This window comes from Bacillus sp. KH172YL63 (assembly GCF_011398925.1).
Classification (GTDB): Bacteria; Bacillota; Bacilli; order Bacillales; family Bacillaceae_B; genus Rossellomorea.
Genome location: NZ_AP022842.1, coordinates 1,800,296 through 1,857,966 on the forward strand (window position 1 = coordinate 1,800,296; position 57,671 = coordinate 1,857,966).

The following is a 57,671-nucleotide window of genomic DNA, read 5'->3' on the forward strand; positions in this document are numbered from 1 at the left end:
AGGGGGATCAGCCGTTGAAACATAAACATTACGATTTGACGATCATCGGTGCTGGGGTGAGCAGCGTTTTTTTCGCCTACACACTGATGAAGGAAAACGAACATCTTTCCATTCATATGATCGACCTCGGCAAGGAACTCAGTGAACGGAAATGCGGCCTAGATGATGGAGGGGCATGCACTTGTGAAGGGACGTGCAATAAGTACATAGGATTTGCAGGACTTGGGAAGTCAGAAGGGAAATTTAATTATACAAATGACTTCGGGGGAGAGCTGGGGAGAAAGATCATAAACGATGAAGCACTTGAATGGATGAAGGAAGTAGACAGGATCCTTTGTGCGTTTGGGGGTGAAGTCATCCAATCGTACAGCACGAAAAATGAGGAACTGTCAAAGCGGTCAGAATCCGCCGGAATGAAAGTCCTCTCAACAGAGGTCCGTCACCTGGGGACAAAATTGGCAAGTGACATTTTTCAGAGGATGTATGATCTGCTGAAAAAGCGTGTAGACTTCAGCTTCGAAACCCATGTTGACGGAATCATTAAACGTGATACCGGATTCGACATCCAAACCGATAAAGGTCTTTTTACGACAGGGAAGCTTGTGATCGGCACCGGGATGAGTGGAAGTGAGTGGCTGAAAAAGCAAGGGGATGCCCTTGGACTGACGCCTGGCGAGGCACGACTGGATATGGGGATACGTGTTGAAATGAAAGGGGATCAGCTGCAGTCGATCTTGCGACATACATTTGAAACGAAGTTGAAGATTGAAGGGGATGGATTCAGCGCGACCACCTATTGCATGAATCCAAACGGCAGGATTATCCGGAAACATCAGCATGGACTCGTGATGCCTGACGGCCAGAATGCCCGTGAGGAAGAGGTCCCAAGTGCAAATTTGAACTTCAGTTTATTTGTGCCAAGGTATTTTCCGTCCCACGATGAGGCGATGGCATATGCCCGCCATACGATCGGTGGTATCAATCAAGGCAGGGACCGGGTAGTCATGCAGAGATTAGAAGATTTCAGATTATATCGTATGACAGAGAGCGTGGATGGAAATATCGTAGGTCCGTCCCTCGAAGCTGAGTGCGGTAACCTGCGGGAAGAGGTGCCGGAGCTGTATGGAAATGCACTTGAAGAATTTCTGCATGCTCTAGAGAAGCTCATTGGTGAAACAATACACGATGACACGCTTCTGTATGGATTGGATGCAAAGTTTTTTGAGCCTAAATTAAAGACGAACAAATATTTTGAGACAGACATTTCGGGTCTTTATTTAATCGGGGACTGCTCAGGGGAAACCCATTCCCTGTCACAGGCAGCGGCAAGCGGCGTCTATGTGGGTCACTACCTGGGGAGTGGATTTTCCAAATAAATGAATATTTTGACAATATTTGAAACCTTTCTGTTTGCTCATGCGTATATGTTGTGAGTGACAAGCAGAAAGGATTTTTTTATGGGATTAAGAGCCGAGCGGTACGATTACGAGCATGAAAAGAAAAAGGAACCGGCAAAGCAGCTGAAAATGTATACGTTCCTGCGCATTCTTGGGTTATGTATTTTCACCGGCTGGGGAATCATGATCTTCACTGTCCCGTTAGATTTAAACGATGATTTAGAATGGGTCATCGTAAAAGGAGTTCATCTGGACAGAGAGAAGATCATTAAATTCTTCCTGTGCTGGGGAACGGTCGGCGTGCTGTATTATGCTCTGCTATATGCCCATTTTGTAATGGCATGGAGTAGAAAAGCTGTTTTGACGACCTTAATGTCTCTTGGAGTTTTGGATGTCGTGTTATTCTTCCTGTCTTTGTAGAGAGTAGGGTTTCTTAAAAAATATGGGCGGTGACGGGCGGAATGTATTACTATTTCAATGTTCTATTAACCATTGTGATTCTATTGATTGGAACCGGGGTAGCCTTTTTTATCGATGGGTTCAGCAAACAGATGGAGAGATGGATCCCAAAGAAGTTCTTATCTCTTACAATCATACTCATTCTCTTCATGTTGATGAGCGCTGCAACAAAGATGATCAGCATGCAGATCGGGTGGAGTCTGTTTGATACGGCGTTCATTTCAAGCCTTTGCTTCTTTGGGCTTGGCTGGATGACGCATATTTCCGCACGTGCCCATATCAATCAGGCTGGCACAGTGGCCAAGTTCATTACGAACAATCAATTTAAGTACGAATATGAAGCAGCGAGCTCTTCCAATCGAAGTCCTTATCTGATTGCGAGCTTACTTTTCCTCGGCATCAGCTGGGGGCTATCATTCTGGATGGTGTATATGTAGTTGCCGGCGGATTACATCATACATGTTGGCTGCTATCCAATGAATTCTACGGTTCATATGAATTTGATCCATAGCTCACTGTTGGCTCGTTTATATACAGAAATACTTGTGAAATCAGAAAAAATGAAAGAGGGTATACCATCATGCAAGAACTATTTTCTTATAATTGGCAAGTCCGGGAAGAATGGTTTGAGTGGTGCAGGGAAGTGGATGCATCAGAATTGACGAAAGAACGTAACGGCGGGATGGGGAGCATATTGAAGAACCTTTTCCATGTGGCGGACTGTGAACAAATCTGGATCAGTCAGCTGCAGGGAAAACCGGTGATCCAAAAGGATATTCGTTCAATTGAAACATTGAACGAAGTCATCCGATACTCAAATATGACAAGAAAGCAAACAGAATCGTTTTTGTCTCTTTGGACGCCGGCTTATGAAAAGAAAGAATATATCATGAAGTCGAAAACCGGAAAATCCTATACCTTTTCGTATAAAAAAGTGATGCATCATATTATTACACATGAGATCCATCATATCGGACAATTATCCGTGTGGGCAAGGGAAGCCGGGGAGAAGCCGGTGTCGTGCGATTTGATCTTTAAGTAAGGCGAGAAGGGGATAACAAGAATGGGGTTATGGACATGGACAGCCATCTTTATTGTACTTTGTGGAAGTATCGCGGCTGCAATAAAAGGTGAAAGGAAGAAATGAATTTTTTACATAGGATGGCCGATTAACCGTGAATGAATAATTTAGAAAGGATTCTCTTTAGTACGATTGCATGAAGTGTTATACTTGATAAATTGTACAATAGAAATGGAGTGAGATCGTCAATGAAATATATGAAGTCTCAAATGAAGCGATTAATCAAGGATAATAAAGAACTGCAGAATCGCCTGAAAGAATTAATGGATGACATGAATTTAGAACGTACTTTTGCCCTTAAAGCCCTATATCATTCAGAAGTGGCAGAAGGCGGAAAATATCAGGCTGCCTATCAGGCACTGGACTTACCAAAAGAGTAAGTCTTTTTTTCTGGAATTAAAATGCAACTCTCTTAAGTATGGTAAAATCATACATATAGAGGGGGAGTGGAAATGAAGTTTGTGTTTGATTTAGATGGGACGATTTGTTTTAAAGGGAAACCTGTTTCGGAGAATATCGTGGCGTGTTTATTGGATATTAAGAATCAAGGGCATGACGTCATCTTTGCGTCAGCCAGGCCGATCCGGGACATGCTTCCTGTATTGGATGTGAAATTGCATTCATTTCCCATGATCGGGGGGAACGGGTCGCTTCTTTATAAGAACGGGGAAGTGCTCCATTCCACTGCATTTGATTCACTGGATTTGAAACAAATACTTCATCTCATAGACAAATATGATGTGACGTATTTAATTGATGGTGAGTGGGATTATGCCTACACCGGCACTCCCAATCATCCGATCCTGAGCTTTCTGGATCCTGCCAATCTGGCGCAGGCACTTCCGGTTGAATCGTTGGGGCCGATTGTGAAGGTGTTGCTGTTAACCGGCTCAAATGTTGAAGGATTGACCAAGGAACTGAAAAAGATGGATATCGTCGTCCATACCCATACAGACGAAGAGGTTGTGGACCTCAGTCCTCAAAATGTACATAAATGGAGTGCTTTATCTAGCCTCGGAGTAAAAGAAGGAGACTTTATCGCGTTCGGAAACGATGCAAATGATCTTTCCATGTTTCAACATGCGAAGCATGCAGTCATGGTCGGATATCATGAAGGGCTTTCTGCCTTTGCCGATGAAGAAATTCCGTTAATGGATGATTATGAAGAGGACATCATTCAAAAGCTGAGGGAGCTTTCATCCCAATACCGTGAAGTGAAAAAGGGTTAAGCTTGATCCCAACAGCAGTTGAAAGCACCTTTACCTATAGATTCAGCAATAATAACTCTGAATGGATTCAATCTTTATTTCTAAAGATCGAATCTACATTCGGAGTTTTTTATTCATTCATTTTTAAACATATTTATGTGGCTCAATTCTTCGTTTTTTCAACCTTAATGAACAGCGCCTATACCTCAATGATGACCGGCAGCAAGACAGGCTTCATTTTCAGATGTTTAAACACATACTGGCCGACATCTTTACTGATCGCCTGCTTCATTTCTTTCCAGTCAGAGATACCTGCTTCAGATAGATCATCCAACACGCTCTTCACCAGTTTGTTCAGCACTTTCAACAAGTCTTCAGAATGTCGGACGTAAATGAATCCCCGCGTGATGATATCTGGTCCGGTTATGATTTTATGATTTGATTTATCAAGTGTGATGATGATGATCAGCATCCCATCTTGGGAAAGCTGCTTTCGATCCCGCAAAACGGCAGATCCGGTCTCCCCGACGCTCGAACCGTCGACATAACTGTCTCCTGCCGGAACGGAACGGGTTTGACGGGCGATGGCACCCTGGATGTCAACGACGTCCCCATTCTTGACAATGAACGTGTGTCCAACCTCTACCCCGACAGACTCTGCAAGCAGCTGGTGGTGATGCAACATCCGATATTCTCCATGAATCGGAATGAAGTATGTCGGCTTCATGAGGGTGAGCATGAGTTTCAAATCTTCCTGATATCCATGCCCTGATACGTGCATGCCTGTGGTGCTTCCAGTTCCATAAATCACGTGTGCCCCGAGTTGAAAAAGGTTATCGATGATCCGGGAAACGTCTTTTTCATTACCTGGGATCGGTGATGCAGCCATGATGACCGTATCGCCTGGGTAAATCGAAAGCCCACGGAACGTCCCGCTTGCTAACCGGCCAAGGGCAGCCATCGGTTCTCCCTGGCTGCCTGTGCACAACACCGTCACCTTATCCGGAGGGAGGGCATCGATTTCTTTAGCTTCAATGAGCATCCCCTCAGGTACCGTTAAATATCCCCTTTCAAGTGCAACGGACACCACATTGATCATACTTCTCCCCACCAATGCAAGCTTCCGGTTTGAGTGGATGGAGGCATTCACCACCTGTTGGACCCGGTTGACATTGGAAGCGAACGTGGAAACGAATATCTTACCGGTCGCTTTCATGAATGCTTCTTTCATCGCTTCACCGACCATCTGTTCAGAAGGGGTTAACCCTTTCCGTTCAGCATTGGTGCTTTCAGAAAGAAGGACGAGTACACCTTCCTCTCCGATTCTTGCCATTTTATGAATGTCTGCGTACTGGTGATTGGCAGGGGTCAAGTCAAATTTAAAGTCACTTGTATGTACGACATTTCCTTCGGGGGTATGAAAAACAATCCCCATGCAGTCCGGGATGCTGTGACTCACTTTAAAGAACGTTACCTCGATTTCTCCAAGCCGAAGACTGCTGTCAGCATGTACCGTCACGAGCTCTGTATCCCTTAACAGGCGGTGTTCTTCCAGTTTTAATTGAATTAAACCGAGTGTAAAATTCGTGGCGTAAATGGGCATGTTGATTTCTTTGAGCAGGTACGGAATGCCCCCGATGTGATCTTCATGGCCATGGGTCACGATCAGTCCCCTGATTTTATCTCTGTTTTTCTTTAAGTACGAGATATCCGGAAGAATCAAATCAATCCCTAACAGACTTTCATCCGGGAATTTCCCTCCGCAGTCGATGACAACAATGTCATCGCCATATTGAATGACATACATGTTTTTCCCGATTTCATTCAGTCCGCCCAGCGCAAAGATAGAAAGTAGCATTTCAGTTGTTTCCATGAAAACACCCTCCATGTGAAATTTCCTTTATTGTTCCCAATTTCATATATTTCCATCAATGAACCGTATAAGTTTTATTATTGTTCATTTTACAATAGTGTGTGTCATACACTATAATGAATACAGGAGATGATGAAATGAGCGATGTAAATGAAATCGTCGATAAATTATTACAGGAATTGCGCAGGGGGACGATCACCATCGGGGTCCTCAGCCAGCTCTTCCATCCTCAGTACGGATACTCCCTTGTGTCAAAGCTTGGAGATAAGGGGATAGATGTTGAACCTGGGACGCTTTATCCACTTCTTCGCAGACTGGAGAAGCAGGGACTTCTACAAAGTGAATGGGATACCAATGAAACCCGCCCCCGTAAATATTATGTGCTGAGTGACATTGGGAAGGAAGTATACATGACTCTGGAAAAAGAGTGGGAAAAGATTGTGAAAAGCATGGAAGTGCTTATGGATAGAAAGGGAGGAATCTGACATGGAGATGATTGAAAAATATATTTATGCTGTGACGAGCAGGCTCCCCCAGTCGCAGAGGGAAGAGATCGGCAAGGAGCTGCGGGGGTTGATACACGATATGCTTGAGGAGAGAGGGGATGAAGAAGTAAAAGAAGTCCTCCTTGAGCTCGGCAGTCCGAGAGAAATGGCGGATCAATATAGGGGAACAGGCAGATATCTCATCAGTCCCACCTTGTTTCAGCACTATACGAGCGTATTGAAGATTGTACTCGGATCCATATTGATTGCCCTTTGTACCGTTTTTATCGTAGAAACAATACTCGAACCGGTCCGGATTATTCACCATTTATTCGGGTTGATGGGCTCGATCTTCGGAGTGTGTCTGCAAACATTCGCATGGATCACCATCGTATTTGCTTTCCTTGAATACAAGCAGGTCATTCCGGAAGATATGAAGCGAGGTCAAAATAAAGCTTGGAAACCGGAAGACCTTCCCCCAATCCCCACGAAGCAAAAAAAGATAAAACGGGGAGAAGTATTGACCGGGCTAATATTTTCGATCGTTATTCTGATAGCCTTCGTGTCTTCCACTGAATTTCTTGGGGTTCCTGTATTTAAAGAGGATGAATTGAAGGGAATTGCCTATTTTTTGAACAGAGACACTTATGAGAACTTTCTTCCTGCCATATATTTGATTGTAGGGTTAAGTATCGCCAAAGAGAGCATGAAGCTGATCATTGGAAGGTGGACAGGGAAGTTAGCTGTTTTGATCCTTATCATGAACGTGATAACCCTTATGACAGGTTTATTTCTTTTAAGGGATGGAGCAATCTGGAATCCTTCTTTTGTTGAAGAGCTTTACAGCCTCAATGAATGGAACGTTATGGAAGCAAGCAGGGGAGAGATTCATGCTATATGGGTGCAGGCAAAAGAATGGGTTCGCATCGGTTTCGTCCTTACGCTTCTGATTGAAACGGTCAGCGCGTTGTACAAAGGATTTAAAAAGGAATAGATATGAGAAGACTGGGATAAACTCCACGAAAATAATGGAAAATCCGAATGAATCGATATTCTTTGACAAGAATCGAATTCATTCGGATTTTCGCGTTTCATAAGAAATTCAAGATTTGTTCATGTTTGTGAGATTCGAGTGCAAGGTGGAAACATACTGGAAAAGCGAACGGCAGGAGACTCGCCGAAGGCAAAAGTCATTTTATAAGGATTTTTTCGTATATGTTAATGCTATTATTGACGTTAATGTGAGACTGAGGAATGAAAAAATTTCCATGGCAATGAATCAAGGGGAATTTACTTGAATTACGTTGATCACTACTATTCAGAGGATGATTAGTCTAGTGAATTTCTGGTTTTTATCTTCAATGGTTGATTGGAGCGGAAGATGCTCAACTCCTGCGGGAACTGATGGACAGTGCGAAAAGCGGAGGCGGCTCGTTCAGCCCCGACAAGCATAAGATGAATGGGCTGTGAAGGTGGTCTTTGCCTTCATGGACCATTTAGCTTATGACCTCGAGGGGCTAGCCGCCGTAGCTAGACAGGTGAGACCCTGGGACGAAATCCGAGGAGGCTCACCGCCATCCCCGCGGAAAGCGAGCATCTGTAGCGGAAATCAACCGCATCTCGCTTGTCTAAAGCCACAATGTTTACGAAAAAGACTTTAAAAAGATCAATGTGATAAATCAAATAAATAGAAGGATTTTACAAAACATCTATAGAAGGTAGAGAAGGGAGAAATTTGTTGAAGGAAAGGATTTTTTATGACTGTCACATTGCTGGTGGATTCTCAAAATACGCTAGGTGAAAGCCCCTGCTGGGATTCAGTGAATAAACAGCTTTATTGGGTTGATATAATGGAGAAGAAAATTTTGACCTGGAAACAGGAGAGTAAAACGGTGAACGAGTATGCATTAGATCAATATGCAGGCTGTCTGTCGCTGACCGAAAGCGGGAAGCTGATAATGGGTCTTCAGCATGGCATTCATTATTTTGATTGGCCTGAAGGTCAGCTTGAAAAAATCGTCGACCCGGAAAGCCATCTGGAAGATAACCGGTTCAACGACGGAAAATGCGATCCTGCCGGGAGGTTTTGGGCCGGGACAACCGATACTGTTGGCGCAGGTGGGAAGGGTGCACTGTATGTCTTGGATCAAACTTTACAAATCACCAGGAAAATTGAAAACGTCGGGACGTCCAATGGATTAGCCTGGTCACCGGACGCCCGTTTCATGTATTTCATTGATACGCCAACGAGGCAGGTAGTACGTTATGATTACAACGTACATACGGGGGATATAGAAAATCCTGAGATTGCTGTAACATTCCCGGAACATGCTGGGCTTCCAGATGGCATGACAATTGATCAAGAAGGGATGCTCTGGATCGCCCACTGGGGAGGTAAAGGCGTCTCCAGATGGGACCCTGACACAGGAAAACAAATGGAGTTTATTGCGGTACCGGCTGTGAATGTCACTTCCTGTACATTCGGCGGTGAAAGTGGATCAACACTCTTCATCACATCTGCACGAACTGGGATGACAGCGGAGCAGCTGAAGACCTACCCCCACGCAGGAGGGGTGTTCACGTTAGAAACAAATACAAAAGGTACAGACCAAAATGTTTTTAACGATAGACACTGGAGGGCCTAAGTTCCATGATCGATGAAGGATTGAAAAAACAACTGGCAGATTCATATAATCGTAAATCTACGCAACGGAATGATAGCCCTAAGCAGGACTGGAAAGTGAGAGAGCGGAAGTTGTTTTACTCCATGGTGAAAAAAGAAGGAAATTCCTCATTATTAGAATTAGGTGCAGGCACAGGGTGGGATAGTCTGTATTTTAATGAAAAAGGGATCGCAACGTTCAGTACAGATCTGTCGCCTCAATCTGTTGATCTTTGCAGAGAAAAAGGGTTGAAGGCAGAAGTGATGAGCTTTGACCAATTGGCGATACCAGATGAAGGGTTTGAAGCAGTTTGGGCATTGAATTGCCTTCTTCATGTTCCAAAGGATGAACTTCCAATCATATTGAATGAAATCAAAAGAGTACTTGCACCGAATGGTCTCTTTTATATGGGAGTTTACGGGGGAAGAGATTTTGAAGGAACCTGGAGAGAAGACCACTATGTTCCAAAGCGGTTCTTTTCTTTCTATGAAGAATTCAAACTCAAAGAAGTTCTTTCCCAAGCGTTTAAAATAGAATACTTCAATACAGTTCCAAAGGAAACCGTCGGAGGGGACTTCGACTTTCAATCGATCATCCTGAGAAAAGAAGAAAGGTAAGATCTACATAAGGAGAGATAAACATGACATCTACATGGAAAGCAGTCGACGAATATTATACTGAAAAACTACAAGTCTCAGATCCGGTCATGGATGCCGTACTGGAGGAGAATGGGAAGGCGGGACTGCCTGCAATCGATGTTTCGGCAAATCAGGGGAAATTCCTTTCGCTGCTAGCTCAAATGCAAGGAGCCAAACGAATCCTTGAGATCGGGACGCTGGGTGGCTACAGTACGATCTGGCTTGCAAGGGCACTGCCTTCAGACGGCAAAGTGGTCACGCTTGAGTACAGTGAGAAGCATGCGGAGGTTGCTGCAGGTAATATCCGCAATGCAGGACTCGAAGAAAAGGTGGAAATCCGTGTCGGGGCTGCCCTTGATACACTCCCTGAGCTGGAAGGGGAATTTGATTTCATCTTCATTGATGCAGATAAACAGAATAATGCCAATTACCTTGAGTGGGCACTCCGTTTATCACGACCGGGGACCGTTATCATTACCGATAATGTTGTCAGGGGCGGCAAGGTGATTGATGAGAAGTCTGACGATGAAAGCGTCCAGGGAGTCCGTAGATTTGCCGACATGCTGGCCGACGAACCACGCATCGATTCAACGGCCGTCCAGACTGTTGGTTCAAAAGGATATGATGGATTCGTCTTAGGTATTGTAAAGAAATAAAATTTTCGTTGTATTTTTCATGAATATTATGTAAAATAAATGAAAATTCAAAATCAAACATGTAATGACAGGAATGAGTAGTGACTTATCTCACTGGTGCAGAGAGCTGATGGCAGGTGAAAATCAGTCCAAAGATAAGCGCGAATTACCTCCTCGAACATTCTTTGTGAAGCTGAGTAGCAAAGAACGGCCGGACCGTTATCCGATTTGAGTGGAAGAGTAATCTTCAATAAGGGTGGTACCGCGTAAACCACGTCCCTTTTATAGGGGCGTGGTTTTTTTGCGGTAATCAATAGGCTGTTGAGAGTGGAACGGGTCAATTTTACGTTTAATTCGTGAAATAGAAGTAAGGTTACGGTGATGCAGCGATGTCAAACAGGGAGCCGGAATGATTTATCGGCGGAATTCCCATTATAACGGCGAAATCCTGGATTTAACGGCTAAATTTCCAATATAACGGCGATATCCAAAATATAACGGCGAAATCTCATTTTTATCGGCGAAGTCCCTATAATTGTACCTAACATCCGATTTCAAAGCCCAGACACCTTCCAAATCTCACACGCACAAAACAATCAACAAGCACGCCGCAAACAACAACAACCAAGGAGGCAATATCATGGCGCACACATGGGAAACACTTTCAGCTCAGCAGCAGAATGAAATAGAAAGGCAGCTTGTTCAGTACAGAAACGGCGTGCAGGAGATCATCCCTGAAGCAGAGTTGAGGCAAAAGTTAGTGAAGTCGATCGCTGCCGGCCAGCCGTTGAAGATCAAGCTGGGACTTGATCCGACCGCCCCGGATGTTCATCTCGGTCACACGGTCGTACTGAATAAGCTGAGGAAGTTCCAGGATAACGGGCATATCGTCCAGCTCATTATCGGTGATTTCACCGGGAAGATCGGGGACCCGACCGGTAAGTCGGTTGCGAGAGTCCAATTGACGGATGAAGAAGTAAAGAAAAATGCACAAACATATTTTGAACAATTCGGGAAAGTGCTGGATAAAGAAAAGGTTGAACTGCATTACAACGCTAAATGGCTGTCATCCTTGAATCTTGAGGATGTGATACATTTGGCATCGACAATCACAGTCGCCCGTTTGATCGAACGGAATGATTTCTCCAAGAGATTATCTGAAGGGAAGCCGGTTTCCCTCCATGAATTCTTCTACCCGTTGATGCAGGGCTACGATTCTGTTGCACTCGAGAGTGATGTGGAGCTTGGCGGAACGGATCAGCAGTTCAATGTCTTGATGGGAAGGCATCTTCAGGAGCACTACAATCAGGAGAAGCAGGTGGTGATTCTCCTTCCGTTACTAGAAGGACTCGATGGGACAGAAAAAATGTCCAAGTCCAAGCATAACTACATCGGCATCGATGAAGACCCCCATCAGATGTTTGGGAAGACGATGTCGATTCCCGATGAATTAATCATGAAATACTTCCGTCTCATCACCGATCTGCCTTTGGAAGAGAAGGAGCGGATCCAGGAAGAATTGGAATCGGGAAGCCTTCATCCAAGGGACGGAAAAATCCTTCTCGGGAAAACAATCGTCAGGATGTACCACGGAGAAGAAGCGGCTGAGCAGGCTGAGAAACGGTTCAAGGAAGTTTTTCAAAAAGGGGCACTGCCAGAAGACATTCCTGAATACGAGTGGACAGGTGAAGGAACGATGCCGATTGTAGAACTACTGGTGGCGTTGGAAATGCAGCAATCGAAAAGTGAAGCAAGAAGGATGATCCAAAATGGCGGAATCAGAATCAATGGGGAAAAAGTGAATGATACCCAATTGGAAGTGGTGATTGCAGATGGAATGATTATCCAGGTTGGTAAGAGGAAATTCAAAAAGCTCCGATTGAATCCATGATGGTCGGTAAAATCAGTACCAATAAAGGGGACGGGATAAGGATGACATATACAATAGTAAAACGTCCTGAATACAGGGCTGCAGGATTACGTTGGGAAGGTGCTTATGTGGAAGTGCCACAACTGAAGGAAATGATTCATACACTGAGAAACAGGGCGCATGAACTGGGCAAGTCGGGAGAAAGTAACATGCAGCTCGGATTGTCGTTTCATGTGCGGCCGGATGGCTTCCTTCACTACTCTGCATATGAAGTGGGGCGGGATCAGAAGGTGCCGGACGATATGATCGAAATCATCATTCCGGAAATGACCTATGTTACGGCAAAACATCATCGAGGGGAAGATATCGGGCTCACGTATCACAAAATTGATTTATGGTTAAAAGAAAGTGACTATAAACCTTTTACCGACGCCAGTGTAGAATATTTCGATGTCCTGCCGATCAAGCATGAAACTTACCCGCCTGATAGGGACGAAAGTGATCCACACTTTGATATCTTCATCCCGGTAGAGAAGAAGTGATGGAAACATAAAAAGAGATAGACAGGAAATCTGTCTATCTCTTTCTCTTATTATTTGAAGATCCCAAACGGCTTCCCTACAGGAAGAGCCTCTTTGCCAAAATGTGTGTTCAACACGCTTGCCGCAGATCCGTAAAAGCTGAATAATGAAATGAATAATTCAGAGATTGCTGCAAGTTTGTGCATAGCTTCTGGTGCAATCCCTAAAGTGGAAAGGGAAAGCCCGATAAATAAGAAGTCGATCAATACAAAGATGATGAATAGTACCTTATGGGTTTCCATTGCCCCTACAGTCATGAAGATACTGAAGATCAGGTAACCGATGAAGGCTATTCCCAGTTGATGTGGATCGACGGCTGCAGCTGCAGCTTCCCCGAATACGCCGAAAGAAATCAACCAAGATGTACCGACTCCAAGCCAGAATAATCCAAACGCGCCGAACGCAGTGGATCCGAACGTATTATTATGCTTGGCATCGCCAAAGCAAGCAATCAGTTGAGCGATTCCGCCTAGGAAGATGGCCCAAGGCAGGACGAACGATACGCCGTCAGTCCATCCAAGTTTCGCAGATGAAGCAACGAGTGTGACCATAGCTAGTCCGAAAAGTCCAAGCGCGGATGGATCGGCTGTAGCTATTTGAACCCGTTGAGTGGTTTGAGTTTGATTCATGATGATACCTCCTATTAAACATACTTGACTAATTTACATAAAAAAGTCGTAGTATGCAATAGAAAATATGATGTAAGCGAAACTTTCATAAATTTCTTGCTGTCATAAGGGGTATATCGTATATGTATTGAACTTTCTTACAAATTTCATGTCACGATCACACAATTCACACCAAAAAACGCATGAAAAGAGAGAATCCTACATACACATCTACAGGGGCAGATGAATGCCCGCAGAAAGGGGTGATTGTATGGAGGACTACTTCCTTTTCATGCTCCTATTCCAGGCAGGTCAATTCATCATTGCGCTGCTGGGGCATATTGAAAAATAGAAGGCAGCTGTGAATCTTTCCGGTCTATGACTGTCCTCATAAGCCGGATTTTTTCTTTCCATTTAGTTTATGCCGTTTTGTCGCAATTATACGTTTCTATTAAAATAGTATTTGCATAAGACGGTTTCTAATTTCTCTCTTTGTTGTTATCATTAGAAGATTGAAGAATCAAACGAAATACATATCATCTTTCATGGAAGGAACATGGCTCTTGAAGGTTATTCATCATACATTCATTAAGGAACGATGCGGCACCGTTTCTTTTAAGCGGGGAGAGGCGTATGTCCGATCAGATAAAGTGAAGATCATTCAATATACCAACCGGTTCTGCGAAGCGGTCGTCTCCGGGGAAGAAGAATTCCATGTTACGGTTCGTCAGAATGAGAAAGGACTCATAGAGAGTACATGCACATGTCCGAAGCTCGCTTCCTTTGATAAAGACTGTCAGCATGTCGCCGCAGTCATGCTGGCTATGTGGAATCTCCAAACAAAGGTTAACAACGGGAAACCGACGGTCACCGATGACTTTCTCACGCTTTTTGAAACCGAACAAGGCCCGGCGATATCGAGGCAGCGTCATTTTGAAACGCGGCAAACCGTAACCAGTAAATGGATTGTGAAACATACGCCAAACGGGAAGAGCGGTATGCTCTGCATAGAATTAATACTGAATGATATCCCCGTACAGGATCTTCCCTCGTTTCTTTCGGCACTCAAACAAGGGAAGGAGTGCCCGGTTTCCGCTCGTTATACTTTTGATCGACGCTCACACTGCTTTGAGCAGGATAGTGATGCGATCATTCAGTATCTCATGAGGGTGTTGAATGACGGGAAAGCACACAATAGAGGTAAGGCGCTTGTGATCCCGCCATCTTCATGGGAGCAGCTTGCTACCCTTCTGAGCAGGGCCGAAAAGGTCATCGTCGAACATGGAGGGAGAATGTACGACGGCATTCAACAAAGCAGCTCTCCATTGCCTTTACTCTTTCAATTCGGCCAAGGGGAAGAAGGCTATCGATTGTCCATATCCGGTTTTGACGGGGTGGACATCCTTGAGGAGTATCAAACCGCTCTCCATGAAGGGATATTTACAGCGCTCGCACCAAGCGACTGCAGGCGTCTGATAGAACTGGAAAGATTGCTTGCGACTTCCGGCAAGGATTTCATCCCGATACCGGACAATCAAGTCGGTCTGTTTTTAGAGAAAGTCGCAATCGGATTAAAGAAGTTAGGAAGAGTGGATATTTCCAAAGATCTCTCCACAATACTTGAGACGTCCTCGCTGAAGGCGAAATTATATCTTGATAAAGTGAAAAACCGTTTACTGGCTGGACTTGAATTCCATTACGGTCAGATTGTCATCCATCCGTTGGAAAATCGTGAAGCCCCATCAGGCTCGATGATCATCAGGGATGTGGAAAAGGAAGACACGATCTTGGAACTCATGGAGAAATTCTCCTTTGGGAAAACAGAAGGCGGGTATTTCTTGCATCATGAGGACCTGGAGTATGAGTTTTTGACCTACGGGGTGGAGCAAGTCGGCAAGTTTGTCCAAATCTATGCCACAACTGCAGTGAGGAACAGGGTCGTCAAAGGCACCCATCCACCCAAAATCAGGGTGAAGGTGAAAAAAGAACGGATGAACTGGCTGGAATTCAAGTTTGAACTAGACGGGATTTCTGATGGTCAAATCCAGGGAGTCCTTCAGGCGCTTGAAGAAAAACGGAAATATTACCGGCTGAGAAATGGTTCCCTTCTTTCTTTGGAAACAAAAGAATTTCAAGATATCCAGCGTTTTCTTCATGTGGCAGAAGCAGAGAAGAACGATCTGATCAAAGGTCTCGCGCTGCCGTTTTATCAGAGTCTGGATTTACTTGACAGCGGTGATTCATTCAGGCTTGATGAATCTTTCAATGAACTCTATTCGCACCTGATGAATCCTGACAGCAGGGATATTCCGGTCCCCGCTTCATTGGAGTCTGTGCTCCGGGACTATCAGAAAACAGGTTTCAGGTGGATGAAGACCCTCTCGGATTACCGGATGGGAGGGATTCTTGCAGATGATATGGGGCTTGGGAAGACGCTGCAAAGTATCGCCTTCATCTTATCTGAAATACAGGATATAAGAGAAGGTCAACATCCTGTGCTGATCATCTGCCCTTCATCCCTCACTTATAACTGGAGAAATGAACTTTCCACTTTCGCCCCTGACATACAGGCGATCATCATGGATGGAAGCAAAGCGGAACGGATGAAGAAGCGAAAGGAAGCGGAGAATGTCGACGTAATCATCACTTCTTATCCTCTTCTTCGCAGTGATGGTAAATGGTATGAGGGAAGGAAATTCCACACCGTCTTTTATGATGAGGCCCAGGCATTCAAGAATCCGGTGACACAAACGGCACGGGCAGTGAAGAAGATCGACGCTGTCAACAGATTCGCTTTGACCGGCACCCCTTTGGAAAATTCACTGGAAGAAATATGGTCCATCTTTCATGTGGTATTTCCTGAATTATTCAGGGGGTTGAAGAATTTCAGTTCCCTGACAAGAAAGGATATCGGAAAAAGGATTAAACCTTTTCTGCTGCGGAGAATGAAAGAAGACGTATTGACGGAGCTGCCCGGCAAACAGGAAAGCATCGAATTCTCAGACTTGCTCCCTGAACAAAAAGAACTTTATGCAGCATATTTGGCAAAATTGAGACACGACACCCTAAAGCATCTTAATAAGAATACGTTCAGAAAAAACAAAATTAAAATACTGGCCGGATTGACCCGATTGAGGCAGATTTGCTGCCATCCTGCCCTGTTTGTAGATGGCTATCAGCAAACATCGGCAAAATTCATCCAGCTGATGGAATTGGTCGAAGAAGCCAAGCGATCGGGGAGGAGGGTGCTGATTTTTTCCCAATTCACCAAAATGCTTGAAATGATCGGTCGCGAGCTTTCTGGGAAAGGTCATCCGTATTTTTATCTCAATGGCTCTACACCTTCAGAAGAGAGGGTGAAGATGTGCGACGAATTCAATATGGGTAGGAAGGATTTCTTCCTCATCTCGTTGAAAGCCGGCGGGACTGGATTGAATTTAACAAGTGCAGACACGGTCATCCTTTATGATACGTGGTGGAATCCGGCCGTGGAGGAACAGGCGGCGGACCGTGCACACAGGATGGGGCAAAGAAACACGGTTCAAGTGATTAAGCTTATCTCGAAAGGGACCATTGAGGAGAAGATGAATGAATTACAGGACAAAAAACGAAATTTGATTCAGGATGTCATGAATCCGGATGAAACCCTTGTCCAGACCTTGACAGAGGAGGAGCTGAAAGAAATACTGTTAGTTAAATGACCAAACTGATGATATTTCTTTCATAGGGAGAAACTATCAGCAAAAATGTTCAACAGCAGCCGTTAAGGAGTAAACATGATGACATTAGCCATGACTGAAAATGAAATAACACTTGTGATCATCCAAAGGTTGAAGGATGGAAATAAAGAGGCTTTCCTGGAAGTCATCGAGGAGCTTCAACCATATGATATTGCACAACAATATCTGCATCTTCCTTCAAAGCACCGGAATAAGTTCCTGCTATATTTACCGCTTGACCTCATCATAGAATTCATCCAGGAAATCGATAAAGATGAGCAATTAACCGTATTGGAAAAGCTGGGCATAGAAAAATCGACGCAAGTCCTTGATGGGATGGAAAATGATAATCTCGCGACGCTCTTATCAGATTTGGAGCCAGAGAAGATTGAAGAATTACTATCTGAAATGAATCAATCCGAGTCACAGGTCGTGCAGAATCTGATGAATTATTACCCGGAAACCGCCGGTCGTATCATGAATAACCGGTACGTCTGGATCCCAAAACACTATACTGTCCGGGAAGCGGTCGATAAACTCAAGCATTTTGCAGAGCTTGCCGAGTATCTTAACTATCTTTATGTGATAGATGATCAAAAGGAACTGATTGGGGTCATATCTTATAAAGATTTGTTACTGAGTGAACTTCAGGATAAAATCGAAGATATCATGTACAGCCGGGTTGTGAAGGTCGACGTTGATACAGACCAGGAAGATGTGGCGAAATTGATGACCCGATATGACTTCATCACCCTTCCTGTCATCGAAAAAGATGGAAAGCTGGTCGGTGTGATCACCGTCGATGATATCATTGATGTCGTGATACAAGAAGCGAATGAGGATATAGAAAAGCTGTCTGCATCCGGTAAATCGATCGATTTCACGACCAAACCGGTGGTGGCAGCCTATCGCCGGCTGCCATGGCTGATTCTTTTGCTTTTTATCGGGCTTGTTTCAGGCAGCATCATCGATCAATTTTCAGAAACGCTTGAAAAAGTGGTGGCCCTCGCTTTCTTCATGCCCATGATTGCCGGCATGACCGGTAATACCGGAACCCAGTCACTCGCCGTGGTGGTGAGGGGGCTTGTATCAAATGATCTGGATGTCAGACAGGTTGTAAAGCTCATCCTCCGCGAACTGTGGGTAGGGATCATCATCGGCATCACCTGTGCTTTTATGATATCCATCATTGCGTATGTGTGGCAAGGGAATCCCATTCTCGGAATAGTGGTGGGAAGCTCCCTGCTGATAACATTAATCATCGGGACTTTGGCAGGAACCATCATCCCGCTGATTCTCTATAAGTTCAATGTCGACCCTGCTGTCGCGTCGGGACCATTGATCACAACGATTAATGACATCCTGTCGCTTCTCATTTACTTTGGGATCGCGACCGTTTTCATTTCCCATTTGATGTGACATTTTTCATCAGACAGGCGAACGTGATGACGGCTGGATGAATCATTCAGGGAAGAAATAATTGAGGTGGAATTTATGCAATATATCATGATCGGTGCGGCAGGTATGGTTGGTGCCCTGTTGCGGTTCTTTCTCGGAATCGGTGTAAACGGCATCTGGGAAGAACCGTTTCCGGTTGCAACCCTGCTTGCCAATTTGATAGGGAGCTTTACTTTGGGGTTTGTGACGATGTACCTTTTTCAGCTGAAAAAGGTGCAGGGGGTGATGGCCACTACAATCGGAACCGGATTGATAGGGTCTTTTACTACGTTTTCGACATTTAGTGTAGAAACGGTGGCGCTCATCCGTGACTCCCACTATTTTGAAGCTTTCTTATATGCTGTTATCAGTTTGGTCGGCGGCCTGTTCATGGCGTGGGCAGGATACTTGAGCGGACGTCATTTGTATAATCGCCGCAAAGGGGAGGGATGACATTGTTTGTACAAGGGATTGCGGTTGCGGCCGGAGGTTTTTTTGGTGCAATTTCCCGATTTTTGGTCAGTCAATGGTTCAAAAATCATATACACTCCGATTTTCCTTTTGCTACTTTGTTGGTGAATCTGCTCGGATCCTTTTGTCTTGGATTTTTGATCGGATACGGAATAGAGGATAAATGGATCCTGCTCCTCGGAACAGGCTTTCTAGGCTCATTCACCACTTTTTCTACTTTTCAATTGGAGATGATCCGCTATTTATCCGATAAAAGATGGAAAAAGGCCTCGTTATATCTTATAACCAGCTATGTGATCGGACTTATTTTTGCATTTTTGGGTATGTATGTGGGAGGGAGTTAGGCATGCGCCACTCTTTATTGCAGATAACAGTGCCAGAAATAAGTGTCAAGACGAACAACATCGAAAATAAAAATCCGGATGCCCACGATATTCATCAAAGAATGTCGTGGGCATCCGGATTTTTTTGTCAGCTTCATTCGCTTTAACGCTCAGGATAAAGAATCGTGCATTTTCTGCTCATTCATCCATAGGGAGGATATCCCCTTCCTTTCCATATTTGTCTATGCGTAAGTACTCGCCCCAAACCCTGCTTCTCCCGGTCTCAGTTTCCATCCAGTTTCTCCTGTTGATCTCCACTCCTCGATAAGATGTAGGAAACGTAAAGGGGATGTATTCAATATGTCTGGGGAGATGCTGTTGTAAGGTGCGAATCTGTCTTCCTGCCACATGGCCTTTACAAATCACCATCAGCGTGTTGATTTAAGAAAAATCAAAAACATCCTTTGAATAGAGTACATTTTCGAGAGAATTGGTTGATTGATTTTCATATGTAATCAGTGAGGCAGGAATGCCAGCCTGTTCAAGATAAGAGATGATAATCTCCGCTTCTGAACAATCTTTCATGTCATGACCTTCCCAATCGGGATGAGGAACGCCGGTGCTGCTCCTTCCTCCGGTCACAATGATCCTTTCGGCATACCCCTTTTCAAAAGCTTCAATTGCTTTCTCCCAATGACCGCTGTGGGTACCGCTGAAAATGAACAGAGCATCGCAGCGCTTTACAGGGCGAGGGATTCCAAAAGTCAGGTCGGTCAAAAATGCTATTTCTCCTTGAGTCAATTCAGGGACACATGGTTCTTTCGGTATAAGTGGTTTCATTCGTTTCTCCTCATTGGTTATTTTGTATGTTTTATATGGAATGTTGTTCTATTAATCTACTGGAGTGTATTGATTATTCCATATAATTCCTTTATTACCTATATGATACTTTTGGTTGCGGGAATATTCAATGATTAAATCCTTTTTTATGCTGTTTTATACTTTTTTATTCTGGTTTATTTGATGAACCATTGGATTATTATGTTAAAATAAAATTGACCACTTTGGTCAAAGGGCGTTATAATAGGATTGACCAACATGGTCAAAATCCTGTCCTCTAAAGGGGGAGAATTCTCATTGATTGATTCGCTAAACATTGATCCGGAAAAAAAAGAACGGATCATCAAAGCAGCAACCGGAGTATTTGCGAAAAATGGTTATCAAAATGCATCAACAAATGAAATTGTCAAGGAAGCCAAGGTTTCAAAAGGAATTCTTTTTCATTATTTTAAAAGTAAAAAAGATTTGTATGTTTCATTGTACGAACATCTTTCTTCTATGTTGACTGAGAAAATATATGAGCGGGTCGATTGGGAAAACCATGATATTTTTGAAACAATCCGGGCAATCACCCTGATAAAATTTGAGTTATTTTCAGTGTATCCAGATCTGATCGACTTTTTGAAAGGTGGATTTTTGGAAGATTCCCCTGAAGTGAAAGACGATATTGAGAACATTAAGAACAAGATGATAGAGAACAGCTTCACTAAACTATTTTCCAGCATGGATACTTCAAAATTCAAAGAAGGCCTTAATGTGAAACGATCGGTCCAGATCATTTATTGGACATTCGAAGGAATTGCCAATCAGCAGCAGCAAAAGGTAAAGTCATTATCGGTTGCAGACATCAATCGTGAAGAAGTGTTAGCTGAAATCGATGGTTATGTGGAAATGCTGCAGACCGCATTTTACAAGTGAGAAATGGATAAGGGAGGAAATGACCGATGAATGTGATTGAAATTCATTCTTTAACGAAAACATACGGAAAAGCAAGGGGAATCAGCAACATCAGTTTCGAAGTGGAGGAAGGGGAGATATTTGGATTTATCGGACCGAATGGGGCCGGGAAATCAACGACCATTCGCACGCTTCTTGCGCTGATTCATCCCACAGGTGGGAGCGCGACGATTTTTGGAAAGGATTGTATTGAATCTGCACCGGAAATCGCGAAAGAGGTGGGTTATCTTCCGTCAGAAGTGTTTTACTACGATAACATGAAAGTGATGGACCTCTTGAAATATTCTGCAAGTTTTTATAAAAAGGACTGCACAAAGAGGATCAATGAATTGGCTGAAATCCTTGATTTGGATGTAAAAAAGAAAATTGATGATTTATCACTGGGGAATAAAAAGAAGGTTGGGATCATACAAGGCCTGCTTCATGAGCCGAAGTTGATTATTTTGGATGAACCGACATCCGGATTGGATCCTCTTATGCAACAGAAGTTTTTTGAATTACTTAAGGCAGAAAACGAAAAAGGGGCAACGATCTTATTTTCTTCCCATATTCTCAGTGAGGTCCAGCGCTTATGCGACAGGGTGGCAATCATTAAAGAGGGAGAAATCGTCCAGGTCGAGAAAATCAGTACGTTAAAGGAAAACAATCATAAAAAGATAAAAATTGAGTCTAAGTATACAGTTGATGCTTCGGTTCTGGATATTGAAGGGGTGACCAATCTTGCAGTGGAAGGCACTCATATCAGCTTTCTGTTCAGGGGTGACATCAATACGGTTATGAGGAAAATCGCTGAGATTGACATTGCCAATGTGTGGATCGAGGAGCCTGATCTAGAGGAGATTTTCCTCCACTATTACGAGAAGGAGGCTTGATTTCTATGAATATCTTGCTCTATGAATTGAAGTCGTACCGAAAGTCAACTTTCATGTGACAGCGGCACTTCTTGGATTGGTTGTATTGTTCATGTCCATGTTTCCATCCATATCGAAAGAAATAGACGAATTCAAAAAGCTTCTGGAAGGGTTCCCCGAGGGTGTGAGAGAAGCTTTGGGCATTCAGATTGAGAGCATCGGGTCCCTGAACGGGTTCTATTCCTATATCTTTTTATATATTTCCTTATGCGGAGCCATACAAGCCATGAATCTGGGCATCTCGATTTGCTCGAAAGAAGCCCGTGAAAAGACCTCGGATTTTCTTTTAACGAAGCCGGTTACACGCACGAAGATATTGACCTCAAAATTATTGGCGGCAACAATTTCATTGCTCATCACGAACGCTGTATTTGTGATTGGGGCAGTTGGAGTTGCCACTTTGGTGAAAGTTGAGTCTTTCAGCCTGAACGTCTTTTTGCTTATTTCATTAAGCCTTTTATTTACTCAGTTGATTATGTTTACGATCGGCATTCTGATAGCTGTCATTTTCCAAAAGTTGAAATCCGTCATCAGCGTATCCCTCGGAGTGGTGTTCGCGTTCTTCTTTATCGGAATGGTCGCTGCGAAAGAGGAAGCAAGCCGTTATTTCACACCGTTCAAATACTTTGATTACAGCTATATGATGAAACATGAAAGTTATGAATGGCCTTTCTTAATCACAGGTGCAATCGTCATTGTTTCATCCCTTGCAGCAAGCTTCATCATCTACAATAAAAGAGATATTCAATCGGTCTAGAAGGGGGAAGATCCTATGAATCTATTTATGAGAGAAATGAAATCCCATCGAAAGGCCTTGATCATTTGGTGTGTGGGAATGGTTGCGTTGATTGGTTCAGGGATGATGAAGTATGCCGGTTTTTCTTCATCAGGCCAGTCCATGAATGACCTGATGAGTCAAATGCCCAAATCCCTCCAGGCATTCCTTGGTGTAGGCACCCTTGACTTGTCGACAGCAACAGGCTATTACGGCGTTCTTTTCCTTTATATCGTGTTACTTGCAACCATTCATGCAGCCATGACCGGCGCGACCATTATTTCCAAGGAGGAGAGGGATAAAACGGTTGAATTCCTTTTCGTCAAGCCCCTCCCCCGGAAGAAAGTCATCGGGATGAAGCTGTTGGCAGCCCTGACCCAATGCGGCATTCTCTCCCTTGTTACCTATATTTCCACGTATATGATCGTTGGTCATTATAGCTCTGACGCTGCTTTTGGCGGGGATATCACCGTGACGATACTTGGTATGGTGATGCTGCAACTACTGTTCCTGGTACTGGGAACAGCCATTGCAGCATCGGCAAAAACGCCAGCGAAAGCCTCTACCATTGCAACGGGTGTGTTGCTGTTTACATTCATCCTGTCATTTGCAATCGACCTTAGCGAGAAAATAGAAGGGTTGAAGTACCTGACACCGTTTAAATATTTTGAAGCGAAAAACATGATGTACGGTGGGGGAATGAATCCTTTATATGTAGGGATCTCGGTGGTGCTCATTGCGGTATTGGCAGCCTCCACGTTTGTGACATATGAGAAGCGGGACCTGCATGTCTGACTAATAAGCAGGAATGTGAGGGGAATGTTTGCGCCACTTTATTTGGCCGGAAACCATCCACCAGCTATTAAAACAAAAAAGTCCGGGCGATTTCATTATGAAATCGCCCGGACTTTTTTGTGTAATTCTTCAAGGTTTAACCTTAATATTCGTTTCATGTGACACGGTTCGGGAAAGGAAATCAATGGTCTTTGGTGACCTGTTTCTCCATTCCTTCATCAAAATCGGGAGAGACCGCTTTTTTAATGAACAGTGAAATCATGAAAGCCACTGCAGCCAAAGCGAGGGCGAACCAATAGGCATGATGTACGCCGTAGGTCATGGCCTGATGCATGCCCGTTTCCGAGATTGCATTTCCATGCCCCTCAAGAAAGCTTGTTTGACTTTGTGTCATGATACTGACGAAAATCGAAACTCCCAACGCTCCTGCCACAGGTTGGAGTGTATTGGCAATGGCTGTCCCATGGGGATACAGATGTTTCGGCAGTTCATTCAAACCATTTGTTTGCGCAGGCATCATGATCGCTGAAATCGAGAGCATCAGTATCATGTATACGAGAACGAATAACCAGATGGGAGTTGAAGTATCAATGAAGCTAAAGAATATCATCACACCTACAAGGGTCAATGTGCCTGGAATGATAAGTTTTCTTGGGCCATACTTGTCGAACAGTGTCCCCATGGTTGGAGACATCAATCCATTCAGGAGTGCCCCGGGCAGCAGCAGGAGACCGGCAGCTTTCGCTGAATATCCGAGAGGGCCTTGTAAGTACATCGGCATGACGATCTCGGATGCGAACATAGCCATAATGACGATGACGAATATCGCAACACCTCTCGTATAACTGCTGTAACGAAAGACCCGCACATCGAGGAGAGGTTCTTCAAGCTTTAACTGACGGAGGACAAACAGAATCAGACTGATGACTGAAATGGCTAAGATGATGAGGATATTTGCAGATGCAAAGCCTGTTCCTTCTTCGCCTGCTGCACTGAATCCGTAGACGATTCCCCCGATGCCGATCGATGAAAGGGTGATGGAAAACAGGTCAACCCGTGGACGGGTCACTTCCCCGACATTCTCCAAGTATTTCATTGCAAATAAAATGGAAAACACCGCAAAGGGAATGACGGTGATGAACAACCATCTCCACCCTAAGAAATCGACAATCACCCCGGAGAGGGTCGGTCCGATTGCAGGTGCAAACATGATGACGAGTCCAAATGTACCCATGATCTTGCCCCGTACTTCAGGTCGGTACATCAGCAGAAGGGCATTCATGATCACGGGGATCAGTAAGCCCGTTCCGACTGCCTGTGTCATCCTCCCTGCAAGGAGCATAGGGAAATTCAATGCACACGCTGCAATGATCGTCCCGACAAGGAAGATTCCCATCACCCCGATGAACATTTGCCTGGTCGTGAACCATTGAATGAGTAAAGCAGATATAGGCATTAGCACGCCCATGACGAGCATAAAACCTGTAGCCAGCCATTGCACAGTCGGCGCATCCACCTGAAAGACACCCATCAATTCAGTCAGTGCGATATTGAGCAGTGTTTCATTTAAAATGGCAAAAAAGGCACCTATCATAAAAGTGATGAGGATTGGTTTTGTATTGATATTTTGTGTCATGATGTTCCTCCGGATAATAATTTAGTACTTCCCTATCATGCTTGATGGGGCTCGGAATCTCAAGGGGAATGCATTTATAATAGGGGTGTATGACTAATTTTTTTATGAAACTTTTCTTTTCTTCTGAGAAATGTCAGTGTTGCAATCAAATCAAAAACGGCCATCACACTCATATAAGCATTTAAATAAATAATAAAACACCCGGACCCATCCACATCTTATCAAAGAATGAAGGATGATCGTCCGGATGTTAAATTTGCATTAAGACCTGTTAACAGCGTGTGCTCTTTTTGAAAAGCATTTTAGATGGTGCAGAGAAGTGGCGTTTTCATTTCTTACCCTTGAATCTCAGGATGCTTCCTTCTGAACCGGTGGAAGACCAGGTAGAGCATCGGGACAATGATCAGCGTTAATACAGCTGAAAACAGGATACCCGAGATGATTGTGACTGCCAATGGGGTAAATAAGGCATCCCCGCTTACTGCCACCGGAATCAATGCCACAATGGACGTAAGTGCAGTAAGTAGGATTGGACGCAGACGGGTACGTCCTGATTCAATGACTGCTTCTTTCACAGTCATCCCCTGTTTTTGTCCCTGTTCAATGAATTCAATCAGAACAACTGAGTTCCGAACGACGATACCGGTCAGTGACACCATTCCCATCACAGCCAGGAAGCTGATCGGTGTTTGGGTGACGAAGAGACCAAGGATCGCACCTGCTATCGCCAGATATACAGCGACAAGGACCAGGAATGGCAGTGACAATGAATTGAATTGAAGGGCAATCAATAGATACACAAGGAAAATGACAATAATAAACAGAATCGTGATTTCAGCAAAGAAATCATTTTGGGCCTCATTTTCCCCGCCGAGGGAAATCGTGTAATCTTTATCATCCATGTCCTTACGGATATCTTTTACGATTTCCTGCACATTTTCTTTATAATTGTCTTCGTTGCGGGGGAAGGCTCGAATCGTGATTGCACGTTCCCCGTTTTTATGGGGGATGAGTTGGAGTTCTTCCTTTTTCTGAGGACTCAATAACTCATCCAGTGAAATCAACTTAGGAGGACCATCATCACCGGTGCCCGCAGGAACCTCAAGGGAGGAGAGATCGATATTTCCGCTGCTTCCTTTTAAGAGGAGCGTCATATCACGGGTGATTACGCCGTTATCGAAAGCTTTCATTGGGATGCCCCCGGTTGCTAAACGCAGCTGTTGACTGACTTCATTCATGGTGAGACCATTTTCTTCAAGTTTCTCCCGGTTCGGCACATACTCAATTGTCGGTTCCAAATCGCCGACATTATCAACAACGAGATCCGTCTTCAACGTCTTTAACCCATCAGAAATCGTATCTCGAATTTGAATCAGCCGCTCAATATCCGGACCAGACACGGTGACGGTCACCGGTGCTCCTGCCGGGGGACCTTGCTGGATCGTTTCCATGAAAATCGTTGCGTCTGGATATTCTTCTCTCAATGTGTCGGTCCACTCATCAATCAGACCTTGGGCCGTTTGGTTTTTCCTGTCTACCCTGGCAACAAGCTGACCTGTATGGGGCCCGGTGTTCGAAAGGGAGCTGTTAAAGAGATTTGGCAGCCCTGTGCCGGCAAACACGGATGTTTCATACACGCCTTCATCGGTTTTTAATCGCTGTTCCATTTCTTCCAGCAGATCAGAGGTTTCTTCAATCGTAGTGCCAATGGGGAACGTCACGTCTACAGTCACTTCTTCACGATCAGCCGAAGGGAAGAACTCAAATGGAGTAAGGGCAATCAATCCGAAAATTGCTGTTGTGAATACGAGTCCTATCGCAGAAACGATGAATGGCTTTTTTGAAAATTTCTTTAGGACCGTATCTGCGTAAAAGTCAGCGATCCTATTCAGTGGTTTTCCCAATAGACCGGGAGCGTCAGGGACTTTCGTCTTCGTCTTTCGATATAAGCTGTATCTCATGATCGGGACAAACATCAGGGCAACGAGCGTAGATGCGATGATGGTTGTAATCAACACGGTTGGCAGCGCCCGTATAAATGCCCCGTTACCTCCCGATAAGAATATGAGGGGGAGGAAAGTGAACACAATTGCAAGGGATGAGGTCACGATCGAAACCCATATTTCTTTTACACCGTTGACGGCTCCCATGAGTGGACCGTCCCCGAGCTTATAGCGGCGCTGGATATTATCGTTCACTACAATGGAGTCATCCACGAGGATACCAAGGGCTATAATGGCACCTATAACTGAAATCTGGTTAAGGTCCACGCCGGCAAACGGCAGGGGAATCAGTCCCATCAAAACCGAAATCGGGACAGCCAATGCCACCACAAATGCCCCGGATACTGTCAGGCCAAGAGCTGTTGTAAGAACAACTGCCACGACAGAGATGGCAAGAGACGTAAACAATCCATCAAATATGTCTGTCACTGTGGAAGCTTGAGAATAGTATGGAACCAGTTTAATATCAGCCGGAAGAGTTTTGGATAATTCATCGACTGTATCACTGACTCTTCCATCAACCGTCGGAATGTCTTCCCCCGGCTGTACAAAAGCAGTGAATGAGACAGAAGGCTTACCTTCGAATGTCACGACATCTTTTATTTCCTTTGGTGCAACCTTCACTTCGGCTATATCTTTGAGGAATAAGGAAGCACCTTTCCGGTCTTTTCCTACAAATATTTTGTTCATTTCATCAAGCGAAGTAAAATGGTCAACCGTTAATTGCACCACTTCACCATTCAATTCCTGTTTACCTAATGGTGTTGGATAATATTCCTCGTTAATTGCATTCATAATCGAGGAAGGGTTCAATCCTGTCTTTTTTAATCTATCCTGGTCGAGTTCTATGACAATTTCTTCATCAGGAAGGCCCTTCACTGTCACTCCTGCGACCCCGGATAGATCCTCGACTTCTTTCTTCCATCTGATGATGTCGTCATTTAATTTGCTCAAGGATTCTTTCGTGTCACTTGTCAGTTGATACGAAACGATCGGCATTTTCACCGTGGATTCGTTGATCTCAGGATCGAAAGCACCTTCAGGGAATGCAGTTGAAGCATCTGAAACCATCTGCCGCACATCCCCGAACACTTCTTTTTTGTCTTCAGCATCCTCTACCTCTACAATAATAGTAGAGAAACCTGAAGCTGATGAAGAGTTGATTTCTTTGATGCCATCAATCTTTTGAAGAGATGATTCAATGGGGTTTGTAATCATCCTTTCTACAGCATCCACAGTTGCCCCGGGATACACTGTGGTGATCGTGCCGATGTTCACACTCGTTTCTGGAATTTCACGCTGGGGTAACTGAGTGAAGGTGAAAATTCCGATAATGACAAACAGTATAATGAAAATCATCACAATTTTGGAACGGGTCAAAATCGCTTTTAACAAATTGAAAACCTCCTTTAATAAAATGTGACTTGTGAGTCAGATTGGATAATAAGCGTGAAAAAAATACTGTAATCATAGGTATTAATAAGGGTGACTCACTAGTCATTTTACCTGTATATTTTATGTAGTCAAGAATGAATGCTCTTCTATTTTCGGTTAGGGGAGGTTAAACTAAGGGAGCGGGAATTTCCCAGTAGACAGAGGTGGAGTACATGGATAAACACAATGCAATACTTGAATCAGCGGTGGAACTGTTTGGGGCGCAAGGCTACAATCAGACTTCCATGCAGCAAATCGCTGAAAGTGTGGGCATTTCAAAAGGATCTCTTTACTCATTCTTTCAATCGAAAGAAGATTTAATCATATCGATTTATGAACATTATCAACAGCTGGTTTTCGAACGTGCATTCGTTGTAGGTCTTGAGAAAAATCTGCCCCCTATGGAACGCTTTGCAAAACAGTTCCAAGTGCAGTTTGAAGGGATTCTAGAATACAAATCTTATATGAAAATGCATATGAGAGGAGAAACCGCTAAGAACGGTGACAAATTAGCTGCGATGGAGCATCGGATGAGGGGGCGCCTGTTCAGTTGGCTGGAAGATAATCTGTTCAGCATATACGGTGAGGCAATCGCACCGTATAAGTGGGATCTCATGTGGATGACTCATGCCATCTATTCTTCTTACATGATGCTTATGGTTTCAAAGGATGAGTCCCTTGAACCACGGGAATTAGGAAAGCACCTGGTGAGGCAGATTGAACTCTTGGCAACTGACTACCTGAACGGAAGCAGTCAGCCCCTCCTTGATGAAGGGATGATGAAATCATTCAGTGTAAGTATGGATAAAGAGGGCGCTTTTATTTCGTTTGAAAAGAGAGAAAAGGCATGGAAGTCTCTTTACAATAAAATCAATGAGCTGAGTGAAGACAAGGTGACCTATTATATAAGCATTGCCAATCGAATTTCAGAAGAAAGCCGTGAGTCGGTTCCGGATGTGCTGATTATGAGAGGGTTGTTCCGGTTGTTGATGGATGATGATAAATTGAAGAACGAGGCTGTAAAGTTAGCAGAATTACTCCTTCCCAGTGTTGAATAGGGAAGGTTTTTTTTTGCATAGGTATGAGGGTTCCATGGGATATGCCCAGGCGAAAAGTTCGGGATTGAAATACCGAATCATCTGCAAGATTGAAAAGGCGGACAGATGATTTACAGCATCTTGTTAATGAGAATGTAAACTTATATTCTTCTTTTTACCGGGGGCGAGGTTTCTGTGTGAACATGCATGGATGGACGCAGGATCTTTGGCGTAATGAAAGATTTTACGCCTTGAAGAAGAAAGATTGTAATAGAAGCTGGTTAATACAGGAAATAGTACCTACGAAAAATAAGACCTCAAGGTTTTTTTGTAAAGTATTTTTAGCGTAATTGGGCTCGGGGCGTCCTATACGATAAATAAATGAGGAAAATGTTTGATGTTTCGACAAAAAGGGTATAGGAATGTTGGCTTAGTTATTCGGTTATACTATAATCGTGGGTCGTCGGGACATATCAGGTTCTGAACGACTTTTATTATGGCTAAAATCCTAGAAAAAAGGAGGGGATACTGTTGGAGAAATGGCTGAAATTCTTAGAGGTAAATGCACCCAGGATTCTTGACTTGACGATTGAACATGCTGTGTTAGTCGGGCTTGCGATACTTGTTGCCCTCTTGATCGGGGTGCCGCTCGGTATATACTTGACCACGAATGATTACCTGGCAGAAACAGTGTTACAAATCGCATCGGTGATGTTGACGATACCAAGCATCGCTTTATTTGGCGTCATGATCCCGATTTTCTCAATCATCAATCAGGGGATTGGATTTGTACCGGCATTTGTGGCATTGGTTCTTTATTCACAGCTGCCCATTATTAGAAATACATATACAGCCATCCAAAATGTGAGCCCGGAGATGCGGGATGCAGCCAAAGGGGTGGGGATGAAGACTCATCAGCGACTTTTGCGGGTGGAAATCCCAAATGCATTTCCTGTTATTATGGCAGGAATCAGAACAGCCGTAGTACTTAATATCGGGATTGGTGTCATTGCCGCATATATCGGTGCTGGTGGGCTGGGTGTGCTGATTACCCAAGGCATTTCGAGAGGCGACAATTACCTCATTATCAGCGGATCCGTTGCAGTTGCCATCTTAGCGATGATAGCAGACGGCATATTACTATGGATTCAAAAGCGATATACACGGAAATACATTGCATAAAGAAATGGAAGAGGTGAAGAGATGATCACGTTCGAACAAACGACGAAAACATATGACGGTGGTGTAACAGCCGTCAAAGAAATTGATTTACATATTGAAAAAGGACACATCGTTGTGCTTTTAGGGCCTTCAGGATGCGGAAAGACGACTTTATTACGGATGGTGAATCGACTTGAGTCGATTTCCTCGGGGAAAATCACCATCGACGGACAAGATTCAATGGAGCTGAATGAAATCGAGCTGCGCCGTAAAATCGGCTACGTGATTCAAAGTAACGGTTTGTTCCCAAATATGACTATCGAAGAAAATGTCATGATCGTTCCAGATATGCTGGGGTGGGGAAAGAAAGAAAAACGGGATCGATTCATCACCCTGATGGATATGATCGGACTGAGTGCGGATAAATTCGGCAGAAGGTATCCCCATGAACTATCAGGGGGACAGCAACAGCGAATAGGAGTGATCCGGGCGCTTGCTGCAGACCCTCCCGTTATGCTCATGGATGAACCGTTTGGGGCCCTTGATCCCATCATAAGGGAAAAAATCCAGGATGAATTTCTGCAAATCCAGCGTGAAGTCAAGAAAACGATTTTGTTTGTCAGTCATGATATTGATGAAGCGATCAAGATGGCCGATAAAATCGTACTCCTTCGCGGTGGTGAGATCATGCAATATGACTCGCCATCTGAAATGCTTGTCCGCCCAAAGAATGACTTTGTTTATGAATTCTTTGGAAAAGATCGTGCAATAAAAAGTTTAAGTCTTCACACGATAGAAGATTTAATGAACATCATTGGTTTGCTCGATATTGATGAATCAATATCGGACAGTAAAACCATCAATGTCAAACATGATTTACGCAATACATTGTCAATGTTACTGAATCAGGAAGCGGATCAAGTAATCGTCACGGATGATTCCGGGAACAAACTCGGTGCAATCATGATCGATTTAGTGCAAAAGTATCTCCATTATGAGATTAAAGGTAAAATGAACGTGGTTCAGAAAGGGTGATTCGGTGAATGCCAAAAAGGTTGTCAGCAAAATTGTTCGCTATGTCGTTTATGCCTTTGTCATCCTTTTCTTCGTCTGGGCAATAAAGAACCATTATTTCGATTATATGTTCACGCAATCCAAAACGTTTCTTTATTTGTTGATGCAGCATTTACAACTGGTCTTTGTGTCTTCTTTACTTGCACTCGTTGTGGCGGTCCCCGCCGGGATATTGATGACGAGAAAGCGGTTCAGGAGAGCTGAGTGGATTGTTTCGAATACGGTGAATTTTGGTCAGACCATTCCAAGTTTGGCAGTATTGGCTCTTATGATCAGCATATTAGGAATCGGTTTTAAAACAGCGATCTTTGCCTTGTTCATTTATTCTTTACTACCCATTTACAGAAATACCGTGGCAGGAATAGACTCAATAGATGAGAATTTGATTGATGCTGCGAAGGGCATGGGAATGAAGCCTTATCAAATCCTTTTCAGGATCGAATTGCCGAATGCCTCATACTCCATTTTGGCAGGCATCCGCACTGCGGTTGTGCTCAATATCGGGACGGCTGCCCTTGCTTATGTTGTTGGAGGAGGGGGATTGGGTGTCTGGATATTCACAGGCATACAATTGTTTGATAATGGTTATTTAATATCCGGTGCGATTCCGGTAACTGTCCTCGCCATTCTCGTTGATTTGCTGTTGAGAATGATTGAGAAGCTTGTTGTTCCAAAAGGGACCAGGCAAACGCTGGAAATGTAATGAATTAGACAAGGGGTGATGATGTGAATGTAAAGATGAAAGTGATCGGGATCCTTGTCCTCACATTGATGATGACCTCTTGTTCCAATGCTGGGATCGGTGGTAAGCAAATATCAGTAGGAGGTAAGAATTTTACAGAGCAATACCTGCTTTCCGAGATGACTGCTTTTCTACTGAAAGAGGAAGGTTTTAATGTTAAGCAAATGAATAACCTGGGCAGTACTGTCGTACGCAAAGCGTTGGAAAACGAGCAGGTGGATATGATGTGGGAGTATACGGGTACGGCGCTCATCACATACATGGGGCAAGAGCCGATGACGGATCCAGAGAAAACCTTTAAGAAGGTCAAAGAGCTCGATGCCAAGCGGGGCATTCACTGGATGAATATGTCTAATGTCAATAATACATACGCCCTCGCCATGAATAAAGATCAAGCGAAGGAGCTCGGCATTCAGTCAATCAGTGATTTGGCCGATTATATGAATGAACATCCTGGTGAATTAATGATGGCATCCGATGCCGAATTTGCGAATCGTGCTGACGGGCTGCCGGGTGTCGAGAAAACATACGGATTCTCTTTCGGATCGGGCCAGATTAAACAAATGGACCTTGGATTGACCCAAAGGGCATTGAACAATCGTCAAGTGGATGTATCCGTCGCATTTGAGACCGATGCGACAATTGTAGACTATGACTTAGTGACACTGAAGGACGATAAGGGATTCTTCCCTCCGTATCGTGCAGCTGTCAGCATCAATGAAGATGTGTACAAAAAATATCCCGAAATTAAGGAAATCACTGCAAGATTGGCAAACAAGCTTGATAGTGATATTATGCGAGAATTGAATTACAAGGTGGACATCGAAGGAAACAGTGTATCCGTCGTTGCCCATGATTGGCTGGTAGAAAACGGGCTGATCAAGGATTGATTTTATTTTGTAAGGACTGAGCCACTGGTGCTCAGTCCTTTTTATGTAAAGAATATTTCTGTACCATGGTTCGTCCGTCTAATCACGAGTTTGAATAGATGAATAGTCTATAGTATTCACGTCTTGTCCAAGGCTACACTGGAGGAGTTAAAATGAAACCTACCGTATCAATCGTTATCCCATTTTACAATTGTTCCTATATTGCCCAGGCTGTCCAAAGTGCATTGAATCAAACATACCCGAATATTGAGTTGATTGTCGTCGATGATGGGTCTACCAAAGAAATTGAACGTTTGACGCCGTTTATGAGCCGCATCACATATATCAAAAAAAAGAACGGGGGGACTGCAACTGCCATCAATGAAGGGATCAAGAAGGCAAAAGGTACGTATATTGCCTGGCTGAGTTCCGATGATTATATTGAACCGTTGAAGGTCGAGAAACAGGTGGAATTCATGCTCAAGCATAACGCTAAGGCAAGCTTCCACAATTATGATTATGTAGGTCCTCAAAATGAACCCCTTCTTTCTTATGTAGGAAAGAGATTTACCAATGCCAATGAAGTGTACCGGTCATTCATGACCATCAATCCAGTGAATGGATGTTCAGTGATGCTTCATAGAGATATATTCCAGGAAGTGGGTTATTTCAATCAGGATTTAAGATTCACCCAGGATTATGACATGTGGTTCCGAATCCTTCTTAAGGGCCACGTCATGTACTATTTGGATGAAGTTCTGTTGAATTATAGATCTCATCCGAATTCGGGAACGAGTCAACATGGGGATAAAATGAAACATGAAATTCTTGTAGTGAGGAATTACTATCAACCAAAGATTGCAAATTACTTGAGGAAACACTCACAGGCTCTAAAGATGATGACCTTTTAACGAAGACTAATGTCGAGGTTACTCGGCTTCTTCAGGATCAAGTCCCTGAAAATCCAATTTTTAAAAAATCCCTGCTTGTCCACACCAATCAGCTTTCATTCACATACAGTATTCTATGGAGGTGATGCATTGGCGAGAAAAATAGTAAATCCTTCAAACAGTCCTTTGTATATCACGAATCGATCCAATTGAAAGACAGAAAGACCACGATGCTTATAAGATGAACCGTGCATACTGGAACAACGAAGCGACCACCAGTATGTGATTCCGCCGGGTAACAATGATGATGAATAAAATGAATAAGCAAAAAAAAGAGAAAAAGAAACCTAAATGAACATTCCCTCCTCAAAAAATGAATCGAACGTCTACAAAGTGTTTCCTGTTCGCCGAACGGGGAACATTTTTACATATAATGGAATAATGTCCAATCAAGCCTGTCCTTGGATGAATATAGTATCTTATGTCAAACTCATAGGAGGATATTAGTTGAAAACAATCATGATTGATCCAGGGCATGGCGGATCAGATCCGGGTGCCACATATAAAGGGAATGAGGAGAAAGTATTCAATCTCTTGACAGCGCTTGCAGTAAGGGATTATTTGTTGTCTCACTATAATGTCAGGATCGTGATGACAAGAAGCGATGATTCCACACTTTCTCTATCGCAGCGCTCCACACTTGCGAACCAGACAAACCCGGATTATTTTCTTTCGATCCATCATAACGCAGGAGGGGGAAGCGGGTTTGAAAGCTATGTCTATAATGGAACGATCCCTTCGCAGACGAAAGTGTATCAAACAATCATCCACGATGAAATAATGGCAGTAGTCAAAAAAGACTTCAATATTTTGGACAGAGGGAAGAAGAGGGCGAATTTTCATGTTTTGCGTGAAACGAAGATGCCTTCACTCCTGCTGGAAATCCTCTTTGTGGACAATCCGGCAGACGTAGCCCTTTTGAACAATGGGAAATTCAGAAGCAGCATGGGTGAAGCAATAGGAAAGGGAATTGGGAAGGCATTAGGCTTACCTGAAAAAATCGTGAATGAAAAAGCGCTGTACAAAGTCATCGCAGGTTCTTTTACAGATCGTGAGAATGCAGAAGACCGGGTGGAACTCTTGAAAAAGAAGGGGATTCCTTCCTTTATTGATACAGTTGTGCTTTCAGGCAAGAATTACTACAGGGTGCAGACCGGTGCATTTACCGAACGGGAGAATGCAGAAAAACAGGTGAACGATTTAAAAAGAATCGGAGTCGAAGCCTTTATACTGGTAAGGGAGGGAACTGAAGAACCTAAACCGACCGCTCCCCCGCCAACAGAAGCGCCGAAGCCGACCGACCCTCCAAAACCGACGGATCCTCCCAAGCCAACGAATCCCCCGGGAATATCCTATTCAATCATGGGGGAATCACTGTTGAATGCAGAATACTTGGATGAATATGTCCAGACTGTCAATCCAAACGCTCCGCTCCTTGGCAAGTTCTATATTTTTTACGGGAAGCTTTTTGGCATCAGAGGGGACGTGGCATACGCCCAGGCGGTGCATGAAACGAATTATTTCAGGTTCACCGGACAGGTCAAGCCGGAACAAAATAACTATGCCGGAATAGGTACAACGGGTCCCGGGAACAATGGAGCAACTTTCAAAACCCCTGAAGAGGGTGTTCTTGCCCATATTCAGCATTTGTATGCCTATGCCTCCACTCAACCAATCCCTCAAGGAGTGGCACTCGTCGACCCCCGTTTTTCACTTGTCAAAAGGGGAATTGCCGAGAATTGGACAGATTTGAACGGGAAATGGGCGGTTCCAGGCACCACATACGGTCAACTCATCTTGTCCATTTTCCGTAAGAATATCCAGTTTGCTGTGAAAGGTATGGAAGAAAAAATCATCTTACTTAACAGCACGTTGGATAAACTTAAGTAGCCATCAGATATTTTCCTGTTTGTATGAAAATCACTGCTGACATAATAATGTCATCCCCGGACAATACTAAACGTATGTTCGGGAGGTGAACCCAATGGAAGGAAAGAACTTTGAGGAAATTTTCGAAGAATATAAGCGCCAGGGAAAGGTCCAGGCGAAAGCCGAGCTGTCTGATGAAACTATGGACGGGGAACATATTGTAGCTGTTCGGAGAAACGGGGACGATGAACTTATCGCCTTTAAAACGAACAGTGGAAGGGAATTGGATTACATCTCTGCCCTGGAGGAAGCGAAGGCAGGAAATCTTTCGCATGTTGACGTGATTCACCGATATGGAAGGGATGTCCTCCGGAGTGAACCGGACGGTGTGAAAGAGAATAATCTAAGTGAACTTCCGCCATTTTAGAGCAAGCAATAACAAAGCCATTACGATCCTCGTAATGGCTTTATTTAATATGAAGACTCATCAAGCAGTCAAATATTCTATCGTGGAAGCCAGCAGGCGGATGTCTGTGAATTCTTCCACTTTCATGGAATCGACATAAGTGATGATGAAACGTTCAGTATTTAATTGATATGTGACAGTAATAATAGGTGAACTGTCTTTATTTGAAATCGTGTGGACGATCTCGCTATCCTTAAATTCCTTAAGAGTCTTGAGCATCGTAACGATATTTTCATTTGACATATAACATGTCTCCCTTCTGATACATCAAGGGATTGACTAAGTACAGTCTCGTAGACCCATTGGGTACCTACTATAACATACATGCCTATAAATAGAAACGTTTGTTCTGTAAAGTGAACGGTGCAACGGACACATCATTTTCATACATAAAATTCACAATAAATCTTTATTGTAAAACAATAAATTTCTGATTATAATTTAATAAAAACATGGTGAGAGGTGTATGATGAACTCTTTGACAACAAAATTCTTAAAAGGTGCAGTGATATCAATTGGTGCACTGGTGTTTATTTTATGCGTAGTGTGGCTTCCGACGATGGCAAAATACTCGGCGGAGCTCTTTCCTGAATTCGCCTACTTGAAGTGGACGGTACTGGTTGGACTTTATCTGACAGCCATCCCTTTTGGAGTAGCTTTATTTCAAGCTTTCAAGCTATTAACCTGCATTGAAAAGAAACATGCTTTTTCAGGTGAAGCGATCGGTTCCCTCGGCCGTATCAAACTGTGTGCACTAATGATTATGGTGATCTATGTATTGGGCATGATTTTCCTTCTGATTCAAAATGCACTTCATCCGGGCATAGCCATTCTCGGCATGATTATCAGTTTTGCCTCTGCGACGATCTCGGTCTTTGCAGCCGTTCTTCAACAGCTGCTTCAAAATGCTCTTGAACTAAAATCTGAAAATGACTTAACCGTGTGAGGCGATAATATGGCGATCATTATAAATATTGACGTAATGTTGGCGAAAAGGAAAATGAGTGTAACTGAACTGTCAGAAAAAGTGGGTATCACGATGAGCAATCTTTCAATCTTAAAGAATGGGAAAGCGAAAGCAGTCCGTTTCGCAACCCTAGAGGCAATATGCAAGGCTTTGGATTGCCAGCCGGGGGATATTTTGGAATATCAGCCAGAAGAACATCTGGAATGACGATCCTTTTAATCCTTTCATGCATCATTGGGTTATTTACATGGAGGAAAAGGAAGTGGGTGGCGCTTCTATTCTTTTCACCTTCGATTGTGATGATGGCTGTTTTCCTTCTCTTTTTCATTCAAGCCCACTATCATACGACACCTGCGTCTCTTGACTTGAAAGTTGATAGGAACGAGAACAAAGTTGTGATGAACGGGACTTGGGTGGAAGACTTGGAGCGGTACAGGTTCCCGACAGATTTCATCGTGTTCTATGTGAACGGTGATCGTAAAGTGACCGATGTAAAGCGGAATCGCAGTCCGCTTCAGGATGAAATGGACTGGGAACTACTAGAGGATGACGTGAAAAAAGCAGTGGCCACAAAAAAGTTTTCCCACAGGGAACCCCAGGTATTCGATATATTTCCCGAAGAGACGTTTACCTTATCATTCCATTTACCGGATGGGACAGAGACTGAAGATCTTGACGTTTACTATGTTCACATAAGAGAAGAACCGATGGAGGAAATGGCCTATTGGTTTAAGAAGGTTGACTTGAAAGAACAGGAGGGATTTCTTGTCGAATCCAGTTAAAGAACATTTCAAAATGGTCCGGGGAACTGAACTTTTCGCAGCGGTATACGGCCATAAAAATAATCGTCCCACAGTCGTACTGGACGCAGGCTACGGGGACTATTCCAAAGCCTGGCATGACATCTTGCCAGGCATCAAAGCAGAGCTGGAAGTGGTCGCATATGACCGGGCGGGACTCGGGAAAAGCGGAGGTGCCAACCATCCAAGGACAAGCGATGAAATGGTGACAGAGCTTAACCTGTTGCTTACTGAAATGAAGATTGAACCGCCCTACCTATTAGTCGGCCATTCCTTTGGTGGAATTAACATGAGGGCGTACGCAACGAAGCATCCTGAGAAAGTATCCGGTTTGATCCTTATTGATTCAACCCCGGAGGATTATATTGAAAAGTTTCTGCCGGTCATGCCTGAAGACTTTCAAGCCAGGTATTACAAACAGTTTACACTGGAAGGCAGCTTTGCTGAATTTCAGAAAAGCCTCCATTTGACCGGAAGAACCAGGAAAACATTGGATTTACCGGTCATCATCCTTGCAGCCGGTAACAAGGCACATTATACAATGGAAGCCCAGTCTTTATGGAATGAGATGCAAAAGGGTTTACTCAGCCTTTCGAAAGAGAGTGAGCTGATCATGGCCGAAAACAGTACCCATTACATACAGAGAGACGAACCTGAGTTGGTGATTGAAGCCATTAAAAAACTTGCACATGCATGATCGGATGTGAAGTTTGCAATCTCAGAAAAACATTCTACTCTATCATCGTCCTGCATAAAGTGAATTATTAAATACTTTATATAGGAGTACTGATGATGCCGTATAAGTCTCGAAACCATAACAGAATAGTCCCACTAGTATTCATCTCTATGAAAGCCGTCATCCGGATCGTACTGATCGGAATCGTCCTTATGTACCTGATGGTCTGGCTGATCTCCTCCACAGCCATCAAGCTGAGGGTGGACAGCTTGTTTTACACTTCCGTATCAGAGCTTGTACCAAAAGAGACATTCCTTATGCTGCTGTCACAGGAAATCACCCCGATGAGGATCACGTATAAAGATTCTATCAACAACGAATTTGACTGGCTTGAAAGTGTCACGAATGTATCATTATTGGACCCACGGAGCCTTTTCGGCCGGGAAATCCCCGGTATTGAAAATTATCATACCCATATAGCGGTCGCAGGGAAAGGAACCGACATCACCAACCTTCCGAACGAATCCCCTGCACCGACGGAAGATCAGCTCAAAGACCAGGAAATCGATCAAAGTCAAATCGACAGAGCAAACTCAGGTTCAGGCGATGGTGGGGATGAAATTGAAGAGAAATCAGTATTCATCTACCATTCCCACAGCTGGGAAGCCTTCAGTCCATTAATCAAAAACAATGATTCTAAAGACCCTGCGAGTACAAACGAAAAAGTAAACGTCATTGCTGTCGGGGCAAAGCTGAAACAAGAGCTCGAATCGAGGGGGATTGGGGCTGTCCAAGACAAAACCGACGTCAATAAAGCACTCAAAGATAAATCATGGACCTATTATGAATCCTACAAACTATCAAGGGGATTGGTCCAGGAGGCACTGGCAGGAAACGAAGACCTCACCTATCTGATTGACATCCACCGGGACTCCATGCCAAGAAACATCACAACCAAGACGATCAACGGGAAAAACTATGCCCGCCTGTTCTTTATTGTAGGAAAAGAAAATAAAAACTTCGAAAAGAACTTGAAGGTAGCCAAGGAACTGAATGCCAAGCTTGAAGAAAAGTACCCGGGAATCAGCAGGGGTGTGTTCGTCAAAACGAAGGCAGAAGGAAACGGCGTGTACAATCAGGATTTAACGGAGCGCGCCATGCTTCTTGAATTTGGCGGAGTGGAAAATAACCTGGTGGAACTATATAATTCCACTGAAGCTTTTGCTGATATCTTCGCCGGCTATTATAAAAAGGATGCCGTTGAGGTGAATGCTCAGTAGGGTGGATGCCTCGTATAAAGAAGCAGTGGGGAGAGTTTAGAGTTGAACCGGATAGCTACACGATATCCCTGGTGGGTGTCGGGTGGCTGTTCGGTTTTTTCGTTTGGGGAGGGGAGAGTTTGTCTGTTGAATAATGGCTGGAATTTATCAGTTGAAAACTATCTGTTTTTTAACTGACAAAATGATTGGTTTATTTGTCTGTCGAAAAAAAGCGTATATTCAACAGACAAATAAACCCCAAAATTCAACTGACAAACCTTCCAACACATTCACCTCCCCACCATTCTCCTTCCATACCGATACACCCCATACAACACCCCGATCCCCACCGTCACGGCTGCTAGAATCATATTTCCCCTCGTCACGTTCAATAATTCTGCAACAATCAGCGCCTCAATCAACAATGAGGGAATCTTTCCGACTGTGCTGATGACTGAAAAAGGGAGAATGGAAATGGAACTGAACGCTGCCGCTACGGTGACGACACTGGATGGAATAAATGGGACGATCCGGAAAAAGAAAAGGAGGAAAATCCATTCCGCTCCAGAAGCCTCTTTCAACCTCTGAAAGTATTTGTTTGTCAGGATTGAATCTATCCCTTTCAATCTCAAACCTTTTCGGAATAAATAAAAGCTGATAATCGCCCCGATGGATTCGCCGGCGATCGACACACCGATTCCAGGTGCAAATCCAAACGCCGAGAGGTTGAATGCAGTCAGGAAGACACTGGGTATGAACCCGAGGATACTGATGATGATATTGATGGTGATGCTGATCAGAATGAGCATTCCGTCATTCAAACCTGTTAAATCATTTAAGAAATGGTGAAGAGAAGCAGACATTGTTAGTCTCCTTTAATCTATTGGTGTATGTTAAAAGATTGATTGTATTGGCTAATCGCTGGGGTTTTGCAACAGTCTTGTTAACTTTACATGAAGGGGAGATGGGGTGCAAATAGGGTTCTCTTAATTGAATGGGTGATATGTCAGGGACAACGCTTTATTGGGGAGGAGTGTATTGAAGATAAAGGAAAATCCGAACGGTGATTCGACAGGCTGTGGAAAAGCGAAATCGAATGGGTTCGGATTTTATTATAAATGATGACTTTAGTGGGCAGCTCCCCTAACTGCTGATTTTCACGCGCTTCCACTGTATGGAACCAGTGTCGTTATGAGGATGGCCCCTGCGGCGTAAGGATCTGTATTCGATTTCTAATTCCTGCAGCGTTAATTCGAATAATTGTTTGTCTTCTTTTTTGAATACATTGTGAATGATCAATTTATTGATTAATTCATTTCTTCTGTTTTGAATCGCTTCTTGTAGGATTTTTCCCATGGTATCACTCCTCTGATTTTTTTCCGGAAGGGGAGTTATTAAAAGCCCTCTTCCTATTGGATAAGAAGAAGGCTTGACGGATCTGGACTTCAACTTATCTTTCAAGCATCATGCTTGTGGAATTAGCACAGTGTCCTAGAACCTGTTGCTGAGGTATCATCGGGCCGTTCCCTCTACCTCTCTGGATAAGTGGTATTTGATTATGTATATTATATAGTCAAGTATTCTTAGTTGTCAACTCGGAATTGGAGAGGGGTTTTTGTGTGAGCAGGCATTTGGCTTGAAAGACAGGTATAATTCCCAATTCAGACACAGTTTTTTTTTTCATTGCGGATTAAACATGATACTCTTGATATGTAAATACATATCCAAAATATTGGAGTGAGTGAAATGAAGACAGTGGTTGTCGTAGGTGGAGGAATAACTGGATTAACAGCACTTTATCATCTCCAGAAGAAGGCAAGTGAAAAAGGGTTGAAGGTAAATGCCGTACTGGTCGAAAAAGACTCGGAGCTTGGCGGTAAAATCCGGACGGTGAAGGAAGACGGGTTTATCATGGAAGCAGGTGCGGATTCGATCGTTGCCCGCAATGAAGGTGTCCTTCCTCTTGTGGAGGAGCTGCAGCTGCAGGACGAGCTTGTCTATAATGAAACAGGCACATCATACATATATACGAACAATCAATTACATAAAATTCCGCTGGATACGATTTTCGGTATCCCGATGAGCACAGATTCCCTTTTTGAGAGCACCCTGGTGTCGGAAGAGGGCAAGCGTCAGGCATTGAAGGACCTGGAAGTGAAAAACACTCACTTCACAAAAGACAGCTCGATCGGTGAATTCCTTGAAGCATTTCTGGGGAAAGAGCTGGTAGAGAATCAAGTGGCTCCGGTATTGTCAGGCGTCTATTCAGGAAATTTGAATGAATTAACGCTGTCGACTACGCTGCCGTACCTGCTTGACTATAAGAATGAATATGGAAGTATCATCAGAGGCTTGTCTGAAAACAAACAGAAATTTCAAGGGGCTTCCAACAAAAAGTTCATTTCATTTAAACATGGACTTTCTGCCATCATAGACAGGTTGGAAGAAGTATGTGCAGACGCGTCGATTCATAAAGGGGTGGCTACGAATAAGCTGCAAAAAGTAGGAGATCGATATGAGCTGATTCTTGATGATCAGCAGTGTATCATTGCAGACTACATCATTTTCGCCACGCCACATGATGTCACCCAGAAGATCGTGGAGCATGAAAAATTAAACGTACCATTCAACAATTTGAAAAATTCATCTTTGATTTCAATTTATCTCGGGTTTGATATTCCTGACGGGACACTCCCGGCAGACGGCACCGGATTCATTGTGGCAGACGGGGACGATGTGAAGTGTGATGCCTGTACGTGGACAAGCAGGAAGTGGAAGCATACTTCACGGGAAGGGAATTTGTTGGTAAGGCTTTTTTATAAAAGTTCGAACGCCAATTATTCACACTTATCCGGCCTGAGTGATAGAGAGCTGAAGGAAGCGGCATTGGAAGACATCAGGAGGAGCATCGGAATCGAAGGGGAGCCTGTTTCTGTTGAGATTACTGACTGGAAGGATTTAATGCCCAATTATCATCTTGAGCATGGTCAGTCGGTAAGCCTCTTGGAAAATATTCTTACTGCTGAATTTCCAGGAGTGAAATTAGCCGGTGCTTCCTATTATGGAGTCGGAATCGGTGCGTGTATGAAAAATGGACAGCAGACCGCAGAAGAAATCATAGTGGACATCGAAAGAAGCCTGATCTCGTAAGATCAGGCTTCTTTTCATACAGCAAACATCTGTATAAAAATGGAATAAGGTGTTAAAATGGTGTCGGAGTGGAGATTTTTTACAGGGAGAGATTGAAGCGGATCTTTTCTCCCAAACGACAAGGGGGGGGGAATGAATATGTCCGGACTACCACCTGTTATTGAGCCGATCATGAATGATTATATCTCGCTCGTTCACAACCAACTGCCCGAAGTGCTGGAAGGAATGTATCTACATGGCAGTATTGCCCTTTCGGCGTACGAACATGGATCAAGTGATATCGACTTTATTGCCGTATTGAATCGTCATCTGACACCCAGTGAATTGGTTACCCTTTCTGACATTCATAAAAATGTGGAAAAGGTTCATGTAAAGCCTGAACTGGACGGGGTCTACATCCTTCCTGAGCATATCGGATTGTGCCAAGGGAAAGGAGAGAACATACAGGCTGTTTTCTTTAACGAAGGTGAACTCACAACTGGAGAGTATTTCAACTTTAACCCGGTCACTTGGTACTTGTTTCAAGAAAAGGGGATCGCTGTTTTGGGAGAAGACATTTCCACCTATTATGTAAACGTGTCTATCAATCAGGTTCTTTCCTATGTTCACGACAATATGAATACATACTGGCTCGGCAGGCTCAAATGGCTGGAAGCTTCGGTGGAGGAGGTCAAATCTTTGCCGGCTGAAGTGATCGAAAGCGAATTGGAATGGTCTGTCCTTGGCCTCCTTCGACAATATTATACGATGGAGGAATCAGATATTATTTCCAAGATGGGTGCAGGAGAATATGGGTTGAACCGACTTTCGACCGAATGGCACAGCATTGTGAAGGAAGCGATGAATATCCGGGCAGGCAGGACAAAAAGACATTTCAATTCAAATGAAGAACGGATTACGTTTATGGTCAGGTTTATGAGGTATTTGATTCATCATTGTAACGAGTACACATATGAAAAGAAGGATGGGAATATTTAGCCGCACTGATTGGTGAATTTGGAGCACTGTAAGAGACTTTTCGCCAGTTTCGCTGAAAATGATTCTCTATTGTAAGAGTAAATGTAATCATATTCACTATCTAACCCATACAATTCATCGTATTCCCCGTGACGATGAGAAAAACGATGGATATCTTCTTTATCTTATTTTCTAAAGCACACCAGCCGTTGCTGAATGGTGTTCAGAGTGGCGAGTGAAGCCAAAAAATAGCCTGATAAATGTGGGAGAGGGGAAATGAAAATGAACGGAATATCACTCCTCGCGATACTATTCGCATCTGGAACAGCCATAGCGGCGACTGTATATTTTGCAAATAAAGCCCTCCAACTTCAATTGCACCACAAAAAAGGACTGGGGCAAAACACTGAAGCTGTTACCTGCCCCCATTGTGGTGCCAGTAATAAAAGACAGATGAATGGACAGCATTGTAGAAAGTGCTACAGGGCATTTTAACCAAGAGTGATGGTAGAATCATAGAAAGGAAGTATCGCAGTGAAGATAATCAGGGGGAGAAGAAGCTTTGACTTAAACAGTTTCATGGAAAAACCGTTATTTGCCCATTTATCGACCCATTCGCCGGAGGGTCCAAGGGAATCTCCTGTCTGGTTCTACTGGGACGGTGGAATCATTTGGGTGATTGGTACCCCTTCATCAGACACATTTCCTGATAGGATAAAAGAGTTTCCTTTATGTTCAATCGGGGTGACAGATCTTGATCATACGACCGGAAAAGTGCTGCATGCAGGCTTTAGAGGCCGTGCAACCATTGAGCCTTTTGATGTAAGAATTGCAAAAATGCTGCTTCAACGGTACCTTGGACCAAATGAAGAGAGGTGGGATCCCCGCTTCAAAGGGTTGGGGAATTCCAATATCCTGGTAAGGTTTGTGCCTGATACTGTTGTTGTGCGGGATCAATCCTTCACCCCCAGTTTTAACGGGCAGGCAGCAAAATAAAAAATCTCCCCACAATCTGTTGTGGGGAGGGGTATGTACGATTAGTTCCCGAACCAGCCTTTGTGAGCCTGAATCAGGTCGTCATGGTCTTGATCCCAATAGTCGATCTGGTAGGAGTAGTCATAGTTCATGATGCATTCAATGCCACTGCCTTGCGGGTCATGTCCTAAACCATAATTATGGGAGAATTCATGCTGAGCTGCATGCCAGGTATTTTCTGCACCCTGGTCCAAATTCACGCTCATGGCACTGCCATTCGGTGAAGAAGGATACACGTATGCGATGCCACCGGAATTAAAGTTTACATCCCGTGTGAAGCCAACGACAAAATCAAATCCTTGCCCGTTCCAATCCTTATCAAGGTCCTGCAGGATTTCTGAAGCATTGTTTCCTTCTGATCCCCATTCACCAAATGCCGAAATCTCAAAGTCTATTCCGTGATCACGTATGAAAGCATCATCTGCTTTTTCAACGATATCTTGAGTCAATGTTTGCCAATCCGGGTGGGCTGAGCGGTATTCTTCATCTGCCGCGATTAAAACCGTGACCGTCCGGGATGCAGAAGCAGATGCATCATCCGTGTTGTCCGTCCCCGATCCGGAGCCCCAATCGAACAATCCGAATAATTCCTCAGAATCTTTCTGCTTATCTTTCTTGTTTTCTTTTGATTTCTCGATTCTTTTTTCATGCTTCTTTTGCCCTTTTTCATTCAGGATGTCAGCTACCGTCTGTTTCTCAACGTGAGATGGGCTTTCAAAATGCTGCTTCCCTGATTTTTCAGCCTTTGGGAGAGCATGTCCCAGTTCCACGGCATTTCCTTGAGAATCAATAGTCGAAGACACCGTTTCAGCATTTGTCCACGATGGCAGAACAGTTAATGAGATAGCAAGAGATAAAGATAGTAGTCCTTTTGTTTTCAATGAATACTCCTCCAAAAAATCGATTACCTGCGCAGGCATCTATAAAACTATCATAGTATAATAATTTCCGCCGGAGGGAAAAAGTCTCATTTTTTACAAAGAACTAGAGAAATAGGCTCATTTTCTGTAAAAGTATTGTTAAGTTAACGTAAAAAACGAAAAATGAAGGGAAAGCGCCCAGGTAATCAGGCTCGTATTTCATGTTCTACAATTATTACATCAAACGATAAGCGGACAAGCATTCCCTATGGTTGAAGACATTTGTATCAGACACCCTCAATGATGTTATTGATCACTCGCTGGGTTATGATGAAAGGAAGTCATGTCAGAATGGAAGGTGGCACTGCTGATGAAAGCTGGATGGGAACGTACAAACAATCAGATCATACCCCCGGTTTCTGCGATTGAGGAAATGCTCTACCCCTTTATAAAGAAAGGTTCAATTACTCATCATGAAGTATTAGCCGGGGGATTGAACAATACCAACATAAAAATCGTCACCGGCAATGGGCAATGTGTTCTTCGGATATTCAGCAATCATATAAAAGGGATAAAGACAGAAAAAGAAGTTTTGAACTTGTTGGCAGGGATGATTCCTGTGCCTGAAGTTCTATTCAGCGATTTTTCGTGTGGGAAATTTCCCTATCCTTTTATATTGCTGAGCTGGAAAAATGGACGTCCATTATCTGAAGTCCTCCAAGGGGGGGATGAAGACCGCCCGGACAAGGCTGCTGCTCTTGTTGGAGGATTGCTCGCAAGCATACATTCTATCACATTCCCCCAATCTGGACTTTTCACTGAGCAATTGGTGATAGGAGAGCAATTCCGTTTGAATCCTGATACTTATATGGATATGATCAGAGGCAGTCTAGTTGAAGGATTCGGGAAGAAACACCTCGGCCCCGCCTTGAGCATGCGAATATGTACGTATGCAGAGGATCACGCCCATTTGATGGTTGATCTCGGTGAACAGAATTCATTGATTCACAGTGACTTCAACCCGCTAAACATTTTAGTGGATGAAGACGGCAGCGATATCTCGATTTCAGCTATTCTGGACTGGGAATACGCATTCAGTGGAACGCCGTTGATCGATATTGGCAATATGCTGAGGTATGAGGGAGTGTCAACAAGCGGATTGGAAGACCCATTCATTGAAAGCTACTTGAATCATGGAGGGAGCTTGCCTGATCAGTGGCTTCTGAAATCGAAATTAGTGGATCTTCTAGCACTTTGCGATTTAGCCAACCGAAAAGAATGCGGAGAGGTCAGGATCAGGGACATCAGGAGGCTGATTTCTCTTACTTTAGAGAAGTGGGGAAATGACTGATTGAACAGAAGCCTGAAGCGAATAAAAAAAGAAAAGGATGATGTTACCTCATGAACACCGATATCGAAGAAGTAACCGACAATTGGTACCAAGTGTATGAGCAATTTGATTGGATGAATCTATTATTCTTCCTGTTTTATGTGTTGCTCATATTCGCTGCCAGGTTATTTATTTTATCTATAACAAAAAGAATGAAAAACAGTGACAATAAGTTTTTATTTCAAATGGATTCGCTCGTACGCTATATCCTGAATTGGGTGACGACATATGGGATTTTACTTTTTATGCTGTTTTACTTTTCAAGTTCCTCGTGGATGTTCCGGGAAATCGTCTCGGTAGGGAATGTGAAAGTGACCTTCTTTTTACTCGTCATCGCCGTCCTGATCATTTCGATTGCCAACCGTTCTTCTAATATCATGACAAAATATTTACTTCCTAACATCTATCAACGCTATAACCTGGACAGGGGGCTGCAATTCACGTTCGATAAGATCTTTCATTATAGTGTGATGGTTCTGGCCATCTTCATCAGTTTGACAACAGTCGGGATCGACCTTAGTGCACTGACAGTCTTCGCAGGAATCATCGGGGTGGGGATTGGATTCGGCTTGCAGAATATTGCATCCAATTTCATCTCGGGGATCATTCTGTTATTCGAACGCCCGATAAAAGTAGGGGACCGGGTGATTGTCAATGATGTAATTGGAGATGTTGAAAAGATCAATATGCGGGCAACCATCATCAAGACTTTGGATAATGAACATATCATCGTGCCAAATTCGTACTTCCTGGAAGAGCAGGTGGTCAACCGCTCCTACTCCGATCCCCGGCTCCGACTTGTCATTCCTGTCGGAGTGGCTTATGGAAGTGACGTTGAACAGGTAAGGGACATTCTGTTGAGCGTGGCGCAGGAAGAGGAGAAAGCGTCTGAATCTGTACTTGTTGAGCCTGCACCTTTTGTCAATTTTGTAGGTTTCGGCAGTTCCTCGTTGGATTTCGAGCTCTTTGTGTGGATCAGCAACCCTGATAAAGTCATTCTAATCAAAAGCAATCTCCATTTCCGGATATATAAGGCCCTTAATGACAAGGGAATTGAAATACCATTCCCGCAGCAGGACCTGCATGTGCGCAGTGTAGATAAAGAAGTGATAGGCATGATGAAAGGTCAATAGTGGTACTTGGTAAATTGCTTTGACTCTGCTATAAACTATACAAAGTCTTTTGGATCCTTAGGGATTCCCTTGTGTAAATATGGGTATAGCATACTCATAGACATTTAAAAAGGGGGAATCAGCTTGAAGCAAGCCATGCTGATTATCAATCCATCTTCAGGAAAAGAGAAGGCAGAGAATTATCGCGACTACGCACTTCAGGTGATGAAAGAACTTGGATATGACACGGAACTGCGCATCACGAAAGGGGAAGGGGATGCTTTGCTTTTTGCAAAGGAAGCGTGTGAGAGGAAATTCGACTGGGTAGCCGCTATGGGAGGGGACGGGACAATCAATGAAGCCATCAACGGACTCGCTGAACAGGAACACCGCCCCCGCTTCGGTCTCATTCCTCTGGGAACGGTCAATGACTTTGCAAGAGCCCTCCATATCCCCATGGACCCTCATGAGGCCATTGATATATTTAAGCAACAGCATATTCAGAAAACAGATGTTGGAAAAATCAATGATTCCTATTTTATGAACATCGTCGCAGTCGGTGCTCTTGCTGAAGCGTCCTTTTCAACACCGGTTGAGCAAAAATCCAAGCTGGGACCACTCGCATACATTGTGGAGGGCATAAAAAAAATGAAGGAAAAGCAGCCATTTCCATTGTTGGTGAAATCGGATCATCAATGGGAGGGCGATGCGCTTCTTATGCTGATTGCCTTGACCAATTCGGTAGGCGGCATGGAAACAATCGCTCCGAATGCCAAAGTCAATGACGGCATGCTTCACGTCTTTATTATCAAAGATATCCCGTTACCCCAATTTCTCATGCTCGTGCCCAAAGTGTTGTCTGGGGAATTAGCTGACAGTGAACACGTCCACCATATGAAGGTCGGGAAGCTGAAGGCTGCTTCTGAATATGACATGGTTTCGAATGTTGACGGTGATGAAGGGCATGAGCTTCCGATCATTGTGGAAAATCTGCAGCAGCATATAGAGATCTTTGTCCCGAAGAAATGAGGATATAGCCGATAAAAATGCAGACTCTTTTTTACTGTTCATCGTACTGTGTATAGTATTTCATTCAGAAGTATGTTACGATTGCTTCTTACAGCAAATAAAGGACGTGAACTTTTTTGATTAACATTCAAATCCCACAAGCGGATATTTCCATAACGGAACGCAAACAAGCAAGAAACGCAGAAGAGCCAAAAATCAAAAGCATCGAAGGCTTCATCGATCTTCATGAAATCCCGAGAGACAAAGGCGGCATCATCACATTTTATAATATCCATGATGAGCTTCTGTTTGTAGGAAAAGCACGTAAATTAAGACAAAGAGTGAAAAAGCATCTTGAAGATTCTGTTTCACCACTTCGCAACCATAGAGACGAAGTTTATCGTATTGATGTTGCCATTGTAGAAGATGCTATGGACCGTGAAATTTACGAAACTTATATGATTAATAAACTTCAAGCGAAGTACAATGTAGATAAGGTCTTTTTTCAATAATTAAGGAAGATGCCATCCCCCTTTTTGCGGGGATGGCATCTTTTTATTTGGCATTAATTGTTGTGAGGATGCAAACAATCTTTTCGAAAATAGGTTTTTGTGTGCCTGTATTTATCTCCCCAAACCTTCTGGAGAATTCCACGATAACAATTGGTTCTCCCTGACTCCAAAGTAACTAGTGCCAGTCCGGTCTTCCACTCCGTAAGAAACACTGCTCCCTTGAGACTGCCAGCGGATATGAATCGAAGTGATCGCGGCACGCCTTTTTAACCCTGCAACTTCGATGAAGACGGATTCCTTCAACTGAAAACATGTTGAGTAATAGAGCTCTTCCCTTTTATTAAAAGAAAGGACGTGGTGGTCGCTTAGATTGACAAATAATGTATCACCATGTGTCACTTGATACAGAAGTTCGTGCTTATGATCATATATATGATAATCAATTTGGGTCAGCTGGCCCTTTTCGGCCAATTCGATCCCGGGCAGCTCTTCGCTTTCCTGAAGGCTATGTAATTTGACTGCAGAAATCACGCCGTTCATTATCATTCCTCCCTTGATTTAAAATGGATGTTTTATATAAATCTATTAATATAAGAGGGAGATAGAACCAAAAGGCATTGGGCGCATAACAGTGAGTGGAAATGACGCCCACCGGAAAGGTTCATATATAAAGAAGTGTGAAGGGGTGTTAAAATAAGGAGTATCGGAAGCGGTTTCAAGCATATGGCCTCATCGACACGATCATATGCTTGCATGAAATTGCTGGAGAAAACGGGGGTATGACAGAATGGAAGAAACGAAAACATTTCACATTCGAGAGGTGAAAAGGGAGGACGCCCAGGCGATTTTACACATTCATCGGGAAGTACTTTCGGAAAACAATTATTTTATATCGGTGTTGGAAGAATTCGGGAGAACCGATGAGGAACAAATTGACTGGGTTCAAGGGATTCTGGCCAATGAACGGGAAACGTTGCTAGTGGCCGAAATGAATAACCGGATTGTGGGATGGCTTGTATTCAAGTCTCAGGAACGCAGGAGGCTGATGCATACCGGAAGCTTCGGGGTCATGATTCAACGTGACTTTAGAGGTAGAGGGATCGGCCGTGAATTGATAATGGAGCTGCTGGACTGGGCTGAAAAAAATCCTCTTCTTGAAAAGATCAGCCTTGGTGTGTTCTCGACAAATGAAAGGGCCATCTCACTGTACAAACAATTAGGGTTTCAGGAAGAAGGCCGAAAAGTAAAAGAGTTTAAATTCGGAGAAAATGAATATGTTGATGATATCTTAATGTATAAATTGGTATGACCTTTTAGAAGGTACAGGTGAGCATAGAAGTCATTAGAAAGGACTGGATCATGAATATACATGTGAAACGACTGATGGAACCGGAAACGGAAGTGTTGGCTGCATTGAATCGTTGGGACAATGATCCTGCCATCGTCCACTTCATCCGCCCAAGCAAAAATAAAGATGAATTGGAATGCCGAAGGGAAATGACATGGGAAGGGTTGGAAGAACGCTTGGGGGTGCAGCCTGTTTTTCTCATTTATTTGGATGGGACACTGGTGGGGGAAATGAATTATATGATCGACCCGGGGCATTTATTCAATAAAACACCGGGTACTGCCTGGATCGGAATCACAATCGGGGAAAGAGAAGCAAGGGGTAAGGGTGTTGGCTATCAGGCGATGAAATACCTGGAAAAGGAGATACACAAACAGGGGCTGAAACGGATTGAATTAGGAGTCTTCGCCTTCAATGAACATGCTCAACATCTATATAAACAACTTGGTTATAAAGAAATTGGCAGGGTTCCGGATTTTACCTTTTGGAACGGGAAGATGTGGGATGATATACGGATGGAAAAGTATGTTGTGGTAGATCTATGAATGATCATGTGAAACTTAATCCGGTAGACCCCGAAAGAGTAAAAGATTATATGCCTTTGTTGCTCATGGCGGATGAAAGTGAAGAAATCATCATGGAGTATCTTTATGATGGGGAAGTGTACGCGGTGGAAAGTGAAGGTCATACCGTGGGAGTGTTGATCATGACCGATGTATCTTCTCGTGTTGTTGAAGTCAGAAACATGGCGGTGGCCCCTGCTTATCGGGGGAGGGGTATCGGAAAAATGGTTTTGGATCAAATCACTTCACTTTACTCCGGCAAAGGAAAGCGGAAAATCATCGTAGGGACTGCCAATTCCAGCATAGCCAATCTGGCATTCTATCAAAAAGCCGGTTTTCGCTTGACCTGCGTAAAGAAAGACTTTTTCAAGCGGTATCCCGATCCGATTTATGAAAATGGTATCAGGGCGTTGGATATGGTGATGATGGAAAAAGAATTATAAATTCGCGTGTAATATAAAAGTAATAATTGTAATGTATTTGAAGATCCCTTCCATCTCTTCAGCTTTTATGGTTTGTTTAGATGACTCAATGTGCGGTTTTATAGAAATGTATAGGATTGTATATGGAGTTCACTAAAAGGCGACAGAAGGGAATCTGACTCCTTCTGGGGGTATGTTAGAGGCTTCATTAAGGGTTGGATGGGAAGTGAAATAACACAACTGTAAAATCGTGGTAACCTTCTCTTTGCTGTCATAAAGTAGAATGGATATATAGTCAGAAGGAGGGAACATGATGCAAGAAAACATTGATGAACAAGATGATTTATTAAGGATGCTGGACTCTTTTTTACGGCAACCTGCCCCGTTTTGGGATGAATTTTTCTCTGACCGGGACAAACCGGTGCCGATCTTTATGAATGCGCCTGATGAAAACCTTGTGTCTTATGTGGAAAAGGGCCTGGTATCGAAGGGGAAGGTGCTGGATGTTGGCTGTGGACCCGGGAGGAACGCACTTTATCTCGCTGAAATGGGATTCGAGGTGGATGCTGTCGATGCTTCAAAGGTGTCGCTGAACTGGGCAAGTGAAAGGGCCGAGGAGAAAAATCTCTCAATCAATTTTTTGCACCAAAATATATTTGATGCCCCCTTTGAAACCGCCACATACGATTTCATTTATGATTCTGGCTGTTTTCATCATATTGCCCCTCATAGAAGAATGAGTTACATAGAAATGGTAGAGGCTTCCCTGAAAATCGGAGGATCCTTTGGGATCACGTGCTTCCTGCCGGGAGGTAAGCTTGGCGGCGCCGATATATCCGATTGGGAAGTGTACAGGAACGGTTCATTGTCCGGTGGCCTGGGCTATTCTAAAGAAAGGCTTATCAGCATTTTTCACATGTTGGAGCCGGTTGAAGTGAGGACGATGAAGGATCAGGGTGATTCTGATAAGTTGTTTGGGGTCTCTGAATTACTGACAGCCCTCTTTGTCAAGAAATAGAGTGATATAAAAATGTGCCCGTCATGCAGGAATGACGGGCACATTTTTTATAAGCGAAACTGAGACAAAAATCGAAGAAACCCTTTCTGTGCCTGATGCTGATATTTGGTGATGGCGAATGTTTTTGCTTCCGGCAAAGGGAAAGCAGAAGTTTCTACCTCTAGTAATCTTCCTTCTAACAGTTCCCTCCGGACCGTGCCTGCCGGTAGATAGGAAACCCCTAACCCTTCTGCAATGAACCGTTTTGTAATGTGTGTCTGTGAGACTTTCATCATTTTGCTGTAAGGATATACCCGCTGAATGTTCCTCGCCAGTTCATCCCAGTAGGCTGGATGATTATGGGTGAATACATGATAGGCTGCAAGCAGTTCTTCTTCTTCCAGTGGATAGGCAGATTCGAAATCACGGCCATCGTGGGGTGCTACAAGGACAACTTTATCCGTGTATAACACAGTCGCTTCGAGTTCCTTGCTGTAGCAAGGGAGACAGGAGAGGCCGATATCGGCTTTTTCGTACAGAACGGCATTTTCAATTTGTTCTGACTCGATGATGTCAATCGAGATCTCGACCTCCGGGTGAATTTCTACATATTTCCTCAATACAAAAGGCAGCACATTATCAGCAATGAGCGGTGAGACGGCAATGTTCAACTTTGTTGTATATCCTTGTTGAAAGGACCGAAGTGTGGTGAGCCCGTCCTCATACATCTCCAGTAATTTTCGGGCATGGGTTACATAGGATCTGCCGGCCTCCGTTAATTTGATTTTCTTTCCGGTACGTTCAAATAAAGTGACTCCCAATTCTTTTTCTAATGTTTTGATGTGAACGGTCACCGTAGGCTGTGAGATATACAAGCGTTCAGCAGCTTTTCCAAAATGGTTCAATTCAGCTGCAGTGAGAAAAGTCTTCAACACATTCAGGTCCATCGGGCGCCCTCCTTTATTAAAAATCTTAATCGAAGTATTTAAAAACATTTAATATTCTTAATTATAAAATCATTATACAATATTTTTAGGAAAGAAGAAGGGGATGGTAGGGATGTTCAGCAAAGGATTGAAAGGAATTGTAGCGGCACAAACGTCGATCAGCGAGGTGAACGGAGAAGAAGGAGTGCTCATTTATCGGGGATTTGAGGTCGGGGACTTGATCCATCGGTCATTTGAAGAGATTGCGTTCTTAATATGGATGGGACGCTTACCCGATAAGCGTGAAGCGGAAAATATCACAGGAGAAATGAAGGCCCTTCGATCGCTGTCTCCTGTTATGGAGAAGGTGCTTTCTTCGCTGCCTGCTGACATGGATATGATGAGCGTGATCAGGACTGTCATATCTGCCGAAGGGGATGAGCGTTATAACTGGAAGCCGTCCATCGAACAGGCGGTGAGATTGACGGCGGTGCTTCCTGCAATCATTGCCGGCAGGTACCATATGTTAAATGGGACAGATATGGACGAACCAGATCCGGATTTGTCTCATGTTGCAAATTATTTATTCATGCTGACAGGAAGGCGGCCTTCAAGAACCGTTGTTGATGCATTGGAAACGTATATGATTCTGACGATGGAACACGGCATGAATGCCTCTGCATTCTCGGCAAGAGTGACAGCTTCGACAGAGTCAGACATGGTGTCAGCGATTACATCTGCCATCGGAACAATGAAAGGACCACTTCACGGGGGAGCGCCATCTGCCGTCATTGAACTGCTGGAGGAAATCGGTACCCCGGATCAAGCCGAACATGTCCTGAGAAGAAAACTTCTTCAAGGGGAGAAGCTGATGGGCTTTGGCCACCGGGTGTATAAGACACATGATCCGCGGGCAGCGGCACTCCGAAACAAGCTCTCGACGTCCATAGGGGGAGATCAATCCCTTGATTTAGCCTTGATTGTAGAGGAGACAGGTATTGAATTGTTAAAGGAATTCAAACCAGGAAGATCTCTTTACACGAATGTAGAATTTTATGCAGCAGCCATCATGAAGTCCATTCAGCTTGAAACCTCACTCTTTACACCGACCTTCACCGCAAGCCGGATCGTCGGGTGGACTGCCCATGTGCTAGAACAGGCTGAGGATAATACGATATACAGACCTCAATCAGAATATGTGGGACAACAAAGAAAAAGTGCATTTAAAGAGTAATGATGTAAGCGCTATCTTCTGAAGTGCTATAATAAAACCATATTGGCAAGGGAGTGATTCAGCATGATCAGTAAAGTAGGGCAAATCATGTTATATGTAAAAGACCAGGACAAAGCGGTGGCGTTCTGGCGGGACAAACTCGGGTTTGCCGTTGTGAGAGAAGTGAGCAATCAGGGGATGAGATGGATTGAAATCGCTCCGTCGGAAAAAGCAGAAACAACGATTGTTCTTCATGACAAAGAACTGATTTCGCAATTGGAGCCGGAATTAAACCTCGGTACCCCCTCGCTTATGATGTTTTCCGACAACCTTGAGGCGCTTCACTCCCGCCTGCATGCTGAACACATCACCGTAGGGGAGATGGTAGACATGCCTGGGGGTAAAGTATTTAACTTTGCAGACAGCGAAGGAAATTATTTTGCGGTGATGGAAAACGTAAGGGTTAAATAGAAAAAAGCCGAAGATGATGATCATCTTCGGCTTTTCACCTCATTATACCATGAAATCATTCGAAAATTCAGTCTGTTATATGGTTGTATTTTCCATTATATTGATATAGGGGGTGGTAGCTGATGATAGAAGGATATGCCACTTTTAAAGGGACAAGGAATATTATCGGGAGAAATGGATTGTCTGGTCGACGAACACCCTATTTTATGGCTGCTCCAATCGGAATCGGTACTCACCTGGGGGAAATGAACGAAACAGATTCAGGGTTATATAGACAGGGAATGGAATATGGACTGATTCATGGTCTTAATTTCATCGATACGGCCATCAATTACCGGGGGATGCGTTCTGAAAGGGACGTAGGGTACGTATTAAACAGTCTTATAGAAGAGAAAGGGTTGCTTCAGCGTGACGAAGTGATTATATCCACAAAAGGCGGATTGATCCCAGGTGATGTTTTACAAAATCTTGTTCCGGCAGCCTATCTACAGCAAGTACTGTTGGAGGGAAATATCCTTTCTGAATCGGATCTGAATGTAGTCGGAAATGTGAAGCATGTCATGTCTCCACGCTACTATCAATTTGCGATAGAACAGAGCAGGCAGCACCTGCAGCTCTCCACCATTGATATTTACTATATTCATAACCCTGAAATCTCGAAAATGATGCTTCCGGAAGAAATATTTTATGGTCAATTGGAAGAGTTATTCGCCATGTTGGAGAATCAGGTGAAACGGGGCAATATTCGTCACTATGGTTTGGCCACATGGAGAGGTCTGATTGCACCCCCTGATGACAAGGGATACATTTCAATCCAAGAAGCCGTGAAGCGGGCTAAATCGGTTGCAGGGGAGGATCATCATTTTCGCTTTCTTCAATTTCCCCTAAACAGTATAAGAAACGAAGCTGTTACTTTTAACAACCAAAAGATGAAAAATAAATGGATGACGGTAGTGGAAGCGGCAAAAGAAGCAGGGTTATACTCTACAACCAGTGCCCCGTTCGAGTTAGGGAAGCTAACCGGTGAAGGTTCCGTCA

At 43.8% G+C, this 57,671-nt stretch carries 60 protein-coding genes, 1 riboswitch and 1 other annotated feature (2 of these 62 running past the window's edge); of the genes, 49 read left to right on the forward strand and 11 right to left on the reverse strand.

The annotated features are described in order from the left end of the window. From KH172YL63_RS08915 to KH172YL63_RS08945, 7 genes are all read left to right on the forward strand, one after another. Position 1: a 1-nt sliver of a DUF2785 domain-containing protein gene (locus KH172YL63_RS08915; protein ID WP_173105775.1), read on the forward strand. 845 nt of this gene lie to the left of the window's left edge; just 1 of its 846 coding nucleotides falls inside the window; its start codon lies off the left edge, out of view; only part of the stop codon is in view: it crosses the left edge, with 1 base visible at position 1. Positions 2–86: 85 nt separating this feature from the next. Beyond that, positions 87–1,376, forward strand: coding sequence for a Rossmann-fold NAD(P)-binding domain-containing protein (locus tag KH172YL63_RS08920; protein ID WP_173108104.1), 1,290 nt, complete (start codon positions 87–89; stop codon positions 1,374–1,376). A gap of 81 nt (positions 1,377–1,457) precedes the next feature. Beyond that, positions 1,458–1,817, forward strand: a complete 360-nt coding sequence (locus KH172YL63_RS08925; protein ID WP_173105776.1) for a hypothetical protein — start codon at positions 1,458–1,460, stop codon at positions 1,815–1,817. 41 nt (positions 1,818–1,858) lie between these two features. Then, positions 1,859–2,293: a hypothetical protein gene (locus KH172YL63_RS08930; protein ID WP_173105777.1), complete on the forward strand. Its 435-nt coding sequence runs from the start codon at positions 1,859–1,861 to the stop codon at positions 2,291–2,293. A gap of 143 nt (positions 2,294–2,436) precedes the next feature. After that, the gene (locus tag KH172YL63_RS08935; protein WP_173105778.1) at positions 2,437–2,898 is read left to right on the forward strand and encodes a DinB family protein; all 462 of its coding nucleotides are present in this window, start codon (positions 2,437–2,439) and stop codon (positions 2,896–2,898) included. A gap of 227 nt (positions 2,899–3,125) precedes the next feature. Next, the gene (locus KH172YL63_RS08940; RefSeq protein ID WP_173105779.1) at positions 3,126–3,317 is read left to right on the forward strand and encodes a hypothetical protein; all 192 of its coding nucleotides are present in this window, start codon (positions 3,126–3,128) and stop codon (positions 3,315–3,317) included. Between the two features lie 72 nt (positions 3,318–3,389). Further along, on the forward strand, positions 3,390–4,166 hold the full coding sequence (locus KH172YL63_RS08945) for an HAD-IIB family hydrolase (protein WP_173105780.1): 777 nt from the start codon (positions 3,390–3,392) through the stop codon (positions 4,164–4,166). A 178-nt stretch (positions 4,167–4,344) separates the two neighbouring features. Here the strand turns inward: KH172YL63_RS08945 and KH172YL63_RS08950 are convergent, their stop codons facing one another. Beyond that, positions 4,345–6,018, reverse strand: a complete 1,674-nt coding sequence (locus KH172YL63_RS08950; protein ID WP_173105781.1) for a ribonuclease J — start codon at positions 6,016–6,018, stop codon at positions 4,345–4,347. Positions 6,019–6,155: 137 nt separating this feature from the next. Between KH172YL63_RS08950 and KH172YL63_RS08955 the strand changes: the two genes are divergently transcribed. From KH172YL63_RS08955 to KH172YL63_RS08985, 7 genes are all read left to right on the forward strand, one after another. Beyond that, positions 6,156–6,503: a PadR family transcriptional regulator gene (locus KH172YL63_RS08955; protein WP_173105782.1), complete on the forward strand. Its 348-nt coding sequence runs from the start codon at positions 6,156–6,158 to the stop codon at positions 6,501–6,503. A 1-nt stretch (position 6,504) separates the two neighbouring features. After that, positions 6,505–7,497, forward strand: coding sequence for an HAAS signaling domain-containing protein (locus tag KH172YL63_RS08960; RefSeq protein ID WP_173105783.1), 993 nt, complete (start codon positions 6,505–6,507; stop codon positions 7,495–7,497). A 763-nt stretch (positions 7,498–8,260) separates the two neighbouring features. Next, positions 8,261–9,148, forward strand: a complete 888-nt coding sequence (locus KH172YL63_RS08965; protein ID WP_173105784.1) for an SMP-30/gluconolactonase/LRE family protein — start codon at positions 8,261–8,263, stop codon at positions 9,146–9,148. Positions 9,149–9,153: 5 nt separating this feature from the next. After that, a complete protein-coding gene (locus KH172YL63_RS08970; RefSeq protein WP_173105785.1) occupies positions 9,154–9,783 on the forward strand; it encodes a class I SAM-dependent methyltransferase in 630 nt (209 codons plus the stop codon). Between the two features lie 17 nt (positions 9,784–9,800). Beyond that, the gene (locus tag KH172YL63_RS08975; protein WP_442858779.1) at positions 9,801–10,460 is read left to right on the forward strand and encodes an O-methyltransferase; all 660 of its coding nucleotides are present in this window, start codon (positions 9,801–9,803) and stop codon (positions 10,458–10,460) included. 55 nt (positions 10,461–10,515) lie between these two features. Next, positions 10,516–10,723, forward strand: a binding site (T-box leader). Positions 10,724–11,079: 356 nt separating this feature from the next. After that, positions 11,080–12,330 carry a tyrosine--tRNA ligase gene (gene tyrS / locus KH172YL63_RS08980; RefSeq protein WP_173105787.1) on the forward strand — a complete coding sequence of 417 codons (1,251 nt, stop codon included), beginning with the start codon at positions 11,080–11,082 and terminating at the stop codon, positions 12,328–12,330. Between the two features lie 41 nt (positions 12,331–12,371). Continuing rightward, positions 12,372–12,851: a GyrI-like domain-containing protein gene (locus KH172YL63_RS08985; RefSeq protein ID WP_173105788.1), complete on the forward strand. Its 480-nt coding sequence runs from the start codon at positions 12,372–12,374 to the stop codon at positions 12,849–12,851. Between the two features lie 50 nt (positions 12,852–12,901). On the opposite strand, the gene KH172YL63_RS08990 is transcribed toward KH172YL63_RS08985, so the two are convergent. Next, positions 12,902–13,519, reverse strand: coding sequence for an acetate uptake transporter (locus tag KH172YL63_RS08990; RefSeq protein WP_442858760.1), 618 nt, complete (start codon positions 13,517–13,519; stop codon positions 12,902–12,904). Positions 13,520–14,061: 542 nt separating this feature from the next. Between KH172YL63_RS08990 and KH172YL63_RS08995 the strand changes: the two genes are divergently transcribed. The 4 genes from KH172YL63_RS08995 to crcB (KH172YL63_RS09010) all read left to right on the forward strand — a co-directional run bounded on the left by KH172YL63_RS08995 (position 14,062) and on the right by crcB (KH172YL63_RS09010) (position 19,469). Then, entirely contained in the window at positions 14,062–17,199 is a 3,138-nt protein-coding gene (locus KH172YL63_RS08995) for a DEAD/DEAH box helicase (protein ID WP_332066929.1), read from the forward strand. A gap of 78 nt (positions 17,200–17,277) precedes the next feature. Further along, positions 17,278–18,636: a magnesium transporter gene (gene mgtE, locus KH172YL63_RS09000; RefSeq protein WP_173105789.1), complete on the forward strand. Its 1,359-nt coding sequence runs from the start codon at positions 17,278–17,280 to the stop codon at positions 18,634–18,636. A 75-nt stretch (positions 18,637–18,711) separates the two neighbouring features. Continuing rightward, positions 18,712–19,107 carry a fluoride efflux transporter CrcB gene (gene crcB, locus KH172YL63_RS09005; protein WP_173105790.1) on the forward strand — a complete coding sequence of 132 codons (396 nt, stop codon included), beginning with the start codon at positions 18,712–18,714 and terminating at the stop codon, positions 19,105–19,107. A 2-nt stretch (positions 19,108–19,109) separates the two neighbouring features. Further along, the gene (gene crcB / locus KH172YL63_RS09010; protein ID WP_232066154.1) at positions 19,110–19,469 is read left to right on the forward strand and encodes a fluoride efflux transporter CrcB; all 360 of its coding nucleotides are present in this window, start codon (positions 19,110–19,112) and stop codon (positions 19,467–19,469) included. A 420-nt stretch (positions 19,470–19,889) separates the two neighbouring features. On the opposite strand, the gene KH172YL63_RS21550 is transcribed toward crcB (KH172YL63_RS09010), so the two are convergent. Further along, positions 19,890–20,288, reverse strand: coding sequence for a YdcF family protein (locus KH172YL63_RS21550; protein WP_197747091.1), 399 nt, complete (start codon positions 20,286–20,288; stop codon positions 19,890–19,892). A 258-nt stretch (positions 20,289–20,546) separates the two neighbouring features. Between KH172YL63_RS21550 and KH172YL63_RS09020 the strand changes: the two genes are divergently transcribed. The 4 genes from KH172YL63_RS09020 (at position 20,547) to KH172YL63_RS09035 (ending at position 23,726) form a co-directional block, all read left to right on the forward strand. Then, positions 20,547–21,206 carry a TetR/AcrR family transcriptional regulator gene (locus KH172YL63_RS09020; RefSeq protein ID WP_173105792.1) on the forward strand — a complete coding sequence of 220 codons (660 nt, stop codon included), beginning with the start codon at positions 20,547–20,549 and terminating at the stop codon, positions 21,204–21,206. Positions 21,207–21,232: 26 nt separating this feature from the next. Continuing rightward, positions 21,233–22,117 (forward strand): ABC transporter ATP-binding protein, encoded by an 885-nt coding sequence (locus KH172YL63_RS09025; protein ID WP_173105793.1) that lies wholly within the window; start codon positions 21,233–21,235, stop codon positions 22,115–22,117. A 91-nt stretch (positions 22,118–22,208) separates the two neighbouring features. Beyond that, the gene (locus tag KH172YL63_RS09030; protein WP_232066155.1) at positions 22,209–22,913 is read left to right on the forward strand and encodes an ABC transporter permease subunit; all 705 of its coding nucleotides are present in this window, start codon (positions 22,209–22,211) and stop codon (positions 22,911–22,913) included. 15 nt (positions 22,914–22,928) lie between these two features. Further along, on the forward strand, positions 22,929–23,726 hold the full coding sequence (locus KH172YL63_RS09035; protein WP_173105794.1) for an ABC transporter permease subunit: 798 nt from the start codon (positions 22,929–22,931) through the stop codon (positions 23,724–23,726). 181 nt (positions 23,727–23,907) lie between these two features. On the opposite strand, the gene KH172YL63_RS09040 is transcribed toward KH172YL63_RS09035, so the two are convergent. Then, positions 23,908–25,362 (reverse strand): MDR family MFS transporter, encoded by a 1,455-nt coding sequence (locus tag KH172YL63_RS09040; RefSeq protein ID WP_173105795.1) that lies wholly within the window; start codon positions 25,360–25,362, stop codon positions 23,908–23,910. 335 nt (positions 25,363–25,697) lie between these two features. Beyond that, positions 25,698–28,760: an efflux RND transporter permease subunit gene (locus KH172YL63_RS09045; protein WP_173105796.1), complete on the reverse strand. Its 3,063-nt coding sequence runs from the start codon at positions 28,758–28,760 to the stop codon at positions 25,698–25,700. A gap of 212 nt (positions 28,761–28,972) precedes the next feature. On the opposite strand from KH172YL63_RS09045, the gene KH172YL63_RS09050 reads away from it, so the two are divergent. From KH172YL63_RS09050 to KH172YL63_RS09085, 8 genes are all read left to right on the forward strand, one after another. Further along, entirely contained in the window at positions 28,973–29,857 is an 885-nt protein-coding gene (locus KH172YL63_RS09050; protein WP_173105797.1) for a TetR/AcrR family transcriptional regulator, read from the forward strand. A gap of 510 nt (positions 29,858–30,367) precedes the next feature. Beyond that, the gene (locus tag KH172YL63_RS09055) at positions 30,368–31,018 is read left to right on the forward strand and encodes an ABC transporter permease (protein ID WP_173105798.1); all 651 of its coding nucleotides are present in this window, start codon (positions 30,368–30,370) and stop codon (positions 31,016–31,018) included. A gap of 21 nt (positions 31,019–31,039) precedes the next feature. Beyond that, positions 31,040–32,032 (forward strand): ABC transporter ATP-binding protein, encoded by a 993-nt coding sequence (locus KH172YL63_RS09060; protein WP_173105799.1) that lies wholly within the window; start codon positions 31,040–31,042, stop codon positions 32,030–32,032. Positions 32,033–32,036: 4 nt separating this feature from the next. Next, positions 32,037–32,774, forward strand: coding sequence for an ABC transporter permease (locus tag KH172YL63_RS09065; protein WP_173105800.1), 738 nt, complete (start codon positions 32,037–32,039; stop codon positions 32,772–32,774). 23 nt (positions 32,775–32,797) lie between these two features. Then, positions 32,798–33,703: a glycine betaine ABC transporter substrate-binding protein gene (locus KH172YL63_RS09070; protein WP_232066156.1), complete on the forward strand. Its 906-nt coding sequence runs from the start codon at positions 32,798–32,800 to the stop codon at positions 33,701–33,703. A 152-nt stretch (positions 33,704–33,855) separates the two neighbouring features. Then, positions 33,856–34,593 (forward strand): glycosyltransferase family 2 protein, encoded by a 738-nt coding sequence (locus tag KH172YL63_RS09075; protein ID WP_173105801.1) that lies wholly within the window; start codon positions 33,856–33,858, stop codon positions 34,591–34,593. Positions 34,594–35,079: 486 nt separating this feature from the next. Beyond that, entirely contained in the window at positions 35,080–36,522 is a 1,443-nt protein-coding gene (locus KH172YL63_RS09080; RefSeq protein ID WP_232066157.1) for an N-acetylmuramoyl-L-alanine amidase, read from the forward strand. Between the two features lie 94 nt (positions 36,523–36,616). Further along, on the forward strand, positions 36,617–36,928 hold the full coding sequence (locus tag KH172YL63_RS09085) for a DUF3892 domain-containing protein (RefSeq protein ID WP_173105802.1): 312 nt from the start codon (positions 36,617–36,619) through the stop codon (positions 36,926–36,928). A gap of 60 nt (positions 36,929–36,988) precedes the next feature. Here KH172YL63_RS09085 and KH172YL63_RS09090 read toward each other — a convergent pair whose 3' ends face one another. Next, a complete protein-coding gene (locus KH172YL63_RS09090) occupies positions 36,989–37,210 on the reverse strand; it encodes a hypothetical protein (protein WP_173105803.1) in 222 nt (73 codons plus the stop codon). A 226-nt stretch (positions 37,211–37,436) separates the two neighbouring features. On the opposite strand from KH172YL63_RS09090, the gene KH172YL63_RS09095 reads away from it, so the two are divergent. From KH172YL63_RS09095 to spoIIP, 5 genes are all read left to right on the forward strand, one after another. Then, positions 37,437–37,913, forward strand: coding sequence for a DUF2975 domain-containing protein (locus KH172YL63_RS09095; protein ID WP_173105804.1), 477 nt, complete (start codon positions 37,437–37,439; stop codon positions 37,911–37,913). A gap of 9 nt (positions 37,914–37,922) precedes the next feature. Next, positions 37,923–38,141 carry a helix-turn-helix domain-containing protein gene (locus KH172YL63_RS09100; RefSeq protein WP_173105805.1) on the forward strand — a complete coding sequence of 73 codons (219 nt, stop codon included), beginning with the start codon at positions 37,923–37,925 and terminating at the stop codon, positions 38,139–38,141. Continuing rightward, complete coding sequence (locus KH172YL63_RS09105) at positions 38,138–38,716, forward strand: hypothetical protein (protein ID WP_173105806.1); 579 nt, start codon at positions 38,138–38,140, stop codon at positions 38,714–38,716. Before KH172YL63_RS09100 ends, KH172YL63_RS09105 begins: the two co-directional genes overlap by 4 nt. Before the next feature lie 13 nt (positions 38,717–38,729). Next, complete coding sequence (locus KH172YL63_RS09110; protein WP_173108109.1) at positions 38,730–39,431, forward strand: alpha/beta fold hydrolase; 702 nt, start codon at positions 38,730–38,732, stop codon at positions 39,429–39,431. Between the two features lie 95 nt (positions 39,432–39,526). After that, the gene (gene spoIIP / locus KH172YL63_RS09115; protein WP_173105807.1) at positions 39,527–40,690 is read left to right on the forward strand and encodes a stage II sporulation protein P; all 1,164 of its coding nucleotides are present in this window, start codon (positions 39,527–39,529) and stop codon (positions 40,688–40,690) included. Positions 40,691–40,959: 269 nt separating this feature from the next. On the opposite strand, the gene KH172YL63_RS09120 is transcribed toward spoIIP, so the two are convergent. Both KH172YL63_RS09120 and KH172YL63_RS09125 read right to left on the reverse strand, forming a co-directional pair. After that, complete coding sequence (locus tag KH172YL63_RS09120) at positions 40,960–41,532, reverse strand: TVP38/TMEM64 family protein (RefSeq protein WP_232066158.1); 573 nt, start codon at positions 41,530–41,532, stop codon at positions 40,960–40,962. A gap of 280 nt (positions 41,533–41,812) precedes the next feature. Continuing rightward, on the reverse strand, positions 41,813–42,025 hold the full coding sequence (locus KH172YL63_RS09125) for a Fur-regulated basic protein FbpA (RefSeq protein ID WP_173105808.1): 213 nt from the start codon (positions 42,023–42,025) through the stop codon (positions 41,813–41,815). 91 nt (positions 42,026–42,116) lie between these two features. After that, positions 42,117–42,217, reverse strand: a riboswitch (SAM riboswitch). 198 nt (positions 42,218–42,415) lie between these two features. Between KH172YL63_RS09125 and KH172YL63_RS09130 the strand changes: the two genes are divergently transcribed. The 3 genes from KH172YL63_RS09130 to KH172YL63_RS09140 all read left to right on the forward strand — a co-directional run bounded on the left by KH172YL63_RS09130 (position 42,416) and on the right by KH172YL63_RS09140 (position 45,772). Beyond that, the gene (locus KH172YL63_RS09130; RefSeq protein WP_173105809.1) at positions 42,416–43,819 is read left to right on the forward strand and encodes a protoporphyrinogen oxidase; all 1,404 of its coding nucleotides are present in this window, start codon (positions 42,416–42,418) and stop codon (positions 43,817–43,819) included. Positions 43,820–43,957: 138 nt separating this feature from the next. After that, positions 43,958–44,797 (forward strand): aminoglycoside adenylyltransferase domain-containing protein, encoded by an 840-nt coding sequence (locus tag KH172YL63_RS09135; RefSeq protein ID WP_173105810.1) that lies wholly within the window; start codon positions 43,958–43,960, stop codon positions 44,795–44,797. Positions 44,798–45,310: 513 nt separating this feature from the next. After that, complete coding sequence (locus KH172YL63_RS09140; RefSeq protein WP_232066159.1) at positions 45,311–45,772, forward strand: pyridoxamine 5'-phosphate oxidase family protein; 462 nt, start codon at positions 45,311–45,313, stop codon at positions 45,770–45,772. A 41-nt stretch (positions 45,773–45,813) separates the two neighbouring features. Here the strand turns inward: KH172YL63_RS09140 and KH172YL63_RS09145 are convergent, their stop codons facing one another. Next, positions 45,814–46,692, reverse strand: coding sequence for a zinc-dependent metalloprotease (locus tag KH172YL63_RS09145; protein WP_232066160.1), 879 nt, complete (start codon positions 46,690–46,692; stop codon positions 45,814–45,816). A 349-nt stretch (positions 46,693–47,041) separates the two neighbouring features. Between KH172YL63_RS09145 and KH172YL63_RS09150 the strand changes: the two genes are divergently transcribed. From KH172YL63_RS09150 to KH172YL63_RS09165, 4 genes are all read left to right on the forward strand, one after another. Beyond that, a complete protein-coding gene (locus KH172YL63_RS09150) occupies positions 47,042–48,022 on the forward strand; it encodes a phosphotransferase family protein (protein ID WP_173105812.1) in 981 nt (326 codons plus the stop codon). Between the two features lie 50 nt (positions 48,023–48,072). Beyond that, entirely contained in the window at positions 48,073–49,194 is a 1,122-nt protein-coding gene (locus tag KH172YL63_RS09155; protein WP_173105813.1) for a mechanosensitive ion channel family protein, read from the forward strand. A gap of 123 nt (positions 49,195–49,317) precedes the next feature. Further along, on the forward strand, positions 49,318–50,202 hold the full coding sequence (locus KH172YL63_RS09160) for a YegS/Rv2252/BmrU family lipid kinase (protein WP_173105814.1): 885 nt from the start codon (positions 49,318–49,320) through the stop codon (positions 50,200–50,202). 116 nt (positions 50,203–50,318) lie between these two features. After that, positions 50,319–50,693, forward strand: coding sequence for a nucleotide excision repair endonuclease (locus KH172YL63_RS09165; protein WP_173105815.1), 375 nt, complete (start codon positions 50,319–50,321; stop codon positions 50,691–50,693). Positions 50,694–50,804: 111 nt separating this feature from the next. Here the strand turns inward: KH172YL63_RS09165 and KH172YL63_RS09170 are convergent, their stop codons facing one another. Beyond that, positions 50,805–51,233 (reverse strand): hypothetical protein, encoded by a 429-nt coding sequence (locus tag KH172YL63_RS09170; RefSeq protein ID WP_173105816.1) that lies wholly within the window; start codon positions 51,231–51,233, stop codon positions 50,805–50,807. A 247-nt stretch (positions 51,234–51,480) separates the two neighbouring features. Here KH172YL63_RS09170 and KH172YL63_RS09175 point away from each other — a divergent pair, with 247 nt between their 5' ends. The 4 genes from KH172YL63_RS09175 to KH172YL63_RS09190 all read left to right on the forward strand — a co-directional run bounded on the left by KH172YL63_RS09175 (position 51,481) and on the right by KH172YL63_RS09190 (position 54,044). After that, positions 51,481–52,002 carry a GNAT family N-acetyltransferase gene (locus tag KH172YL63_RS09175; RefSeq protein WP_173105817.1) on the forward strand — a complete coding sequence of 174 codons (522 nt, stop codon included), beginning with the start codon at positions 51,481–51,483 and terminating at the stop codon, positions 52,000–52,002. 17 nt (positions 52,003–52,019) lie between these two features. Beyond that, positions 52,020–52,586 (forward strand): GNAT family N-acetyltransferase, encoded by a 567-nt coding sequence (locus KH172YL63_RS09180; RefSeq protein ID WP_332066939.1) that lies wholly within the window; start codon positions 52,020–52,022, stop codon positions 52,584–52,586. Continuing rightward, positions 52,583–53,047 carry a GNAT family N-acetyltransferase gene (locus tag KH172YL63_RS09185; RefSeq protein WP_173105818.1) on the forward strand — a complete coding sequence of 155 codons (465 nt, stop codon included), beginning with the start codon at positions 52,583–52,585 and terminating at the stop codon, positions 53,045–53,047. Before KH172YL63_RS09180 ends, KH172YL63_RS09185 begins: the two co-directional genes overlap by 4 nt. A gap of 292 nt (positions 53,048–53,339) precedes the next feature. After that, positions 53,340–54,044 (forward strand): class I SAM-dependent methyltransferase, encoded by a 705-nt coding sequence (locus KH172YL63_RS09190; protein ID WP_173105819.1) that lies wholly within the window; start codon positions 53,340–53,342, stop codon positions 54,042–54,044. A gap of 47 nt (positions 54,045–54,091) precedes the next feature. On the opposite strand, the gene KH172YL63_RS09195 is transcribed toward KH172YL63_RS09190, so the two are convergent. Then, positions 54,092–54,970, reverse strand: a complete 879-nt coding sequence (locus tag KH172YL63_RS09195; RefSeq protein ID WP_173105820.1) for a LysR family transcriptional regulator — start codon at positions 54,968–54,970, stop codon at positions 54,092–54,094. Positions 54,971–55,082: 112 nt separating this feature from the next. Between KH172YL63_RS09195 and KH172YL63_RS09200 the strand changes: the two genes are divergently transcribed. From KH172YL63_RS09200 to KH172YL63_RS09210, 3 genes are all read left to right on the forward strand, one after another. Beyond that, on the forward strand, positions 55,083–56,183 hold the full coding sequence (locus KH172YL63_RS09200; RefSeq protein ID WP_173105821.1) for a citrate synthase/methylcitrate synthase: 1,101 nt from the start codon (positions 55,083–55,085) through the stop codon (positions 56,181–56,183). Between the two features lie 63 nt (positions 56,184–56,246). Next, positions 56,247–56,633 (forward strand): VOC family protein, encoded by a 387-nt coding sequence (locus KH172YL63_RS09205; protein WP_173105822.1) that lies wholly within the window; start codon positions 56,247–56,249, stop codon positions 56,631–56,633. Between the two features lie 122 nt (positions 56,634–56,755). Further along, positions 56,756–57,671: the 5' portion of an aldo/keto reductase gene (locus KH172YL63_RS09210; RefSeq protein WP_173105823.1), read on the forward strand. Its footprint extends 116 nt past the window's final position; 916 of the gene's 1,032 nt are visible here — the first part of the coding sequence; the start codon lies at positions 56,756–56,758; the stop codon falls past the right edge of the window.

Bases quoted from the DNA above. Each gene is read 5' to 3' on its own strand.
- KH172YL63_RS09185 (WP_173105818.1), top strand. From the start codon at position 52,583: ATGAATGATCATGTGAAACTTAATCCGGTAGACCCCGAAAGAGTAAAA.
- KH172YL63_RS08935 (WP_173105778.1), top strand. From the start codon at position 2,437: ATGCAAGAACTATTTTCTTATAATTGGCAAGTCCGGGAAGAATGGTTT.
- KH172YL63_RS09205 (WP_173105822.1), top strand. From the start codon at position 56,247: ATGATCAGTAAAGTAGGGCAAATCATGTTATATGTAAAAGACCAGGAC.
- tyrS (WP_173105787.1), top strand. From the start codon at position 11,080: ATGGCGCACACATGGGAAACACTTTCAGCTCAGCAGCAGAATGAAATA.
- KH172YL63_RS09075 (WP_173105801.1), top strand. From the start codon at position 33,856: ATGAAACCTACCGTATCAATCGTTATCCCATTTTACAATTGTTCCTAT.
- KH172YL63_RS09085 (WP_173105802.1), top strand. From the start codon at position 36,617: ATGGAAGGAAAGAACTTTGAGGAAATTTTCGAAGAATATAAGCGCCAG.
- KH172YL63_RS09175 (WP_173105817.1), top strand. From the start codon at position 51,481: ATGGAAGAAACGAAAACATTTCACATTCGAGAGGTGAAAAGGGAGGAC.
- KH172YL63_RS09200 (WP_173105821.1), top strand. From the start codon at position 55,083: ATGTTCAGCAAAGGATTGAAAGGAATTGTAGCGGCACAAACGTCGATC.
- KH172YL63_RS09090 (WP_173105803.1), bottom strand. From the start codon at position 37,210: ATGTCAAATGAAAATATCGTTACGATGCTCAAGACTCTTAAGGAATTT.
- KH172YL63_RS09170 (WP_173105816.1), bottom strand. From the start codon at position 51,233: ATGAACGGCGTGATTTCTGCAGTCAAATTACATAGCCTTCAGGAAAGC.
- KH172YL63_RS08985 (WP_173105788.1), top strand. From the start codon at position 12,372: ATGACATATACAATAGTAAAACGTCCTGAATACAGGGCTGCAGGATTA.
- KH172YL63_RS08950 (WP_173105781.1), bottom strand. From the start codon at position 6,018: ATGGAAACAACTGAAATGCTACTTTCTATCTTTGCGCTGGGCGGACTG.
- KH172YL63_RS09120 (WP_232066158.1), bottom strand. From the start codon at position 41,532: ATGTCTGCTTCTCTTCACCATTTCTTAAATGATTTAACAGGTTTGAAT.
- KH172YL63_RS08920 (WP_173108104.1), top strand. From the start codon at position 87: ATGAAGGAAAACGAACATCTTTCCATTCATATGATCGACCTCGGCAAG.
- KH172YL63_RS21550 (WP_197747091.1), bottom strand. From the start codon at position 20,288: ATGAAACCACTTATACCGAAAGAACCATGTGTCCCTGAATTGACTCAA.
- spoIIP (WP_173105807.1), top strand. From the start codon at position 39,527: ATGCCGTATAAGTCTCGAAACCATAACAGAATAGTCCCACTAGTATTC.
- KH172YL63_RS09125 (WP_173105808.1), bottom strand. From the start codon at position 42,025: ATGGGAAAAATCCTACAAGAAGCGATTCAAAACAGAAGAAATGAATTA.
- crcB (WP_173105790.1), top strand. From the start codon at position 18,712: ATGCAATATATCATGATCGGTGCGGCAGGTATGGTTGGTGCCCTGTTG.
- KH172YL63_RS09050 (WP_173105797.1), top strand. From the start codon at position 28,973: ATGGATAAACACAATGCAATACTTGAATCAGCGGTGGAACTGTTTGGG.
- KH172YL63_RS08945 (WP_173105780.1), top strand. From the start codon at position 3,390: ATGAAGTTTGTGTTTGATTTAGATGGGACGATTTGTTTTAAAGGGAAA.
- KH172YL63_RS09155 (WP_173105813.1), top strand. From the start codon at position 48,073: ATGAACACCGATATCGAAGAAGTAACCGACAATTGGTACCAAGTGTAT.
- KH172YL63_RS08960 (WP_173105783.1), top strand. From the start codon at position 6,505: ATGGAGATGATTGAAAAATATATTTATGCTGTGACGAGCAGGCTCCCC.
- KH172YL63_RS08940 (WP_173105779.1), top strand. From the start codon at position 3,126: ATGAAATATATGAAGTCTCAAATGAAGCGATTAATCAAGGATAATAAA.
- KH172YL63_RS09110 (WP_173108109.1), top strand. From the start codon at position 38,730: ATGGTCCGGGGAACTGAACTTTTCGCAGCGGTATACGGCCATAAAAAT.
- KH172YL63_RS08965 (WP_173105784.1), top strand. From the start codon at position 8,261: ATGACTGTCACATTGCTGGTGGATTCTCAAAATACGCTAGGTGAAAGC.
- KH172YL63_RS08925 (WP_173105776.1), top strand. From the start codon at position 1,458: ATGGGATTAAGAGCCGAGCGGTACGATTACGAGCATGAAAAGAAAAAG.
- KH172YL63_RS09030 (WP_232066155.1), top strand. From the start codon at position 22,209: ATGTCCATGTTTCCATCCATATCGAAAGAAATAGACGAATTCAAAAAG.
- KH172YL63_RS09060 (WP_173105799.1), top strand. From the start codon at position 31,040: ATGATCACGTTCGAACAAACGACGAAAACATATGACGGTGGTGTAACA.
- KH172YL63_RS08930 (WP_173105777.1), top strand. From the start codon at position 1,859: ATGTATTACTATTTCAATGTTCTATTAACCATTGTGATTCTATTGATT.
- KH172YL63_RS09040 (WP_173105795.1), bottom strand. From the start codon at position 25,362: ATGACACAAAATATCAATACAAAACCAATCCTCATCACTTTTATGATA.
- KH172YL63_RS09135 (WP_173105810.1), top strand. From the start codon at position 43,958: ATGTCCGGACTACCACCTGTTATTGAGCCGATCATGAATGATTATATC.
- mgtE (WP_173105789.1), top strand. From the start codon at position 17,278: ATGACATTAGCCATGACTGAAAATGAAATAACACTTGTGATCATCCAA.
- KH172YL63_RS08990 (WP_442858760.1), bottom strand. From the start codon at position 13,519: ATGAATCAAACTCAAACCACTCAACGGGTTCAAATAGCTACAGCCGAT.
- KH172YL63_RS08970 (WP_173105785.1), top strand. From the start codon at position 9,154: ATGATCGATGAAGGATTGAAAAAACAACTGGCAGATTCATATAATCGT.
- KH172YL63_RS09105 (WP_173105806.1), top strand. From the start codon at position 38,138: ATGACGATCCTTTTAATCCTTTCATGCATCATTGGGTTATTTACATGG.
- KH172YL63_RS09190 (WP_173105819.1), top strand. From the start codon at position 53,340: ATGCAAGAAAACATTGATGAACAAGATGATTTATTAAGGATGCTGGAC.
- KH172YL63_RS09095 (WP_173105804.1), top strand. From the start codon at position 37,437: ATGAACTCTTTGACAACAAAATTCTTAAAAGGTGCAGTGATATCAATT.
- KH172YL63_RS09025 (WP_173105793.1), top strand. From the start codon at position 21,233: ATGAATGTGATTGAAATTCATTCTTTAACGAAAACATACGGAAAAGCA.
- KH172YL63_RS09100 (WP_173105805.1), top strand. From the start codon at position 37,923: ATGGCGATCATTATAAATATTGACGTAATGTTGGCGAAAAGGAAAATG.
- KH172YL63_RS09150 (WP_173105812.1), top strand. From the start codon at position 47,042: ATGAAAGCTGGATGGGAACGTACAAACAATCAGATCATACCCCCGGTT.
- KH172YL63_RS09130 (WP_173105809.1), top strand. From the start codon at position 42,416: ATGAAGACAGTGGTTGTCGTAGGTGGAGGAATAACTGGATTAACAGCA.
- KH172YL63_RS08955 (WP_173105782.1), top strand. From the start codon at position 6,156: ATGAGCGATGTAAATGAAATCGTCGATAAATTATTACAGGAATTGCGC.
- KH172YL63_RS09195 (WP_173105820.1), bottom strand. From the start codon at position 54,970: ATGGACCTGAATGTGTTGAAGACTTTTCTCACTGCAGCTGAATTGAAC.
- KH172YL63_RS09035 (WP_173105794.1), top strand. From the start codon at position 22,929: ATGAATCTATTTATGAGAGAAATGAAATCCCATCGAAAGGCCTTGATC.
- KH172YL63_RS09020 (WP_173105792.1), top strand. From the start codon at position 20,547: ATGGTCAAAATCCTGTCCTCTAAAGGGGGAGAATTCTCATTGATTGAT.